The sequence below is a fragment of the Aeromonas sp. QDB23 genome, from assembly GCF_027707745.1.
Taxonomy (GTDB): Bacteria; Pseudomonadota; Gammaproteobacteria; order Enterobacterales; family Aeromonadaceae; genus Aeromonas; species Aeromonas allosaccharophila.
In genome coordinates this window covers 1-42,433 of the sequence record NZ_JAPCJA010000044.1, presented here as the reverse complement: position 1 = coordinate 42,433, position 42,433 = coordinate 1, and the positions used below count along the sequence as shown (strand labels likewise).

The window sequence follows — 42,433 nt, the reverse complement described above, 5'->3', positions numbered from 1 at the left end:
TGATGGATCCAACCCCTCCGCTGCTATAGTGCAGTCGGCTTCTGACGTTCAGTGCAGCCGTCTTCTGAAAACGACAGTCAGAATAGAGTCTGCTTTCCCATTTTTTGACACATGCCCGCGAAGGTTATAGATTTCAGCCTGACAGAAATGGGCTTTGAGGCACAACGGAACAGAAAGTGCACTTAAGCCGCCTTCAACCAAGGAGACATCGTGCAGGGGCACCGCATCGGCTACGTCCGGGTCAGCAGCTTTGACCAGAACCCGGAACGCCAGCTGGAACAAACCCAGGTGAGCAAGGTGTTCACCGACAAGGCATCGGGCAAGGACACCCAGCGCCCCCAGCTCGAAGCGCTGCTGAGCTTCGTCCGCGAAGGCGATACAGTGGTGGTGCACAGCATGGATCGGCTGGCCCGCAACCTCGATGACCTGCGTCGCTTGGTACAGAAGCTGACTCAGCGCGGCGTGCGCATCGAGTTCCTGAAGGAGGGCCTGGTGTTCACTGGCGAGGACTCGCCGATGGCCAACCTGATGCTGTCGGTGATGGGGGCCTTCGCTGAGTTCGAGCGCGCCCTGATCCGCGAGCGGCAGCGTGAGGGCATCGCCTTGGCCAAGCAGCGTGGCGCGTACCGGGGCCGCAAGAAAGCCCTGTCCGATGAGCAGGCTGCTACCCTGCGGCAGCGAGCGACGGCCGGCGAGCCCAAGGCGCAGCTTGCCCGCGAGTTCAACATCAGCCGGGAAACCCTCTACCAGTACCTCCGCACGGACGACTGACACATGCCGCGTCGCTTGATCCTCTCGGCCACGGAGCGGGACACCCTGCTTGCGCTGCCGGAAAGCCAGGATGACCTGATCCGCTACTACACCTTCAACGACTCCGACCTGTCGCTGATCCGCCAGCGACGCGGCGACGCCAACCGCCTCGGCTTCGCCGTGCAGCTCTGCCTGCTGCGCTACCCCGGTTACGCGCTGGGAACCGACAGCGAGCTGCCCGAGCCGGTCATCCTGTGGGTGGCGAAGCAAGTCCAGGCCGAGCCGGCGAGCTGGGCAAAGTACGGCGAGCGCGACGTGACCCGTCGCGAGCATGCCCAGGAACTGCGCACCTACCTGCAACTGGCCCCGTTCGGCCTGTCCGACTTCCGCGCCCTGGTGCGCGAGCTAACCGAGCTGGCCCAGCAGACCGACAAAGGCTTGCTGCTGGCCGGTCAGGCCCTGGAGAGCCTACGGCAGAAACGACGCATCCTGCCGGCGCTGAGCGTGATTGACCGGGCCTGCTCGGAAGCCATTGCGCGAGCCAATCGGCGGGTCTACCGCGCCCTGGTCGAACCACTCACGGACTCGCATCGGGCCAAGCTGGACGAGCTGTTGAAGCTCAAGGCCGGCAGCAGCATCACCTGGTTGACCTGGCTGCGCCAGGCACCGCTGAAACCCAACTCTCGGCACATGCTGGAACACATCGAGCGGCTGAAGACATTTCAGTTGGTGGACTTGCCCGAAGGCCTGGGCCGGCACATCCACCAGAACCGCCTGCTCAAGCTGGCCCGCGAGGGTGGGCAGATGACGCCCAAAGACCTCGGTAAGTTCGAGCCGCAGCGCCGCTACGCGACCCTGGCCGCCGTGGTGCTGGAGAGCACCGCGACCGTGATCGATGAGCTGGTCGATCTGCATGACCGCATCCTGGTCAAGCTGTTCAGCGGCGCGAAGCACAAGCATCAGCAGCAGTTCCAGAAGCAGGGCAAGGCGATCAACGACAAGGTGCGCCTGTACTCCAGGATCGGCCAGGCGCTGCTGGAAGCGAAGGAAAGCGGCAGCGACCCCTATGCCGCCATCGAGGCGGTGATTCCCTGGGACGAGTTCACCGAGAGCGTCAGCGAGGCCGAGCTGCTGGCCCGGCCGGAAGGCTTCGACCACCTGCACCTGGTCGGCGAGAACTTCGCCACCCTGCGCCGTTACACGCCGGCCTTGCTGGAGGTGCTGGAACTGCGCGCCGCGCCGGCCGCGCAAGGCGTGCTGGCAGCCGTGCAGACCCTGCGTGAGATGAACGCCGACAACCTGCGCAAGGTGCCGGCCGATGCACCCACGGCCTTCATCAAGCCGCGCTGGAAGCCGCTGGTGATCACCCCGGAAGGCCTCGACCGGAAATTCTACGAAATCTGCGCCCTGTCCGAGCTGAAGAACGCCCTGCGCTCCGGCGACATCTGGGTCAAGGGCTCGCGGCAGTTCCGCGACTTCGACGACTACCTGCTGCCGGCCGAGAAGTTCGCCGCACTCAAGCGCGAGCAGGCCCTGCCCCTGGCGATCAACCCGAACAGCGACCAGTACCTGGAAGAGCGTTTGCAGCTGCTGGACGAGCAGTTGGCCACCGTCACCCGCCTGGCCAAGGACAACGAGCTGCCCGATGCCATCCTCACCGAGTCAGGGCTGAAAATCACCCCGCTGGATGCGGCGGTGCCGGATCGGGCGCAGGCGCTGATCGACCAAACCAGCCAGTTACTGCCGCGCATCAAGATCACCGAACTGCTGATGGACGTGGACGACTGGACGGGCTTCAGCCGCCACTTCACCCACTTGAAGGACGGGGCCGAGGCCAAAGACAGGACGTTGCTGCTGTCCGCAATCCTCGGTGATGCGATCAACCTCGGGCTGACCAAGATGGCCGAGTCGAGCCCCGGCCTGACCTACGCCAAGCTGTCCTGGCTGCAAGCCTGGCACATCCGCGACGAAACCTATTCGGCGGCCTTGGCCGAGCTGGTCAACCACCAGTATCGCCACGCCTTTGCCGCCCACTGGGGCGACGGCACGACCTCATCCTCCGATGGCCAGCGCTTCCGCGCGGGTGGCCGGGGCGAGAGCACCGGGCACGTCAACCCGAAGTACGGTAGCGAGCCGGGACGGCTGTTCTATACCCATATCTCCGACCAGTACGCGCCGTTCAGCACCCGCGTGGTGAATGTCGGCGTCCGCGATTCCACCTATGTGCTCGACGGCCTGCTGTACCACGAGTCCGACCTGCGGATCGAGGAGCACTACACCGACACGGCCGGCTTCACCGATCACGTCTTTGCCCTGATGCACCTGCTAGGCTTCCGCTTCGCGCCGCGCATCCGCGACCTCGGCGAAACCAAGCTGTACGTGCCGCAGGGCGTGCAAGCCTACCCGACGTTGCGCCCGCTGATCGGCGGCACCCTGAACATCAAGCACGTGCGTGCCCACTGGGACGACATCCTGCGCCTGGCCAGCTCGATCAAGCAGGGCACCGTCACCGCCTCGCTGATGCTGCGCAAGCTCGGCAGCTACCCGCGCCAGAACGGACTGGCCGTGGCCCTGCGCGAGCTGGGCCGGATCGAGCGCACGCTGTTCATCCTGGACTGGCTGCAAAGTGTTGAACTGCGCCGCCGCGTGCATGCCGGCCTGAACAAAGGTGAGGCGCGCAACTCGCTGGCCAGGGCGGTGTTCTTCAACCGCCTTGGGGAAATCAGGGATCGGAGCTTCGAGCAGCAGCGCTACCGGGCCAGCGGCCTCAACCTGGTGACGGCGGCTATCGTGCTGTGGAACACGGTGTACCTGGAACGCGCCACCCAGGGGTTGGTCGAGGCCGGCAAGCCGGTGGACGGCGAGCTGCTGCAATTCCTGTCGCCGCTGGGCTGGGAGCACATCAACCTAACCGGCGATTACGTCTGGCGGCAGAGCCGCAGACTGGAAGACGGGAAGTTTCGGCCCTTACGGATGCCCGGAAAACCTTAGCGTACGATTTTTTCCGAATTCTGCGGGCTCCCCAAGAAGGTGGCCACCGCAGCCGGAGCGGTTGCGGGGGGTTATGCCGGTAATCAGGTGCAGGGCAATATGCAGGCGGGGGATACCTACACCACCACCGAGCAGCGCTGCAAAACTGTGCAGGATAGCAGCGTCAACACCATCGGTTATGACGTGACCTATCGCCTCGCAGGTCAAGAGGGAGTGATCCGCATGAAGCAAGCCCCCGGCGCCACCATTCCGGTCAAGGATGGCAAACTGGTGATCGACCAGCCAAAAGTGTGATGTCTCCTGGCGCCAGTCAGCAGCAGGCCCGCCTCTTTCGAGGTGGGCCTGTGGTTTTTGGGGCGGCTTGATTTCCTTTTTTCAAACAACGGCGCGCACCACTCACGGTCACGGCCCCCGAACTATCACTCCTTGCAGCACTTTTTCACCGCCCGCACCACGTTCTGATAACCGGTGCAGCGGCAGAGGTTGCCTGAAAGCCCGCGGCGGATCTCCGCATCGGTCAAGGGGCGGCGCTCGGTCTTGTCGAGCAGGGCCGCGCTCGCCATCACGAGGCCAGGGGTGCAAAAACCGCACTGCACCGCCCCCTCGTCGATAAAGGCCTGCTGCACGTCGGAGAGCTCATTGCCTTTGCGCTCCCCCTCCACGGTGCGAATGGATTTGCCATCGGCCCAGACCGCCAGATAGAGGCAGCTGTCGATGGCGGTGCCATTCACCCGCACGGTACAGGCGCCACACTCGCCGACACTGCACCCCTCTTTCACGCTGATAAGCCCCTGCTGACGCAGGAAATGAAGCAGCGACATGGTGGGCGACACCGCATAGGAGTAGGGTTTGCCGTTGATTTCGCACTGGATCTCTACGGCGGGACAGGTTTGCGGTTGCATCATAGGATCTTGCCTCCGGCACGTTCGACTGCGCAGGCGACCACCCGCTGCGCCAGGGTTTTGATAAGGTGCAGGCGAAACTCCTTCTCTGCCCGCCAGGAGGAACGCGGCGCCACATCGGCCACCACCGCCTCGGCAATCGCTGCCAGTGTAGCGCGAGTCAGCGGTTGCCCCTCGGCCGCGGCTTCCGCGTGAGGGGTGCGCACCGGAGTCGGAGCCGCCACGCCATAGGCCAGCCGCAGACTCTTGAAGTGGCCATCCTCAATCTGGCAGTAGGCGGCGCAGCCGATGGTGGCGATATCCATGGCACCCCGCATGGCGTATTTGAAGTAGTGGGATCCCACATGGGGGTGTGAGTCCGGGGCAAAGTGAAACGCCACCAGGATCTCCGCCGGTTGCAGCGCCACCTTGCCGGGGCCGGTGTGAAAACCGGCGATGGGGATGCGGCGTGTGCCGTCTGGCCCGGCAATTTCCAGCTCGGCTTCCAGCGCAACCGTCGGCGCCGCCGAGTCGGCACTGGTGGCACCGTTGCAGATATTGCCGCCATAGGTGGCGACGTTGCGGATCTGCGGCCCGGCGATGGTGGCGGCCGCCTCGGCCAGCATCGGCAGGCGGCGCTGCACCAGCTCGTTTTCGATGATCTCGGTAAAGGTGGTGCCGGAGCCGATACGGATCGACCCATCAGGCAACTCGCTTACCCCTTTAAGCTCGGGCAAGTCGTGAATATCGACGATATGGCGGTAGGCGGCGTTGAGGTGATGAAGCTGGATCATCACATCGGTGCCACCGGCCAGCAGGCGCGCCTCGGGGTCGGCCTGACGCAGGGCGACCGCCTCGGCCACGCTGTGCGCCTTGTAGTAACGGGCAATATCAAACATGGTGTTGCTCCTCCCCTGAGCCCTCGCCAATCAAACCCGCCGCGACAAACTCCCGAAACAGGGTTTTGGGGGTGATGGGCAGCTCGTTGATGGCCACCCCGGTCGCCATGCGAATGGCGTTACGGATAGCGGGGCCCGGCGAGATAATGGGCGGTTCCCCCAGTGATTTGTGGCCATAGACCGACTGGGGCTCATAGGTCTGCACGAAGTCGCATTCGAGTTCGGGCAAGTCCAGCATGGTGGGGAACTTGTAGTCGAGCAGGTTGGGGTTACGTACCACGCCGGTCTTGGCGTCGATGATCATCTCCTCAAACAGCGACCAGCCGATCCCCATCCCCATGCCACCGTGCACCTGCCCCTCTGCCAGCTGCGGATTGAGGATCTTGCCGGCATCGTGCAGGTTAATGATGCGATTGATGGTCACCTTGCAGAGATCGATATCGACGCTGAGATCGACAAAGGTACAGCCGAAACTCGGCGGGTTGGTGGTGGTCTTGTGGGAGACCTCGGCGGTGATCTGGCCGCCGATGGTGAGGTGGTAATAGGCGTTGACCGACACCTCGGCCACGCTGATCAGCACCTTGTCCGGCGCACCGGCCAGCACCACATAACCATCGATCAGGGTCAGGGATCCCACATCCTGATGGCAGAGCTGGGCTGCAAGCGACAAAATGCGGGCCCGCAGTTGCAGCGCCGCCTGATGGATAGCGGGGGCCGCCACATAGCTCTGGCGCGAGGCGAACGAGCCCGGATCGTAGGCGGTGATGTCGGTATCCTGAGTCGAGATGACCCGGATCTGCTCAAACGGGATCCCCAGAGTCTGGGCCGCCATCTGGGCAAAGACGGTATCCGACCCCTGCCCTATCTCGGTGGCGCCGATCTGCAGATTGACGGTGCCATCCTGGTTGAGCAGCATACGGGCACCGGCAATTTCGACCCCCACCGGATAGGTATTGGAACCGTAGCTAAAGCACGCTACCCCGATGCCACGCCGCACCCGGCTCGCCGGATCCTGCCCCAAGCACTCGGCCTTGAGCCGATCCCACTCGAACATCTCGCGACCACGCAGCAGGCAGTCTGGCAGCCCCGCGCTGTAGATGGTCTTCTGGTTGACCTGATTGACATCTCCTTCTCGCGCCACGTTGGCGATCCGCACATCGAGCGGGTCTAACCCCAACTCGGCGCAGGCATCATCCAGCATGCACTCGAGGGCAAAAATCACCTGCGGCGCGCCGTAACCGCGCATGGCACCGGCAGTGGGCAGGTTGCTGTAGAAAGTCTTGGCGTCATAGCCGAAGGCGCTGCGCGGATAGAGGTAACTGATCTTGTTGCCACCAGCACTGGCGATGGAGTGGCCGTGAGAGGCATAGCCGCCGGTGTTGGAGAGTACATCGAGCTGATAGCCCTTGAGGGTGCCGTCGCGGTTGAGGCCCATCTTGCCGTCGATGGCAAAGCCGTGACGGGTGCGGGAGGCGAAGAAGCACTCCTCCCGGCTCAGGGTCACCTTGACCGGTACGCCGCCGAGCTTGTAGCTCAAAAACGCCGCCATCGGCTCTTCCAGCACATCCTGCTTGTTGCCAAAACCGCCGCCCATATAGGGCTTGATCACCCGCACGCTGGACCAGGGCAGGCCGAGGGACTTGGCCACCCGGCTGCGCACTATCTGGGGGATCTGGGTACTGCTGACGACGATGATGTGGTCCGGCTGATCCATGTAGGCGTAGCAGGTCACCGTCTCCAGATGGCAATGCTGCACCACTGGCGTCCGATAGTGTGCCTGAAACTGCAGATCTGCCGCCGCAATGGCCTGCTCCGGATCATTGGCACGAAGCTGGCTTTGGCGCAGCAGATTGCCGCTCGGGTGGATGGGATAGGCACCGTCGGCCAGCGCGCTTTGGGCATCCGTCATCACCGGCAGCGGCTCGTAGGTCACCTTGACCAACGCGGCAGCCTTCTCGGCAACCAGCGGATCGCGCGCCACAACTATGGCGACCCCATCACCAAAGTGACGTACATGGTCGGTGAGCAGGCGGCGGTCTTTCACATCCCGCTTGGCCTCATCGAGGGACCAGGCGTGGCCGGCGGTGCGAAAACAGGTGGCGGGCACATCTTCATGAGTAAACACGGCTTCGACCCCGTGCAGGGCCAGCGCCTCGGTCGCATCGATGGCGAGCACCTTGCCGTGGGCGATATTGCTTCGCACATACTTGGCGTGGCGCATCCCGAGCATGATGTTGTCATCGGTATAGCGGGCGCTGCCGGTCACCTTGGCCTCGGCATCCACCCGCTTGAGCGGTAATCCTATGGACATATGCAAGTCCTTTTTTCGAAGGGAAAAATCTGGAACCGGCATAAAAAACAGCAAGATATGCGCCTGTTTCCCACCATCGTCAGGACAATGGGGAGAAGTGTGAAGGGGATCCCATCTAACCCGCTTTTGTTGGCCCATTGCGAGTGACCAAGCACTGCTCCTGAGCACATGGGGCGCATCGGCGGTGAAAAAAGCGGCATGGCGAGGACAACAAGGGCGAGAGCCTATCAATCTGGTAGGGGGATTTATCAAAATGGTACCGCGATGACACCACCCAACTGCGGAGACTACCGAGGCGTGATAGCACGCGTGGGCGGGCTGAGCGCCGCAGACATAAGCAGATATAAAAAACGCAGGCATAAAAATGGGGCCGCCAGTGCGACCCCAAACGGGAGGGTTATCCCTAAATAGCCCACCCCCCAGCATAAAAGAGCACCAGCGCCAGGGCGATGACCACGGTGCCGACGTTGAGCTTGTGCCACTCCTTCGAGCAGATGCGGCCGATCACCAGCGAGCTGAAGCCCAGCATGATGCCGGTGACGATGTTGCAGGTAAGCACGATAAAGACCGCACACACCAGCCCGGACATGGCGCCGACAAAGTCATCGAAATCGAGCTTGGTGACATTGCTCAGCATCAAGAGCCCCACATACATCAGGGCTGGCGCGGTGGCATAGGCCGGCACCAGATAGGAGAGCGGCGAGAGGAACAGCATCAGCAGGAACAGGCCGCCGACCACGGTCGCGGTCAGGCCGGTTTTGCCCCCCGCCGCCGTGCCTGCTGCCGATTCGATATAGACGGCAGCCGGGGCCGCCCCCACCAGACTGGAGAAGATGCTGCTGACCGAGTCGGCACTGAGCGCCTTGCCGCTGTTGATGATGTGACCATCTTTATCGAGCAGGTTGGCCTGCCCCGCTACCGCCCGGATGGTGCCGGTGGCATCAAATACCGCCGTCATCACCAGCGCCAGCACGCTCGGCAACACCAGCGGCGAGAGGGCCCCCATGATATCCAGACTGAAGATCAGGGACTGACCTTGCGCGTCCGAGAGGCTCGGCAGGGCGAATAGCCCCTGATACTTCACCGCCGGATCGAAAATGAGACCAAAGATGGAGATGGCGATGATCACCAGCAGGATCCCCCCCGGTACTTTCAGCTTCTCCAGCCCGAAGATCACCGCCAGGCCGATCAGGGACATGATGACCGGCATGGAGGTAAAGGCCCCCAGCGCCACCGGCAGCCCCTCCAGCGGGTTCTTGATCACCAGCCCCACCCCGTTGGCGGCGATGAGCAGCAGGAAGAGACCAATCCCGATACCGGTGCCGTGGGCAATCCCCATCGGCAGGTTGTCGAGGATCCAGCTACGCACCCCGGTCACCGAGATGGCGGTAAAGAGCACCCCCATCAGGAAGACGGCGCCCAGCGCCACCGGGATCGGGATCTGCTGCCCCAGCACCAGACTGAAGGCGGTAAACGCAGTCAGCGAGATGGCGCAACCGATGGCCATCGGCAACTTGGCCCAGAGCCCCATCAAGAGCGAACCGAAACCCGCCACCAGGCAGGTGGCGACAAACACGGCGCCGGGGGGAAAGCCTGCCTTGCCGAGCATGCTCGGCACCACGATCACCGAGTAGACCATGGCGAGGAAGGTGGTGAGACCCGCCAGTACCTCCTGTCTGATATTGCTGCCCCGCTCGCTGATCATAAAGTAGCGATCAAGTGCCGTGAGCGGCTGTTGCTGCGATGCGCTCTGGCTGGCGTCACTATTCGCCTGCCCTTCCACGCTGTTAATCCTGCTGTTTGCTTGGGTCATACCCAACTCCTTCACACGCGCCTGAATGTTCCATGACGAAATGGCGGCAGGATCTGCGGATCTGTCGATGCCAGCCTGTGCAGTGACAGCCTGAAGCGACAGAGAGACCAGGAGAGGCAGCTTTGACTCAAACGTTTGCCTTGCTGGTCAAAAAACCGGGCCATTTCACCTTCTGTTGCGGGGAGATCCCCTGTCGTGCCGCGGAACCGGCGCCCCCGTTGGAGTACGCCAGCCTCCGTATTCTGCGGGGCTGCGCCGAGGCAGCACCCTCTATTCCCTACCCCCGTTCGTGTACCAGTTGGCCATCCACATAGGTGCGGTAGATGGACCTGTCATCCCCCAGGGTCAGCAACACAAAGAGCTTGTCCCGCAGGGTGGTGGAGTTGTCATAACGCAGCTGCTGCAACGGGGTGGCGACCGGGTCGAGCACCACGAAATCCGCCTCCTTGCCCACCGCAAAGCTGCCGATCTTCTCGTCAAGCCCGAGCGAATGGGCCCCGCCCAGCGTGGCCAGATAGAAGGCCTGATAGGCCGAGAGCCGCTCGCCCTGCAGTTGCATCACCTTGTAGGCCTCGTTGAGGGTCTGCAGCATGTTGAAGGTGGTGCCCGCGCCGATGTCGGTGCCCATCCCCACCTTCACCTGCTTGCGCCACGCCTTGTGCAGCTTGAACAGCCCACTGCCGAGATAAAGATTGGAGGTGGGGCAGAAGGCGATGGTGGAGCCGGTCTCTTTCAGGCAATCCCACTCCTGCTCTTCCAGATGGACGCAGTGGGCAAACACGCAGTTGTGGCCGGTCAGCCCGTGCTGGTGATAGACATCGAGATAACCCTTATGCGCCGGAAAGAGGGATTTCACCCAGGCGATCTCGTCCTTGTTTTCACACAGATGGGTGTGCAGATAGGTGGTGGGAAACTCTTCGCGCAGTCGCCGCGCCATCGCCAGCTGCTCGGGTGTCGAGGTGGGTGCAAATCGTGGTGTGATGGCATAGAGCAGGCGACCGTTGCCGTGCCAGCGCTCGATAAGCGCCTTGCTCTGCACATAACTGCTCTCGGCGGTATCGAGCAGATAGTCGGGCGCATTGCGATCCATCATCACCTTGCCGGCGATCATCCGCATATTGATGCGGCTCGCCGCCTCGAACAGGGCATCCACCGACTCGGGGTGGACGGTGCCGAACACCAGCGCCGTGGTGGTGCCGTTGCGCAGCAGCTGCTTGATAAAGAAGGTGGACATCTCGCGGGCATATTCGAGGTCGTTGTAGCGCCGCTCGGCCGGGAAGGTGTGGCGGTTGAGCCACTCCAGCAGTTGCTCGCCATAGGCCCCCACCATCTCGCTTTGGGGATAGTGAATGTGGGTATCGACAAAACCCGGCACTATCATCTTGCCGCGGTAATCGCGCACCCGCACCTCGGCCGGAATGCGATCCTTGCCCTCCTCCCACTGACCGAACCAGTCGATGCAGCCGTTGCGAATGATCAGCAGGCCATCCTCGATAAGACGGGCATTGGCCTCAATCTCCTCGGGCTGATCCACCACCCGGGTGATATCGAAGAAGCTGCCACGCACCGCTTTGACAGAGTTGTCGTTTTTCATAACCGTTTCCCTGTTTTTCTTGTTCTGTTGACGTTTTTTGTCGGTTTAACCGTCAGATCCGTTCCACTTGTGGCACCACCGCTTGCCCGGGCACTGGCTCTGGTGAATCCTCACCCTTCCTGCCCCCTGGCTGACCCGCACTGCGGGCGGTAAAGATCACATCCGGTTTGTCGCTCAGCTGGATCACCTCCACTGCCTCGGCATCCTTGATAGCCGCCTTGCGCTTGCGGCTTTGCGGCAACACCAGATTCATGATGATGGCGGTGATGCCGCCAGCGCAGATGGGGTTCTCCACCAGCATGTAGATACCCGCCGGCAACACCTTGAAGACGTTCGGGTCGTAGGAGACGCCGAGCCCCAACCCCAGCGAGGTGGCAACAATCAGGGTCTCGCGCCGATCGAAGCCGTGACTGATGATGATGCGACCACCGGCGATGGCGATCATGGAGAACATGATGACCATGGCCCCACCCATCACCGGCGACGGTATGGTGGTGAAGAAGCGCCCTACTACAGGGAAGAGCCCCAGCAGCACCAGCATGACGGCAATAAACTTGCCCACATGACGGGATGCCACCCCGGTCATCTGGATCACCCCGTTGTTCTGGGCAAAGGTGGTCAGAGGCAGGGAGCCGAGTGCCGAGGCGATCACCGATACCAGACCGTCGGCCAGCACGCCGCCGGAGAGGCGTTTTTGAAACTCGGGGCCCTGGATCTCCCGCCGGGAGACCATGGCGGTAGCGGTAATGTCACCCACTGCCTCCAGCACGCTCAGCAGATAGATGGTGCCCGCCAGCAGAAAGGCGTGAAAATCGAAGGAGAAACCGTACTTGAACGGAATTGGCACAGTGATAAGCGGCAGGTTCTCAAGGGCAGAGAAATCCACCATGCCGAGCATCAGGGCCACCGCATAGCCCACCATCAGACCGATAGCGATCCCGCTCATGCGAAGCAAGGGGCTTCGGCTGCAGTTGAAGGCGACGATGACGCAGAGCACCAGCAGCCCCAGCCCGATGTTCTCGTATTTGCCAAAGGTGCCGCTGCTCATGGCGGAGAAGCCGCCGCCAAAGTCGATGATCCCCACCTTGATAAGGCTCAGACCAATCATCAGCACTACTACCCCGCTCACGGTCGGGGTGATCACCCGCTTGAGATAGGGCAATACAAAGGAGGAGCCCATCACCAGAAAGGCGCCGACAAAGGAGACCCCGAGCAGGGTCGAGACAATCAGCTCCTCGTGGATACCATCTTTCTTCATGGCGCCGCCGAGCGCGATCATCACGGTCACGAAGGAGAAGTTGACCGACTGGATGGAGAGCAGCCCCGAACCGATGGGGCCATAACGATTCACCTGCAGCCAGGTGCCGATACCGGAGGCGATCATCGCCATGGAGACCAGATAGGCGGTGGTCTCGGTGGAGAGGCCCAGCGCGCCGCCGACAATCAACGCCGGGGTCACCATGGGAACAAAAATCGCCAGCAGATGGGTCACTGCGCCCATCAGGGTTTGATAAAACGGGGGTTTGTCTTCCAGCTCGTAAATAAGATCAGAGTGCTTGCGTGTTGTTTTAGACATCGTGTTTGTCCCATCACACAGAATGGAGGCGGAGTACTCATTCCGCCGTCAGGCGCTGGGGGCGAGCGTTCACCCGCCCCTCACCTTTTCTTTTGTTATGCCGACACTTTTGGCTCCAGCTTGCCCAGTTCGCGCAGGATCTGCTCCGGCGTGAAGTGCCACTTGCGCAGCCAGACACCGCAGGCGTCGTGGATGGCGGTGGCGATGGCGGGCGCCGCACCGTTCACCCCGATCTCCGAGATGGACTTGGCGCCGTAGGGGCCGACCTTGTCATCACTCGGTACCAGGAAGGCCCGGAAATCGCGCGGAATGTCGCCAATCTTGGGCGCGCCATAGCTCTTGAGATCCCGGGTCAGCGGGATGCCCTTGCTGTCGTAGCAGATCTCCTCGCTCATGGTGTGGCCGATGGCCCGCATGGTCGCCCCGTAGATCTGGCCGAGGGCCAGTTCCGGGTTGATGGGAGTACCGCAGTCGAGCAGGGCGTAGAACTTGTCGAGACGGATCTCGCCAGTTCTGACGTTGACCGCCACCTCGGCGAAGTTGGCCCCATACGGGAAGGCAAGCTCCGAGGTGATGTAGCTGGCGGTGCCCACCAGAATACCGAAGCCGGTGCCGGTCTCCGCCTTGTGGGCCAGCTTGGCGAGGGTCACTTCCCCCTGCTTGCCGCGCACGATACCCGGGTGAACCAGTTCCACATCCTCAACCGGCTCGCCCAGCATGGCGGCGCCGTGGAACAGGATCTTCGCCTTGAGGTTCTCGGCCGCCATCTTGGCTGCGTTGCCGGAGAAGCAGGTACCGGACGAGGCGTAGGCCCCCTTGTCGAACAGGGCGTGGTCGGTGTCGCCAGAGATCACATGCACATCGCTGAGCGGGCAACCGAGCACCTCGGCGGTCAGTTTGGCCACCACGGTATCGAGGCCGGTGCCGATATCGGCGCCACCGGAGTGGACGATAAAGGTGCCGTCCGATTCCAGCTTGACCATGCAGTTAGCCTGATCGATGTCCGGGATCCCCGATTTTTGCATGATGATGGCGACACCACGGCCGATGCGCCAATCCCCGTCAGCGGGTTTGGGGCTATCCCAGGCAATCAACTCGCGACCCTGCTTGAGGATGGGTTCGAGGGCACAGCTGGCGGCGTGGGGCACAGAAGTCGGCATCTTGCCCTCACCGATGGCACCCAACACCTTGAGGATATCCCCTTCGTGCACCCTGTTGTGCTCCACCATGTCGAGCTGATCGATGCCGAGTCGCTCGGCCAGTTCGGCAATCGCCATGGTCAGCGCGAAGTTGCCCTTGGGCGCGCCGTAACCCTGATAGGCGCCGGTCGGGCAGATGTTGCTGTAGTAGGTGTTGACGGTAAAGCGCACGTTGTCGCACGGATAGAGCGGCAAAGAGAGCGCCGGGCCGTTACTCGGCACCGTCAGGGAGTGGTTACCGTAAGGGCCGGTATTGGCGCGGAAATCCATCTCGATGGCGGTGATGGTGCCATCTTTCTTGGCCCCCACTTTCACCTTCACCTTGGCCACGTGGCGGGAGGTGTTGCTGATGAACTCCTCTTCACGGGTATAGCGGAAGGTGACGGGGCGGCCGGTGACCTTGGTCGCCCAGGCGCACACCTCTTCCAGCAGGATATCCTGCTTGGAGCCAAAGCCGCCCCCTACCCGCTCCTTGATCACGTGCACCTGATGTTGCTTGAGGCCGACGATACGTGCCACCTGACGGCGCACGTGCCACGGCACCTGGGTGGAGGCGTGAATAACCAGACGATCCCCATCCATGTAGGTGAAGCAGATGTGCGGCTCGGTCGGGCACTGCTGGGCCTGGGTCGATTCGTAGGTGCGCTCGACAATTTCGTCCGCCTCGGCAAAGCCTTTTGCCACATCACCGATCTGGCCATGGACGCTGGCGGCCAGGTTCTCGTGCGGGCGAGAGCCGATGGGGAAGTTGATGATCATGTGCTCGTCGCCACGGCGTACCGAGCAGGCGTTCTGCTGCTCGAGATCCGCAGGGGCACCAGCCATGTAGATGATGGGTTCGTCGTGGACCAGCGGTGCATTGGGGGCCATCGCTTCATCGATGTTCATAACCGCAGGCAGCACCTGATACTCGACATCGATGAGTTTCAGGGCCGCCAGCGCGACCGCTTCGCTCTCGGCCACCACGGCGGCGACACGATCACCGACGTGGCGCACCTTGCGGCTGAACATGCGGCGATCGAGCGGTGACGGCTCGGGGGCACTCTGGCCACCCGGGGTGTAAAACACATCCGGGCAGTTGAGATAAGTAATGACATGCACCACACCCGGCAGCGCCTCGGCGCGGCTCACATCGAGTTTGGTGATCACCGCATGGGGATGGGGGCTGCGCAGCATCTTGATGATCAGCGCATCGTCGGTAACCCGATCCTCCACGTAGCAGGGCTTGGCCTGCACCATCTTGGCGGCGTCCACTTTCGGGCAGCTCTTTCCGATATGGCGCAGGTCGTCGCGAAACTCCGGGGCGATCTGGCACAGATAATCCGGGTCCTTCATCCGTGAGCAGGCAAGCTCGATGGCCTGATAGAACTGCTGGTAACCGCCATCGCGGTGAAACAGGCCAGAGAGGGCGTCGTCGATTTGATCACGGCTGGGCTCGGGATGACGATCAAGCAGGTCGGTGACAATCAGCGCCGCGGCCGGATCGTTGTAGCCGGACTGCACCACCCCCACGTCCACCATCGCCTGCTGCACCAGACTGAGCTGGTTCCAGCTGCCCAGCGACTCGGCGGTGCGCACCTGCGCGCCCTCCAGCTGGGCGGCGATCAGCAGGGAGGCGTTGATCACCTTGCCGTTGAAGAGAATGGCGTCGGAGCCAGCAAAACCGAAGCCGTCGTCACTGTTGCGCACCGAGTGCATCCGGCACTGATTGAACAGCACCCGCTGGGCATTGTCACCGGCCTTGCAGATGACGGTACGCAGGGCACCGTTCAGGGTAAAGTTGAGTTCCATCATGCTTGCACCTCCTGCTGCTGGCAGTCCACCAGCAGATCCGCCACTACCACGCCGGTGATATACCGCTTGTAACTCACGCTGCCCGCCAGATCCTCGCGGGGCGAAATCAGCTCGCTCACGGCGGCCTCCAGCGCGGCATCGTGCAGATCGCGGCGCTCCAGATCCCGCAGACGCATCGGCTGCGGGGTGACGCCAGCGACGGCCACCCGCATCTCGCCAATGCTGTCGAGGGCCACGGCGGCGGTCATCACCGCCAGCCCGTCAGCGTTGCGGCTGATGCGGCGAATGGCGCAGCGCAGTTCAGGCTCCGGCAGCACAATCCCCAGCACCAGGGCATTGCGCTGATCCGCCAGATAGGCGTCGATGGGTTGCAGCAGGTTGTTCTCCAGCACGACCACCGCTTCGAGCACCAGCAGCACCGGCAGCAAGGGGGAGTCCTGCTGTTGGCAGGCAAGTTCGCCGCCGATGGTGGCCTGATTGCGCAGATGGCGGGAGTAGACAAACCCCAGCGCCTCGCACAGGGCGGCCGGGGTACGGGGATCCTCTTTCAGGGTCTGCAGGGTAACGGTTGCGCCGATATGGAGCTGGCCGTGCTGCTGCTCAATCTGGTCAAGCCCCAGCTTCTCCAGCGAGATGGCGACCTTCTTGTCGGTGCGGGTCGGAGCGGCGTTAAGCTTGCTGCCGCCCCCCATGTAGACGGCGTCGTTGCCGAAGCTGGCCTTGAGTTCCAAAGCCTGACCCAGTTGTTCGGGTCGGAAGAATTGCTCAATCATGTGTCGTCCTTACTCTTGCTGCCCGCCGCCGAGGGTGATCCACAGGGCGGGCAATCCGGTCCAAAACTGTGGAAGGTGGCCTTAGGCCAGCTGATCCATCCGTTGCCACAGGCGGCTAGCCACCTTGCTGGCCTGCTCATAAAGGGGCGAGACATCGAACGGGAACTCGCGATCCTGATAGACCATGCGCCCCTCCACCATCACGCTGTTGACGCTGGCAGAGCCCATGCCAAAGGCGAGATGGCCACCGAGGTTGCGTGGCGCCAGCGGGGTCGGCGCGTCGTAGTCGCAGATGGTGAGGTCGGCCTTGTAGCCGGGCTCCAGGCGGCCAAATTTGGCGCCAAAGTTGCGATCCAGCAGGGTGTTGCCGTTCCACAGGAACCGCGCAAAGCTGTCGGGCCACAGCGCGCCGCCGGCATCTTTGTGCTTGAAGTAGGCAAACTTGAGCTCTTCGAGCATGTCGGAGCCGATGCCATCGGTGCCGAGCGCCAGATTGCGATACTCCGGCAGGTGCATGTTGTAGCCCACGTGGTTGTTCATGTTGGAGCGGGCGTTGTGCACCAGAAAGGCATCGCGGCTGTTAAGCAGCTCGATGTCGGACGGGCTCAGGTAGATGCCGTGGGCCACCAAGGATTTGCTGTCGATCAGGCCAAACTCGTCCAGCCGGGCAATCGGCTCCTTGCCATAGTGGTGGTGGCCGTGAGCCATGTCGTAGCGGTCTTCCGCCACATGGATATGCAGACCACGACCGGTGACCTGCAGCGCTTCGCGCAGCATGGCCAGCCCTTCGTCGGGCACGGTGAAGGGAGCGTGAGCGCCGATGTGGGCCTCCACCAGATAGGGTTCGTTCCCCTTGGCCTTGGCCGCATCGATCTGTTGGGCGAACAGGATGTTCTCCTCCACCCCGGCCTGCAGCTCGGCGAGGCCGCCGTTGCGATCCGTGGTCTCGAAGCAGGTCATGCCGCGCAGACCCGCCTCCATAAACCCTTTGCGCAGCACGTTGAGGGAGCCCTTGATGAAGTTGGGCGAGGCGTGGTGGTCGATCACCGCGCTGCAGCCACTCTTGATCGCCTCCAGCGAGCAGATGAGACCGCTGTAGTAGAGAGACTCCTCATCGAGCGCCCGATCGAGCCGCCACCAGAGGTTTTTCAGGGTAGAAATGAAGTCCGGGCAGGGGGCGATGTTGGCCATGATCCCCCGCGACAGGCCGGAGTAGAAGTGGTTGTGGGCACAGACGATGCCCGGCATCACCAGCTTGCCGCCCATCTCCCGATAGTTGGCCTCCGGGTAGAGGGCCCGCAGATTGGGCCCCACCGCTTTGATAAGGGTGCCCTCGATGGCGATATCCACCCCTTCCAGTACCCGGGTCGGCTCCAGCTGGACGGCGGTGACGTTTTTCAGAATAAACATGGTTTGCTCCTTCGCTTATTCGTTATTCGCTCAGGCCTCGACGGCCCCCAGCAGGTAGTGGTGATGGGCGTGGACATGGCTGATGATCCGGCACATGTCTGCGAGCACCTCGGGGGCATCCTTGATCCGGCTCTGGGCATCGATAGTGAGACGGTAGGTCTCGCCACCCTGACGCACCCGCAGCTCACCACCATCCGCCAGATAGAAACCGGGGTTGCGGCTGTTGTCGAAGTCCTCGGGCAGGCTGAAGATGGTGACCTTGTCCTGATAGGGCTTGCCCTGCCACGGGCAGAACTGGGCGCAGTTGCCGCACTCGTTGCAGTAGGCATCCAGGTGCAATGTCTGGAACTGGTCCTTGAAGCCAGGCACCGCGATGGCGACGTTGGCCCGGTTGGGGCAGACATCCACGCACTTGCTGCAGAGGTAGTTGCACTCGAGGCAGCGGTGCGCCTCTTGCGCCACGAAGGCCTCCCGCTCGCTCTTGTCGACCATGGTGACGGCGATGCTTCCCTTGCGACGGTAGATCTCGTCCTTGCCCGACGGCTGGATTGATACCTCGGCCTGACTGCCAGCGATATGCTCGCGGGCCAGTACCAGATCTGCGGCGCGGCGGGCACCACCGATGGCACCGACGATGGAGGATGGGCCACTCTGCACGTCACCGATCAGGAAGACGTTGCGACGGCTGGTTTCGCCAGTCTGGCTATCCACCTCGGGCCAGCCATCGCTGCCAAGGGGAATGCCCATCGCTTTCAATACTTCGCAGTCAGGCTGTTCGCCGATGGCGGTGATCAAGGCATCCATCTGCATCACTTCGGTCTGTTCGGTGGGCACCGGACGGCGGCGGCCCTGCTCGTCAGGATCCCCCAGCGCCATCATCCGCACGGTGAGCTTGCCATCTTTGTCAAAGCGCTCCGGATTGGTGAGGAAGCAGAAACGTACCCCATCCTCCACCGCTTCCAGGTACTCCTCGCGATAGGCGGGCATCTCTTTTTCGCTGCGACGGTAGATCACGGTCACATCGCGGACACCCGGCACCTTGAGGGCGGCACGGGCGCAATCCATGGCGGTGTTGCCGGCACCGATCACCGCCACATGGCGACCCAGCGGCAGCGGCTTGCCCTGATTGAAACTGCGCAGGAAGTTGAAGGATTTGTAAATCCGCTCGTGACCCCCATCGAGGCGCATGCCGCCATTCTTGTCGGCACCGATGCCAACGAAAACATAGGTAAAGCCATGGGCGTGCAGCTTGTCGACGGTGAGCGCCGGATCGCAACCAAACTCGAACTTGACCCCGTGAGCTGCGACAAAGTCGATGTCGTGCTGGATCAGTTCAGCCGGGATGCGGAACTCGGGGATGATGTGTTTGACCACGCCACCGGCATCGGCTTCGCGCTCGAACACGGTGACCGGGTGACCGGCACGGGCCAGGAAGTAACCGGCTGAGAGACCGGCCGGGCCTGCACCTATTACCGCAACCGGGTGCTTGTCACCGCTGCCTGCCGGCTTGTGCCAGCGCGCCTTGTATCCTTCCCAGCCGCGCTCCAGCGCTACTTTTTTCAGTTCACGGATATTGAGCGGGCTGTCGTAATCGAGACGAGTGCAGTTGTACTGGCACTGGTGATCACAGATATGGCCGGTGATGGCGGGCAAGGCGTTGCGCTGATAAATCAGCTCAAGGGCTGCCACATATTCCCCCTCGCCCATCAGGCGAATGTACTCGGGGATATCCTGATGCACAGCGCAGGCGGTGACGCAGGGCGCCACGTAGCAGTCGGTCATCGGCAGACCGCCGCCCACTTCGATACGATCGTCGGACTTCCACTCCTTCTGGGTGTAATCCATGGTGAGGGCCTTGGCGGCAAGCGCTTCCAGCTTGGCCACATCCACCTGACTCATGCCCCAGCTGCCCGACGCATCTATCTCTTTGAGGCACTCGATCTGGCGCAGGTAGCCACCCGGTTTCAGCAGGTCGGTGGCCATGGTGATGGGACGAATACCGGTCTCGAAGATCTCCGCGATGTTGAACTTGCTGGCACCACCGGAGTAGGAGATGGGCAGCTTGCCATCGAAGGCGCGTGACAGCACGGCCGCCACGTTGATGGAGAGCGGGAACAGTGCGCGACCGGACATATACATTTCATCGCCGGGCAGAGCCCCCTTGCGGTTGATAGTCCCGAGGGTGTTGGTCAGCTTGACCCCGAAGGTGAGCCCCTTCTCGGCCCCCAGCGCCATCAATCGGGTCAGCATCGCCTTGGCCTGATCCAGCTTGAGGTCGTGATCGAACGACTCTTCGCTCAGACCAATGTAATCAAAGCCACAGGTGTCGAGGATCTCGCGCACCCGCGGGTAGCCCAGCAGGGTCGGATTCAGTTTGACGAAGGTGTTGAGCCCCTTCTCTTCCAGCATGTAGCGGCAGATGGCCTCAATCTCGTTGGGCGGGCAGCCGTGCATGGTAGAGAGGGTGACGCCGTGAACCAGATTGGCCGGGATGCGCTCCACCAGCTGTTGCAGGCGATCGCGGCGGGCACCCAGTCCCAGCTCGGCGATAAACTGCTCATCGGCCACCAGCTCGCGCAGCACTTGCTGGTACTCGGCAAACTTCGGACTGGTGCTGGCATCCTTCAAACTGTGGATGAACTGCTGCATCGGCGGCTGTTTGATGCCGTCGAGGTTGTAACCCACGCTCATGTTGAAGATGAAGGACTTGGCCTCTCCGTCGAGGCGCGGGTCGAACACCTCTTCCAGCAGGTAGAGGGCAAACCAGGCTTTCAGATACTCGTCGAACGCCTTGGGCAGGGTGAACTCGGTAGACCACTCGGTGTTGAAGCACTCATCCTCGGCGTCGATACAGGGCTTTGCCAGTTCGAGACGGTCCAGGATCTGCACCGTCTTGAGCTCGATAAAGCGCCCGCCGGTCAGCCAGGAGGTGACGATATTCTGGGCCAGCTGGGTATGGGGGCCAGCCGCCGGACCGATGGGGGTTTCGCAGGTTTCACCGAACACCTTGATCTTGCGCTCGTCCTGCTTGCGATAGAATTGCGCGGCGGGAATACCGAAAATGCTCTGACTCTCTTTATATTCCGCGAAAATACGGGTCAGAAGGTTCTTGAACGGAACGGGTCGCATAATATCGCCCATGGCAATCTCCTTGCAGCTGTTCTGCCCATTGGCAGCATGAATAAATGGGGTATCCCGCACGGGCATTACCCCTTGGCAAGGAGAGGAGCAACTATCAGGCCACACCAGCTACAAAACTATTTTTTAGGGTGAAAGCGTGAGACAGCTCCAATTAATGAGGATATTTTTCGATGCCACCATTATGGGTATTGCGAGTAGTTATCAATCACTCTGAAACTTACTGAATGAGCTGATTAAAAAGAACTCGCACTATCAGATTAAGTGCGAGAAATATCACTTTGATACGCCATTTATCTCCCCGTTATCTTTTTAAAACAGGGTTATTTCGCGCGCTCGGTCTCATTTTCCAGCGCACCGCCCAGCAGCGCCTGATAGCGCTCCGGGGTATCCACATCAAACAGGATGGCGGGGCTGTCGACTGGCACCATACGGTGGGGATGCCCTTGCAACCAGCGCCGTACCGACGGCTGCACCGGGGCCGCTGCCAGCTCGCGGGCAAGGGATTTGGGCAGCAACACCGGATGGCCCGCCTCCCCCTGCCAGGTGGGAAAGAGTGCCTCACAGCCCCGTGCCAGCCAGAGCTGTTGATAGACCTCGCGCGGGATACAGGGGAGATCCCCGTGGCTGATAAAGAGGTAGTCAGCATCACTGGCCGCCAGGGCAGAGCGGATCGAACTGCCCAGCCCCTGCCGATAGTCGGGATTGTGGACGACAACAATATCCGGCCGCTCAAGGTAGCGTTCTTGAAGCTCCTCGCCACGATGGCCCACCACCAGAATAACCCGCTGACAAAAGGCCAGGGCATTTTTGAGACTTGCATCAAGCATTGTCCCCTGGCAATAAGGTAGCATCATTTTCCAGGTACCCATTCGGGAAGATAAACCCGCCGCCGTTATTATACAGTCACACTGCACTTGTTCCTGGCAACGTTGTTTTCCACTCTCTTCGATATTTATTTTGGTCGTCATTATGTCGCACCCACACGCTGTTGCTGTCGCATTTCCAGATATAGATCCGCTATTAAACCCGCTCACCCAAAATATTGATAGCCATACTACCTTAATTAGCCTCTGCGGGGCCGGTGGAAAAACCAGCACCCTGTTCTGGCTGGCGGAATATTTTTATAAACAGGGTAAAAGGGTGCTAATTACCACCACCACCCGGATGTTTCTGCCTGCCCCGTCACACTATCGGGAATTGATCCTGGAAGCCGATCCCGTCCGCCAACTGACCCGCTGTCAGCAACTGCCCGATGAGCCGACTCTGGTCGCCCTGTTCAGCCATATCGATCAGGCCAGCGGCAAGGTGGCGGGCCCCACACCCCAGCAGATTGATCTCATCAAGGGGCAGCAGCGCTTCGATCTCATCCTGGTCGAATCGGATGGCGCCAATCACAAGTTATTGAAAGTGCCCGCTTTGCACGAACCTTGCATTCCCCAAAGCAGTGATTGGGTGATCGCCCTGACGGGCGGCGCCATGGTGGGAGCCAAGGCCGACCCGCAGCAGATCCACCGCTGGGCCGAATTCCAGGCCCTGTGCGGGATAGAGGCCGGTGACCCGCTCGACTGGGCACTGTTTCACAAGCTGCTCTCCCACCCTCAGGGGGTGTTCAAGGGCACCCCGGCCAGGGCGCGCCGGATCTGGTTTATCAATGGCGATTATCAAAATGAGCCGTCATGGCTACCGCCATTGATAAACCTGCTGGCCCGGCACCCCGAGCTCCACGCCATCTGGCAGGGAGCGGTACGGGAGCCACAGCCCATTCGCCACGCACTCGGCTACTTCGCTCAGGATGAGGCACAGCCGCCTCGCCCATGATGATTTAAGGATAAGAAGAGGTACCTTATGAATCTTTTTTCACACGCAGCCCGACTGGAACAGGAGAACACTCCGTTTGCCATTGCCCAGATCATCGAGAGCCGTGGCTCCACGCCCCGCCATCAGGCCCAGATGCTGGTGATGGCCGATGGCCAGATCCTCGGCACCATCGGCGGCGGCATGATTGAACGGCTGGTGATCGAAGAGGCGGTGGCGGCCATTGGTGAGCGCAAACCCCGCATCTTCCATGGCCGGATGGCCCGCAACGGCGAACATGCGGTGGGGTCGGATTGTGGCGGCGCCATGTCAGTCTATATCGATGTCTACGGCCTGCGCCCCCGTCTGGTACTGATCGGCGCCGGTCACGTCAACCGGGCGCTGGCCCATGCCGCCGCGCCGCTGGGTTTTGATATCCATGTGGGCGACTGCTTTGAAGGGAGCCTCAACCCCGATCACTTCCCCGCCAGCACCCATCTCAAACAAGCCGATACCATCAGCGCGGTGATCGAGGCGCTGGCCATCGAGCCCGCCAACTTCGTCATCATCGCCACCAACCATCAGGACAAGGAGGCGCTGGAACGGCTGATAAACCGTCCCCTTGCCTATCTGGGGCTGCTCGCCAGCAAGCGCAAGGTACAGACCTTCACCCAGACCCTGCGCCAGCAAGGGGTGAGTCAGGAGCAACTGCAGCGTTTGCACGCCCCCATCGGCTACAACATCGGTGCCGAGACGCCCGAGGAGATCGCCATCAGCATCCTCGCCGAGTTGCTGCAAGTGAAAAACGGCAAGGCAGGCGGCCTGATGCAGGATGATGTGCGCCTCAAGCGGGATCAACTGGTGGTGATGCGCGGCTCCGGCGATATCGCCACCGGCGTCGCGCTGCGGCTGCACAATGCGGGCTTCAAGGTGGTGATGCTGGATCTCGACAAACCCACGGTGATCCGCCACACCGTCGCCTTCGCCCAAGGGATGTTTGACGGAGAAACCAGTGTCGAGGGCGTGCGCGCCAAGCGGGTCGAGAGCGTCGAGCAGGCGTTCGAGCAGCTGGATCGGGGCATCATTCCGCTGCTGGTTGACCCCGACTGCGCCACCCTCGCCGAGCTCAAACCGCGCTATCTGGTGGATGCCATTTTGGCCAAGCAGAACCTCGGTACCCACAAGGAGATGGCCCCCATTACGGTGGCCCTGGGCCCGGGTTTTGAGGCGGGACGCGACTGCGATGCGGTGATCGAAACCAACCGCGGCCACCATCTGGGGCGGGTCATCTATCAGGGCCCCGCCCAGCCCAATACCGGCATTCCCGGGGTGATCGAGGGGCACTCCGCCCGCCGGGTGGTGCGCGCCCCCGCCCCCGGCGTGATGAAGAGCCTGATCAAGCTCGGCGACCTGGTGCAGGAGGGAGATGTGATTGCCCATGTGGGGGACGCTCCCATTATCGCGCCGCTCTCGGGCATGGTGCGGGGGCTGCTCAGCGATGGCATCGAAGTCCCGATCGGCTTCAAGATTGGCGATATCGACCCCAGAGGAGAGCGCGCCGATGCCACCACCGTCTCTGACAAGGCCCGCGCTATCGGCGGCGCCGTATTGGAAGCCATGATGCATCTGGCCCAGCGCAGATAAGCGTGAACATAAAGCCTATCGGCAAGGCCCGCGTTATCAATTAGCGGCGCCGTTCTGGAAGCCAGAATGCATCTGGCCAAGCGCCAATAAAGGCTCTGCGCGCCCCCTCAGCGCCAAGCAAAAGCCCCACCGTGATGGTGGGGCTTTTTTCGGCCGGTCGGTTGATGCCGCTCCCTTTACCTCAGGGAAACCTGCGTCACGGCCGGGTTCGTTGCAAACGCCAGGCACGAAATGCCAGCACAACCAGAGTGATAGCGGTCAGCGGCAGCACGAAACCGGTCAGCGCCGCACTGAACTGACCTTGCAGCGGACTGGATGTGGCGTGCAGGATCAGCCAGCTGGTGTAACCGATGTAGTAGGCCAGAAACAGCGCCCCTTCCCAACGGGCGATGGTGTAACCGGTAAAGAAGATGGGCAGGCAGGCGAGCGCCACCGCAATCATCACCGGAATATCGAATTGCAGGGCGGTGGCCGACACTTCGAGCCCTCCCGGCGTCACCATGGAGGTGAGCCCCAGCACGCAGAGGATATTGAAGATATTGCTGCCGACCACGTTGCCCACCGCGATATCCCGCTCCCCGCGCAGGGCGGCGACGATGGAGGTCACCACCTCCGGCAGTGAGGTGCCGACGGCTACGATGGTGAGGCCGATCACCAGATCGCTCACCCCGAAGTAGTGGGCAATCTCCACCGCGCTGCTGACCAGCAGCCGGGAGCCCAGGATCAACATCCCCAATCCCGCCACGATAAAGAGCAGATTGCGGGGCAAGCTGTGAGGCGTCTCGGGCTCTTTTTGGCCAAACTCCTGCTCATATTCCGCCTGTACCGCCTTGGTTTCACGGCGGCTCTGCACAAACAAAAACGCGGTGTAAGCAACGACCCCGGCAAACAGCAGCGCTCCTTCGAAGGCTGAAATACGGCCATCCCAACCAAACAGCAGCACCAGCAGCGAGATGGCGATCATCAGGGGCACATCGAAGCGCACCAGTTGCTGGGAGACCACCAGCGGCACGATCAAGGCCGAGACACCGAGAATAAACAGCACGTTAAAGATATTGCTGCCGACCACGTTACCCACGGCGATCCCCGCCTGCCCCTCGAGGCCAGACTGGATGCTCACCGCCAGTTCAGGGGCACTGGTGCCAAAAGCCACTATGGTCAATCCCACCACCAACGGGGAGATGCCCATCATGGTGGCGAGGCGCGCCGCCCCCCGCACCAGAGATTCGGCCCCCATCACCAGACACACCAGCCCCACGGCCAACCACACCAGCGTCATCATACGGTTTCATCCTTGCCGTTACGTTTGTTGAAATAATCACAATGAATCAAATGCCTGCGCGTCAACACAGCTATGTAACGCCATTGTAACGAGGGGCTGGTTCCCTGTCGCGGGCTCTTTTGAGTGCCATTTATCGTGCCACTGGCAGCCCAGTCACCACTCAGCCGTGCTTGATACGGGTATCCCCCGCCACCGATACCACGGAGCGCTTGCCCTTGCGGCTAATCACCAACAGCGCCAGCACGATAAGGGCGATGCCGCTCCCCTCCACCGACCCCGGGTTTTCCCCAAGCAGCCACCAGGAGAGCAGCACACCGGTCACCGGCACCGCTAGGGTGCTGAGGCTGGCGATCCCCGCTGGCAGTTTTTTCAACACAAACAGCCAGAGACTCCAGGCGATGGCGGTGGCGAAGATGGCGCTATAGGCCAGCGCTCCCATCACATAGGGTTGCCAGTCGATGGGGCGCTCCGGCACCAGCGCCGCCACCAGTGCCATCACTATGGTTGCGTAGATCATCTGCCAGGTGGTGAGGGACATCAGATCCACCCCGGGGTGGCGGGCATACATCCGCTTGGCGATGATGGCGCTGATCCCCCAGCAGATGCCGGAGAGGATTGCCAACAGCGCACTCTTGAGGGATTCAAGGTGCAACTGCCAGGGCTGGATCACCAGCAGCAACCCGCAGGCCGCCACCCCGACCGCCAGATAGTGCAGCTTGCGCATCCGCTCACCGAGAAAGAGCGCCGCGAAGATCACCACCCAGAACGGCATGGTGTAACTCAAAATGGCCACCTTGCCCGCCCCGCCGCTGATCAGCGCCCACTGGGCCAACCCCACCATGCCGCAGGTCTGGAACAGGGCGATGGCCAGGGTATAGCGAAACGGGGTGGGCTTGAGATAACGGCGCCCACGCAGGGCCAGCACCAGCAACAACACCAGGGATCCGCACAGGCAGCGCAGGGCGGTGAACTCGAAGGCCCCCGCGTAGAGCATCACCTGCTTCATCACGATCCAGCTGTAACTCCAGATGGCGGTGAGCAGGACTAACCCCCCCAGCGCCGCCATATTGATCTTTCCACTCATCTCTCACCACGCATTGCTCTGACTTTCGCCTCTTGTTCCGATGGGCCAACCCTTATCGGGGTGGCTATCTTACCCCTGTGCTGGCGGGCTGCCCATTCCCTACGGGCGAATAGCCTATGGGCAAATTGCCTGTGAGCAAATCGACCTCAGCCACGGCAACGCCCGAGCCAAAAGCAGCAGGGGGCCAAGGCCCCCTGTCTATCAACCCGTCATCACGCAACACGCTACAAACTGATCACGGTCCCGGTCTTGCCTGCGATCCCCTCGGCTGCCTTCTCCAGTAGGGTGATCAGGGATTTGCGCCCGGGCAAGGATGTGGCGAACGAGAGCGCCGCCTCCACCTTGGGCAACATGGAGCCTTTGGCAAACTGCCCCTGGGCGATAAAGCTGTTGGCATCGGCCACGCTCAGGGTATCGAGCCACTGCACATCTGGCTTGCCGAAGTTGATGGCGACCTTCTCCACCGCGGTGAGGATGATCAGCATATCGGCATCAATCAGCTCCGCCAGCTTGGCACTGGCCCAATCCTTGTCGATCACCGCGCTGGCGCCGCGCAGGTGATTGCCCTCGCGCAGCACCGGAATGCCGCCGCCACCGACGGTGATCACCACCTGACCGGCGGCCAGCATGGCGGAGACGGTCTCCTTCTCGATGATGTCGACGGGTTTGGGAGAGGCCACTACCCGGCGATAGCCGCGACCGGCGTCCTCTTTGAGCCGCTCGCCCTTGGCCATCAGCGCCTCGGCCTCCTCCTTGCTGAAGAAGCCGCCGATGGGCTTGCTGGGGTCCTGGAAGGCGGGATCATTTTTATCCACCTCCACTTGCGTCACCAGCGTGGCGACCGGCTTGTGGATGCCACGCTCCAGCAGGGCTTCGCGCAGGGCGTTTTGCAGGTCATAACCGATGTAGCCCTGACTCAGGGCCACACAGACCGACATCGGCAGATGGGGGGATTTTGGCTCGTGGCGGGCCGCCACTTCGAACGCCTGCTGGATCATCCCCACCTGCGGCCCGTTGCCGTGGGTGACCACCACCTCGTGCCCCTGGGCGATCAGGTCGGCGATGGTGTGCGCCGTGCTCTGCACCGCCTTCATCTGCTCGGGCAGGTTGTTGCCCAGAGCGTTGCCCCCCAGGGCCAGTACGATACGCTGTTTCATCTTGTGCTCTCCGATGATAAGGGTAGGCCGGTGTCATACCGGCTCGGTTGTTCTGTCTATCGCTGTGCTGATGGTTGTTCTCTGACCGCTTCGCCCAGCAGTGGATCAAAGGGTGCACGCGCCAAAAAGCGTCCATGCCCCCGTTGCCCGGTAAATTCGCCGTCGCGGGCGACTATCTCGCCGCGACTGAGGGTCATCCTGATCTGGCCGGGACAGCGCATCCCCTCATAGGGGGTGTAGTCGCCGTTGTCATGCAGCGCGGCATGGCGGATCTGGGTCTCGCCACGGGGATCCATCAGTACCAGATCGGCGTCGGCCCTGGGTTGCAAGTTGCCCTTGCGCGGCCAGAGGCCAAACAGGCGCGCCGAATTGGCGCTGGTGAGGGCCACGAAGCGCGACGGCGAGATGCGCCCGCCGAGCACCCCGTGGGCAAACAGCAGCAGCATCCGGTTCTCGACCCCGGGCAAGCCGTTGGGGCAGAGGCTGAAGTCGCCGCCCGAGAGGGTCATGCGCTGGGCGTGGGAGAAGTTGCAGTGATCGGTCGCCACCGTGTCGATGTCACCCGCAGCGACGCCGACCCAGAGTTTGTCGAGTTCGCTGCGCCCGCGCAGCGGCGGGCTCAACAGGAAGTCGACCCCGTTCTCCCGGTAGTAGCAGCTGTCATCGAGCAGCAGATATTGCGGGCAGGTCTCCACCCAGACCGGCTGACCCTGACGACGCGCCAGCTTCAGATACTCCAGCCCCAGTCCGTTTGAAAGGTGAACGATATAGAGCGGCGCATTGCCAGCAAGCCCCGCCAGATTGATCATCCGGGCCACCGCTTCGGCTTCGCACTCCAGCGGGCGGCTCTGCGGGTGATACCAGGGCTCATGGTGACCCGCGGCCAGCAGGGCCGCACGGCGCGCCGCGATGGCGGCATCGTTCTCGGGATGGACGGTGGCGAGCGCCCCCACCTCTTTGAGGCGGGCCAGGGCGCGCAGCACGTCGTGGTCCCCCAGCTTGTACTGGTAGGTGAGGTAGAGCTTGAAGCTGCTGATCCCCTCCTCCTGCACCATGGCGGACATTTCGTGGAGGATGGCGTCATCCACATGCTGGATCACGCCGTGAAAGCTGTAGTCGATCACCGCCTGATCGGCGGCGTAATCGTGATAGCGGGCCAGCTGGTGATGCAGATTGCACCCCGCCGGGCCAAATCCCATATGATCGACGATGGTGGTGGTGCCACCACAGGCGGCGGCACGGGTACCGCTGAAAAAGTCATCGCAACTGCGTGCAATCCCGACATCGATGTTGAAGTGGGTGTGGACGTCGATACCGCCCGGCATCACGTAACAGCCGCTGGCATCGATCAGCTCGGTTTCGCCATCGGGCTGGATATCGGCGGCACGGGCACGGATCACCCCGTTCTCGATCAGCAGATCCTGACGATATTCACCCTGTGCATCGACCAGCACGCCATTCTTGATCAGCCGTTTCATCCCCACCACCTCGAACATCATATCGCTTCAAACAGCAAGGCCCCGCCTTAACACAGACGGGGCACTTGCCACACTTGCAACAGCCGGACGGCGATGGCAGTCACCGCCCGGCAGACCCCTTACTTGTCCAGCTCGGCCAGATAGAGCATGGGGATCACGGCGTACATGGCGGCGCACTTGACCAGATGCTCTTTCCAGGTCTTCTCGTTCGGCGCATGGGCTTCCGGCTCTTTACCCGGACCAAAACCGATGACCGGAATGCCGTGGCGACCCATGATAGAGACCCCGTTGGTCGAGAAGGTCCACTTGTCCACCACTGGCGCCTTGTTGAACAGCTGAGTGTACGCCTTGGAGAGGGTCTTGACGGTGATGTGATCCTCTTCCACCTTCCAGGTCGGGAAGTAGCACTCGGTCGGGTAGACCAGACCGGTATAGGCCGGACGGTCGTACTGATACATGGAGACCTCGGCACCGGCAGCTTGCACCGCAGGCAGGGCACGGATCTCGTCCAGCGCGCCTTGCCAGGTCTCGCCCCAGGTCAGACGGCGGTCGATGGAGACGGCGCAGCTGTCGGCCACGGCGCAGCGGCTTGGCGAAGTGAAGAAGATCTCGGAGACCGTCAGGGTGCCCTTGCCGAGGAAGTCGTCATTGCCAAGGTTGTGGCTCAGCGCCTGCAATTCGCCGAGGATCGGGCCCATCTTGAAGATGGCGTTGTCACCGCGCTCCGGCGCAGAGCCGTGGCAGCTGACGCCCTGCACCTCGACGCGGATCTCCATGCGACCGCGTTGACCACGGTAGATCTGGCAGTCGGTCGGTTCGGTACTGACCACGAACTCGGGGCGGATCTTGCTCTGCTCGATGATGTACTGCCAGCAGAGACCGTCGCAATCCTCTTCCTGCACGGTGCCGGTCACCAGCAGGGTGTACTCGTCTTCCAGTCCCAGATCCTTGATGATCTTGCCGGCATAAACCATGGAGGCCATGCCCCCTTCCTGATCGGAGGCACCGCGACCACCGATGATCTCGTGATCTTCCATCCCCTCATAGGGGTCGAAGGTCCAGTTGGCGCGGTTACCGACACCGACGGTATCGATATGGGCATCCATGGCGATCAGGTGCGGACCGTGGCCGATATAGCCCAGCACGTTGCCCATGGGGTCGATCTCGACCTTGTCAAAACCAACCTTCTCCATCTCCTGCTTGATGCGCAGCACCACGCGCTCTTCATCGCAGCTCTCGCTCGGGATGGCGATCATGTCGCGCAGGAACTGACTCATCTCGGCTTTGTACTGGTAGGCCTTCTCCAACACCATTTCAAACGGAATTTGCTTGCTCATTGTGATTCTCCATAACAACTGAGAGTGCGCGGCCTGTTCATCGGCAGCGCCCTGTGCCCGTTACCGCGCCCCCGTTAGCGAGGCGCGATCAATTCTTTGATTCGTGGTTGCTTACTCGCAGCCGGAGTTACTCGCAGGCCGGGTGTTTGCCTTCCCACACCACTTCCCGATAGTGGGTCACATCGGTGTCCCCTTCGGTGTTGATGATCAGCACCACGGAGTCGCGACTTAGCCCCAGACGTTCCATCAGCGCCGCGCGATCCGGGTGGTGACGCACCGCCGCCAGCACGCCGGTACCGACCGAGCCGGATTCGCCGGAGATGATGCGGGGATCATTGCCAAGGGGGTTGCCCAGCACCCGCATACCCAGCGCCGACACCTTGTCGTGGCAGGAGATGAACTGGGTGGTGCAGCTTCTGAGCAGAGGCCAGCCGAGCGGATTGGGTTCACCGCAGGCGAGACCGGCCATGATGGTGCGCATGTCGCCGCCTACGTTGACCATCTCCCCCGCCACACCGGAGCGGTAGATGCAGTCGGCCTGATCCGGCTCGACGACTATGCTGTGCAGGTTTTTCGCCCCGAAGCAGTCCACCAGATAGCCGAGCACCCCGCCCGCCAGCGCACCTACGCCAGCCTGCAGCAGCACGTGGGTCGGCTGCTTGATGCCCATGGCCTGCATCTGCTCGACCGCTTCGTCGGCCAGAGTGGAGTAACCCTGCATGATCCAGGTCGGGATCTTGGTGTAACCCTCCCAGGCGGTGTCTTGCACGATGTGCCAGCCGCGCTCTTCGGCCATCTTCATGGTCAGGCGCACGGTATCGTCATAGTTCATGTCAGTGACGATGCACTCGGCACCGAGGTTGAGGATGTGATCCACCCGCTCCTGGGCAGAGCCCTTGGGCATGTAGACCACCGCATGCTGACCCACCTGCTTGGCGGCCCAGGCAACACCGCGACCGTGGTTGCCATCCGTGGTGGTGGCGAAGGTCATCGGCTCCTTGATGGTGCGTTTGATGAGATCGAAGGAGAAATCCTCGATGGCCACCCCGTATTTTTCACAGAGCAGGTTGGCGATGGCATAAACACCACCCAGCATCTTGAAGGCATTGAGGCCAAAGCGCTTTGACTCGTCCTTGACCAATATATTTTTCACCCCGATATAGGCGGCCAGATCTTTCAGGTCGCACAATGGGGTCGGCTCATAACCGGCCAGTTTTTTATGAAAAGCGCGAGCCTTTTGTGCTTCAACACGGGAAAACAGCGGTGATGGCTCGGCGGTAAAAAAGCGGTTATCGGCAATATCCATCTTCAGCGAAAATTGGGACATGCTTACCTCACTAGGCGTTACCTGACAAAGAGCAGCCTCGCCGGGAGATCCGTTATTCAGATACCACGGGGAGAAAACTCGAAATAATGGATTCGACAGCGTGGGCAGGATGAATATTCACCCTGCCCTGCCGTTATTTATTTCACCCGCTTTTGCGCCTCTTTAATCAGATTCTCCAGGGTTTCTGCCGGGGCGGAGAATTTACGGGCCATGATCATGGCGGCGATAATATAGGGCTTCCAGCTCGCCTCTTTGTAAGTGGCGATACGGTATTTCTCGAATACCCCTTCGGTCACTTCGCCCTCTTTGCAGGAGACGCCAGAAATATCGGCGGGCAGGCAGTGCATATAGAGCGCTTCGCCACCCTTGGTGAGCTTCATCATCTCCTCGGTGCAGTGCCAATCCTTGTGCTTGGCGTTCTGCTCCAGACAGTGTTTCTCCAGATCTTTGAGGCCAGCGTGGTCATTGGCGCGCAGCAACTCGGTGCGCTGCTCCATCACCTTGTAGGGAGCCCAGGACTTCGGATAGACGATATCGGCATCCTTGAACGCCTCTTCCATGGAGGTGACCTGACGGAAGCTACCGCCGGAGGCCTTGGCGTTCTCTTTGGCCACTTCGATCACGTCCGGGATCAGGTCATACCCTTCCGGATGGGCCAGGGTCACGTCCATGCCAAAGCGGGTCATCAGACCTATGATGCCCTGCGGAACGGAGAGCGGCTTGCCGTAGCTCGGGGAGTAGGCCCAGGTCATGGCAATCTTCTTGCCCTTGAGGCTCTCCAGGCTGCCGAAGTGCTCCTGCAACCAGGCGAGATCAGCCATCGACTGAGTCGGGTGATCAATGTCGCACTGCAGGTTGACCAGTGCCGGACGCTGGGGCAGCACGCCCTTCTCGAACCCTTCATCCAGTGCCGCGCCCACTTCACGCATATAGGCGTTACCGGCCCCGAGGAACATGTCGTCACGGATGCCGATGGCATCGGCGCAGAAGGAGACCATGTTGGCAGTTTCACGGACGGTCTCGCCGTGGGCGATCTGGGATTTGCCCTCATCCAGATCCTGCTGGGCCAGACCGAGTAGGTTCAGCGCAGAGGCATAAGAGAAGCGGGTTCGGGTGGAGTTATCGCGGAAAACCGAGATACCGAGCCCGCTATTAAACAGTTTGGTAGAGATATTTTCGGCGCGCAGGGTCTTGAGGGATTCGGCCAGTTTCAATACCAGCTCCAGCTCCTGAGGAGTTTGCTCCCAGGTCAGCAGAAAATCTTTTTCATGCAGGTTGGATTTGAGTGCTCTGATCTCTTTGATTAATTCGTTAACTGCTTTCATCGTTCGCCCCAATCATTGGATGAGATATGGATAGCTCCCCTTTCACTCACGATGTCACCAGCATCCCGGTTGTGGGTGAGCTCATCGGTTAGCGTCGATGTAAGGCAATCAATAAGCGTGCCAAACTAAAAAAATGCAGGAAGATATTAATAAATGGCGAAAGTGTGTGATGCAGAGCACAAAAGCGGCGGCTATTTCAGCGATTTATTCCATAAAAAGGTGAGCGGATCAGCCAAGCCATAAAATAGCCGAGTGATAATAACCAGAGGCAATATCCCTACGTCGGTGAGAATTATCATCAAAGGTCAGTTTCAGGGGCTGAAATGATATAACCGCGCTGGCCGTTATCATTATGATAATGCCCCTTTTGGATTCAACTGCCCGCGATGGGCAATGGCCAGCACTGCCAGCGCGCAGCCAGGATCAACACCTCCTGCTCCAGCCAAGCTCCCTTCGTCACCAGTTCATCGAGCCAGGGAACGCCTGTCGGCGTGCCATGACCATCGCCCTGATCAGCCTGCTTCATCACACGCCAGGGCACCTTGCCACTGTCCGTCGCAAAGGTGCGCACCGGACGGGCGTAGTGATCCAGATAAGGCAGCAGCTCACTGGGGAGCCAAAGCATGGCAGGACGCTGCAGCTCACGCGCCAGCTCGATGGCAATGTCGATACCCCGTTGATCGAGATCGCCGAAATGGGCCCACTGCACGCCCGCAGGCAACAGCGGGATCAGCCGTTTGGCCAGGGTGGTATTGCGACCGGGGGCAAAGAGCAGCAGTTGCCCGGGTTGCAGCGGGTAGTCGACAAAGGCCCCCTTGTTCTCCACCGTAATCACGCGATCCCCTTGCCAGCCGATGGCCGCCAACGTTGTCAATGTCCGCTCCGGCAACGCCAACTCCCCCAGCAGGGCCATCACCGCCGTCATATCGTGCTGCTGACCGTGCCGATCGACCAGCGAGAGCGGTTCGAGGGTTCGGATGCGAATCACCTCATCCTGCGTGAGCGACAAATCCGCCAGCTGTGGATCCGGGCATTCACTGCGCGAATGCTTGCTGTCCCCATGCCAGAGTGCATGAAAGCAGGCCTGATTGAGCCGTGCTGGCAAATTCACACCCAGGCGTTGCAGCTGCTCACGCTTGTCCGGCTCGGAGGGCACCACCTGCGCCAGCTGTCCAGCCAGATAAGTCCGCCCCGCCTCGGTCAATATATGACGGGCACTGCGCCCAACTGATTCGACTCCGCCCACCGCTTGCAACAGCTCCTTCAACTCTCGGCCATGCCTGCTCTCAAGGGAGCAGCCCTTCTCGTTCTGGCTATCGAGCAACTTTGCACACAGTTCCTGTACCCGAACCTCATCAAACAGCGACATCCTTATCCTCCTCTCAGCACATCATGTGACGCAGTAGAGGTGATTTTCCCCGTCGTTACCGTGACCGGCTTCGCAAGGGTCTATCATCAGCCCCTTTTGCTCCAGGATCACACTCTCTGGTACTGGTAAACCCGTGCCAAACCGCGCAAGCTGGTTGATATGCCGCCCCCAGGCGGCCCCTTTTCGATGGACTTCCACAAGGCGTTCCCATGACCGACACCACAGAAAAGTCCCCCTCCTCCTGGCATATCTCGGATATCCGTGAGCTGGCGCAACTGCTGACCCTGGCGCTGCCCGCTGCGGTAGAGATCACCGAAGCGGTACATCAGGCTGTGCTCAGCGGTATGGGGATCAAGGGGCGGGATGAGGGGAAGACATCCGGGATCACCGGGCTGGTCTACAAGGGGGTTCACGGCGCGGCCAATACCCTCGGCAGCGGCATCAACGGGTTGCTGACCCGGCTGCCGCCGACCCCGCCACTGCACCATATTCCCGAGACGCCCAAACGCGCGGCACTGATCGCCACCCTCAACGGCGTGATGGGGGACGCACTGGTCGAGAGCCATAACGCCCTCGCCACCCCCATGACCCTGCGCTATCAGGGAGCGCCTCTCGACTGGCAGGCCATGCCGACAGATCTGCCCCGCGAGGGACGGGTGCTGTTGATGGTGCATGGCCTGTGCATGAACGATCTGCAGTGGCAGACCCTTTATCAGGGTGAACCGGTCAACCATGGGGAGCAACTTGCCAACGCGCTTGGTTATCAGCCTCTTTACGTGCGCTATAACTCGGGACTGCCCATTGCACAAAACGGGCAGACACTGGCCCTGTTGCTGGAGCAGCTGCTCACCCACTGGCCGGGAGACCTCAAAGAGATAACGATAATGGGCTACAGCATGGGGGGACTGGTTGCCCGCAGCGCCTGCCACCATGCCTGCGTGGACGGGCTCATCTGGCCTGTGCACCTTGCCAACCTGATCTTTCTCGGCACACCACACCATGGCGCACCGCTGGAACACGCCGGGCACTGGCTGGAACAGTTGCTGCCCGCCAGCGCCTACACGGAACCTTTTGTCAGACTGACACGGTTGCGCAGCACGGGTATCAAGGATCTGCGCCACGGCAAGGTGATCGAGACGCTCGCACCACCCGATCCCGCCGTGCCCATGCGTGATCCCCGCGAGCCGCTTCCCCTCCCCTGCGGCGTCAACTGCTATGCCATCGCCGCGACCACTGCCGCCAAGCGCAGCTTACTGGCCGACCGATTGATTGGCGATGGACTGGTGCCCCTGCGCAGCGCCCTCGGCCAGCACAGCGAGGCGCGTCATCAGCTGGCCTTTCTGCCCGCCCATACCCTGATTATCTATCGCACCAGTCATATGGCCCTGCTCGGCAGCCCGCAGGTGGGCCAACAACTGCTGCGCTGGCTCACCCCTCACCCGGTGTGATGGACGTGACCACATAGCTGCCACAGCGTCGAGCTGCACCCGCCTTGCCAGCGAGCGGATAGATCTGCGCACCACCTTTATGAGGCAACCGGCCACCGCGGGTTGGCTATTAATGCAACGGAGTGCTGGTTTACAGGGTGGCCATGTGGCACTCTGGGATGTCGAAGGAAGAGCCCCCCCCTGGCACCTCGTGTGTCACCACTGCAAAGGAGCGCCAACGATGGCCAAAGCAAGCAAGAAAGATATCAAGAAGAAGATCGCCGCACGCCTTGAGAAAATTGCCAAGCACGAAGGCAAGATCAAGAAGCTGAAGAAGTCCCTGAAATAGGGACCTACCGAATTAAGTGAAACCGCCAACTGGCGGTTTTTTCACATCTATCCCCGACATTAACGCTGCGCTGAAAATAGCCAGAGAGCAATCAGGCCTCGCGACGAACGAACCGTCCGGACACGATAAATAGTCGACGCATGGTAAAAATAGCAAATCGAAGAAGCTGGCTTCACCATGGTCAAATGGACATAAAATACAGGGCCCAGGAAATTTAAAATATTCCTGGGCCCTGAATGTCACAATTTATTAGCGTAACTGAGATGCCAATGTGGTAGCCATCATCACCCACTCATCAAATAATGCTTTAACATGTTCAACTACTAACTGCTGTTGATCATCTGCGAGTGTTTCACCGACCCCCTGACGCAATCCCTTTGCCATGACTTCATGGGTCATTGAGTCTGTCAGCATACCTTCAACAGAAATTGTCACTACTTTGTCGCGATACCCCAGCGCGGTTGAAGCACCGGCCAATACTAATGCGACAGGGACAACCTCATAAGCTTTGAGTCCCTCAACCGTCGTCGCAACACCGGTGACGGCAAGTTTATAGTCCAGCGTGTCTGCGCCAGGGGTATTGGTTAATTCATAACTCTTGCTGATCTCCTGACTGAGTTTCTGGGTTAAATAGTCGGATATTTTGTCAAGATTCTCCTGCTTGACTTGAGTCCCTTCTTTCGGTTTCGGGTAGAAGACAACGGGGTGAATAATGATCTTTTTATACTTGCCCTTAACCATTTCCGGGTTGATCCAGCGTAACGCTTCACCTTGATAGTCACCAGGCGCCTTGGTTAACACAGAATAATCACCCAAATAACCCGAGCGAGGCACCTCAGCAGGTGTTGAACCGGATGGTCCGGAACCGGCACATGCTGCCAGCAGTAATGTCGAAAGTAAAATAGCGATCTTGGTGTTTTTCATATGCATTCCTATTGCTTATTGAATGAAACACGTAGCACTAGTAAAATAATGGCCTGCCTAAATAAAAGAATATTGTGTTGTTATTACTCTCCCCATAACCATAGCCAAGATAAACGGGTCCGAGTGGTGTGTTCGCCCCTAAAAAAACACTCCCGGCCCATTCTGAATTTGAACCAAAGTCATTTTTACTTTCCCATACACCACCATATTCGATGGTTGTCCCTAAATACCATGAAAGCAATGGTATTATTTTGAACTGATGATAGTAGACCCCTGATATCACCCCGGCCTGCTGGCCAGAAAGAGAGTTTTCTGTATAACCAGATAAATTCAGGAATCCGCCAAAGCGATATAAATCCTGGATCGGCGCAGTGCCATCGATCGTTGTCATCGCCGTACCTGCTAATCCAAGCACATGACCACCATAAACCGTCTTGTATATAGCAGCACTTGCCATCGCTTGATCAAACTGACTATCACTACCCCATGATGGGTCGGCCTTGGCATACTCAACCAGGCTAAACCAGCCAGATGTGGGGAAATTAAGATTATCGAGTCTGTCAACCGAGAATCGGGTATAGAGCTGTGCGGTATCATAATTAAATGAATCCCAACCAGGCGTTCCCGTACTTAACTCTCCATCGCCCGTGCGATAGCGATAGCCAATCCGAAGATCACCATAACGCGGGAATTCTCTGCCCAACGCGGCATCCATTTTCGCTTCTGTCACTTGGTAAATAGCAAGATGATTACCCTCATCGTCATAGATACCGACATCATAAGATCCGTAAGAGGCACCTGTCTGCCAGAAATATAATCCTTGCATATCAAATGGTTGGAACCACTCCGCACCAATTTTAGGTTCATTCCCGAACTGGACACCACCACGCAGCTCACCCCCCAAGGAGTTTATATCGGTACGTTGGTAAGAAAGTGCCAAATTGTAGCTATCATCCTTCTGCACTGAACTAGAGAGCTCCACGCCAAACTGCATATAGTTAGGACCCCAACTTTTCGCTTTGGCATCCACCTCCAGCCCTTTTTTACCGTCCTCTTCGATGACGTCATAACTCACCGACTGAAATAGACCAAGGCCATATACGGCGCCAATGTCTTGCTCCAATACTTCCCGATCCAGTGGTTTACCAATTGCTTGATTAATTCGTTTTGCAATAATTTGATCATCGGCGTTAGCATTGTTTTTTATTCTGATAAAGTTGATGACTGGTTCACTTTTCTCCGGGTGATTTCTTGACATCAGCATATCATTGTATGCGGATTCAGATAAACTGAGCGCCTCAAGTTTTTTATTTACCTGAACAGCACTTTTATACCCTATTTTCATGGCATCATTTGTTTTATCAAAATCGCCACTTCCGATATCACCAAGTGCAGGTACAATGAGAATATCTTGTTGATGCAAGGAGGCAATTTGCCGATCAGCATTAGTCCGCGTCATAATCGATGTCATCTGAACGGTAATGGCAAACATATCTGTCACTTGATCTGCTGGCATATATGGCGAGCTAATGTCAACCGCAATAACTATATCAGCCCCCATGCTACGAACAACATCAACAGGAAGGTTATTAGTCAAGCCGCTATCAACCAGTAAGTGGTTATCTTGCTGCACCGCAGCAAAAGCACCGGGAACTGCCATGCTTGCGCGCATCGCGGTAGCCAGATCTCCTTTAGCTATGATGACTTCACTGCCATCACCTATATCTGTGGCGATGGCTCTAAATGGAATAGGTAATTTATCAAAGTCCGTAATGGTACTAACGGGTAATGTGAGCTCTCTCAAGACCAGTGAAAATTTCTGTCCTTGTATGGCACCTGTCGGAAATTTAAGTTCCCCCTTGTCGGTCACACCCGGCCTGGCATCAATCAAATAAAGCCGCTCTTCCTGCTTACGGCGAAGTGGCAGATCTTGTCGTGCAGGGTCATCATTGAAAATATATTCCCAGTCCATTGCACCGAGTGCTTTTTCAATCTCATCGGCTGTTTTACCAGATGCATAAAGGCCGCCAACAATAGACCCCATACTGGTACCGGCAATACAATCAACAGGAATTTTTAACTCTTCAAGCCGTTTTAGAATACCTATATGAGCTGCGCCTCGAGCCCCACCACCACTCAACGCCAAGCATACTTTAGGGCGTTCATTTGCATAACCAATTTGGGGTGAAGCGCAACAAGATAGTAGCACTAGCCACACCGACTTGGTGAAAATACGTGAACCGCGCCACTTATGATAACTTGTCATTTTGATAACCTCCCTATTACCAAATTATTCACCTGAAATTCAGCCTTCTTAAGATAACAGGTAGGTCCGTCAACGCTTTTTTATAAAAGATCTTTAGCCCTGGACAAAGATAATTCAGCCCAGCTTCGCCCTCAGGAGTCTTGACAAAACGATTTTTGGGGCATTCCCCCCAGCATAATTTCAAATATGAGCAGACTTTGCAGTATTGTGTCAGTGACTTGTGCTTGGCATACGCAAACTCTTTTTGGCGGTTAGAAAATGCCATTTCGCCTTCATGAACATGTAATATATTTCCCAGTCGATATTCTGGGTATACAAAACGATCACAACTATACACATCACCATCGTGTTCAATGGCAATTGCTTTTCCACAAATTTGCCCGCTGACACAGGACTGGGCTCCTTTACCCAGCATTTGACTAATCACATTCTCAAATTGATCTACAAATACCGAGCCAAAATCGTGTGAAAACCAGACATCCCAGATTTCTGTCAGAAAATGCCCCCAATCTTCGGGACTGACGGACCAATCTGTGACAATCGAGTCAGAGTGACCCGGTTTAGCCTGGTTAGTCCCCGTCATTGGCAGCTTGGTGACATCCCAATAACCGGGTGCCGTATTTTTAAAGTTGGCGGGTTCAACTGCGGGTAAAAATTGAATGACCGCAGGCCTGACCTCATCCCGTATAAATGTATAAACGGACAGTGGCTGTTTGGCATTCTTGCAATTAACCACACAGAGTGCATTAAATTGAATCTCATACTGGTGTAATAATTCTACTGCATGCATCACTCTGTCAAATGTAGGCTTGCCACCCTTGCTATAACGATAGGTATTATGCAATTCTGCAGGTCCATCAATTGACAGACCGACAACAAAGTTGTGTCGCTTGAGAAAATCACACCACTCAGCCGTCAGTAATGCACCATTGGTTTGTAGATCATTTTCTACTCGTTGATCTGCACGAGCATAGCGCGCTTGTAATTCCACAACTCGCTGGAAGAATTCCAACCCCATCAGTGTCGGCTCTCCCCCTTGCCAAGTGAAGACGGCAACAGGTCCAGTCTGAGCGGCCAAATATTGGCGTATGTGAGCCTCCAATAGTGGCTCACTCATACGTGGCACCTTATCCTGTTTCAATAAATCTTCTTTGTGCAAATAAAAGCAATAAGCACAATCTTGATTACATTGAGCACCGCTAGGCTTAACCATTGTATGAAAGGCGTAATAATTTCCAGCCGGAAGTCGCGGTAGTGATAATGGCGGGTCGATCTCTTTGGAATACATAGGCGTAACTCAAACTCAGTGAAACGATGAGTGTTGAGCATGAAGAACAGGGCCATATTTACTGTAGAATGGTCTTGCCAGAAAATATAACCATATTCCATCATGCAATTACTTCACATGCCATGGCCGAGTCGTTTCGAGCCTTCAACCAATGGATGCCAGCCATAAATGAAGGATATCATGAAACTATCCATACTCATTTCCGCTGGTGCATTATCATTGATTGTTGACATATAACCGACGGTCAGACTCATATTGTCATCAAGATTGTAACCCAGCGTCAGCCCGACAGCGGTACTACTCATCTTGTCGCCATCAACACCATCTATTGATGCCTTGGCACCATTGTATAATGAAAGATCAAGTGATCCCCACAAGCGGTCATTGAAATCACGGGTAAGATGAGCATCGAGCCTGTACATAGGATCTGTTTCCAGTGACTTACCCATAAAGTCATCATTCTTGCCAAAGACCCATGCCGCAGGAAGTAATTCAAATGTTGTTCTCTGGCCTGGAACCCAAGAACCTATTTGCCAGGTCATGGGGAAGCCGATACGGCCATACCAGCGATTTTGTCCCAAGTTCAGTGGCTTGTCGCTATCATACTCACCGATGGGCAATCCCAGATCGACCAGGACATCCATCGAAAATCCTGGCTCATAACGCAGAGCAGCAGGAAGGTCTGTCTGGGCTTTAGGCCCAATCAGGTTGATATCAAATTCGATCATAGGGTCACCAAACCCTTTCGCAGACTGGTGGATCGTATTGCCGCCAATATTGACATCACCTGATATTCTGCCCATAGGCACAATGAACGCAACTAAAGCAGAGCGCTCCATGATTGAGAGCGTCTTGGCATAACCTGTAAGCGCCATTGATGCTTCAAAACTGGCACCCGGTGTTACTGTATGAGCAAAATCGAATGGATTGGTGTTACCTGAAATGTTCTTGTAAATAACCGGTACAGCATTACCACCCGCGAGGCTTTTAAGATAAAAACGGGCGGGAACCTCCTGTGCTTGTGACATGGTTGGCACCACCATCAAGGCGCTAAACATGCTACTCACAATGAATTTTGATAGATGCTTTATTTTCATAGTATCCCTTCCACCAATATTTCTTAATATTCATATTTTTATGAACGTGAGGTTTTACTTATCTGGTGTTGTAACCCTTAACCATCCCCTCATATGAGCGAGGCGTGGCGCGGCTTCTGAGGTATGATCGCCATCCTTGACCAGCTAATACCC

General features: G+C 59.2%; 28 protein-coding genes and 1 pseudogene. 6 read left to right on the top strand and 23 right to left on the bottom strand.

Features of this window, described 5'->3' with window-relative positions:
* The first annotated feature begins 210 nt into the window (after window positions 1-210).
* The 3 genes and pseudogenes from PG888_RS16990 to PG888_RS16980 all read left to right on the top strand — a co-directional run.
* Window positions 211-771, top strand: coding sequence for a recombinase family protein (locus tag PG888_RS16990; RefSeq protein WP_001161490.1), 561 nt, complete (start codon window positions 211-213; stop codon window positions 769-771).
* A 3-nt stretch (window positions 772-774) separates the two neighbouring features.
* Window positions 775-3,741 carry a Tn3-like element TnAs1 family transposase gene (locus PG888_RS16985; RefSeq protein WP_001138014.1) on the top strand — a complete coding sequence of 989 codons (2,967 nt, stop codon included), beginning with the start codon at window positions 775-777 and terminating at the stop codon, window positions 3,739-3,741.
* Between the two features lie 24 nt (window positions 3,742-3,765).
* Window positions 3,766-4,035, top strand: a pseudogene (locus PG888_RS16980) (glycine zipper 2TM domain-containing protein); the annotation flags it as partial.
* A gap of 125 nt (window positions 4,036-4,160) precedes the next feature.
* On the opposite strand, the gene xdhC reads toward PG888_RS16980, so the two are convergent.
* The 11 genes from xdhC to mocA all read right to left on the bottom strand — a co-directional run bounded on the left by xdhC (window position 4,161) and on the right by mocA (window position 22,100).
* Window positions 4,161-4,646, bottom strand: a complete 486-nt coding sequence (gene xdhC / locus PG888_RS16975; protein ID WP_182939648.1) for a xanthine dehydrogenase iron sulfur-binding subunit XdhC — start codon at window positions 4,644-4,646, stop codon at window positions 4,161-4,163.
* Window positions 4,643-5,521 (bottom strand): xanthine dehydrogenase FAD-binding subunit XdhB, encoded by an 879-nt coding sequence (gene xdhB, locus PG888_RS16970; protein WP_182939647.1) that lies wholly within the window; start codon window positions 5,519-5,521, stop codon window positions 4,643-4,645. The genes xdhC and xdhB overlap by 4 nt, the downstream gene beginning before the upstream one ends.
* On the bottom strand, window positions 5,514-7,832 hold the full coding sequence (gene xdhA, locus PG888_RS16965) for a xanthine dehydrogenase molybdenum-binding subunit XdhA (RefSeq protein WP_270693871.1): 2,319 nt from the start codon (window positions 7,830-7,832) through the stop codon (window positions 5,514-5,516). The genes xdhB and xdhA overlap by 8 nt, the downstream gene beginning before the upstream one ends.
* Window positions 7,833-8,235: 403 nt before the next feature.
* The gene (locus PG888_RS16960) at window positions 8,236-9,537 is read right to left on the bottom strand and encodes an NCS2 family permease (RefSeq protein ID WP_197931153.1); all 1,302 of its coding nucleotides are present in this window, start codon (window positions 9,535-9,537) and stop codon (window positions 8,236-8,238) included.
* A gap of 385 nt (window positions 9,538-9,922) precedes the next feature.
* The gene (gene guaD, locus PG888_RS16955) at window positions 9,923-11,239 is read right to left on the bottom strand and encodes a guanine deaminase (protein ID WP_042062623.1); all 1,317 of its coding nucleotides are present in this window, start codon (window positions 11,237-11,239) and stop codon (window positions 9,923-9,925) included.
* 52 nt (window positions 11,240-11,291) lie between these two features.
* A complete protein-coding gene (locus tag PG888_RS16950) occupies window positions 11,292-12,815 on the bottom strand; it encodes a nucleobase:cation symporter-2 family protein (RefSeq protein ID WP_182939646.1) in 1,524 nt (507 codons plus the stop codon).
* A 95-nt stretch (window positions 12,816-12,910) separates the two neighbouring features.
* Complete coding sequence (locus PG888_RS16945; RefSeq protein WP_232093643.1) at window positions 12,911-15,808, bottom strand: molybdopterin-dependent oxidoreductase Mo/Fe-S-binding subunit; 2,898 nt, start codon at window positions 15,806-15,808, stop codon at window positions 12,911-12,913.
* A complete protein-coding gene (gene ygfM, locus PG888_RS16940; RefSeq protein WP_182939645.1) occupies window positions 15,805-16,581 on the bottom strand; it encodes a molybdopterin-dependent oxidoreductase FAD-binding subunit in 777 nt (258 codons plus the stop codon). Before ygfM ends, PG888_RS16945 begins: the two co-directional genes overlap by 4 nt.
* 81 nt (window positions 16,582-16,662) lie before the next feature.
* Window positions 16,663-17,991, bottom strand: a complete 1,329-nt coding sequence (ssnA, locus tag PG888_RS16935) for a putative aminohydrolase SsnA (RefSeq protein WP_182939644.1) — start codon at window positions 17,989-17,991, stop codon at window positions 16,663-16,665.
* 30 nt (window positions 17,992-18,021) lie between these two features.
* A complete protein-coding gene (gene ygfK, locus PG888_RS16930; protein ID WP_182939643.1) occupies window positions 18,022-21,132 on the bottom strand; it encodes a putative selenate reductase subunit YgfK in 3,111 nt (1,036 codons plus the stop codon).
* Between the two features lie 320 nt (window positions 21,133-21,452).
* Window positions 21,453-22,100 carry a molybdenum cofactor cytidylyltransferase gene (gene mocA, locus PG888_RS16925; protein ID WP_269475377.1) on the bottom strand — a complete coding sequence of 216 codons (648 nt, stop codon included), beginning with the start codon at window positions 22,098-22,100 and terminating at the stop codon, window positions 21,453-21,455.
* Between the two features lies 1 nt (window position 22,101).
* Between mocA and yqeC the strand changes: the two genes are divergently transcribed.
* Both yqeC and yqeB read left to right on the top strand, forming a co-directional pair.
* Window positions 22,102-22,950, top strand: coding sequence for a selenium cofactor biosynthesis protein YqeC (gene yqeC, locus PG888_RS16920; protein WP_182939642.1), 849 nt, complete (start codon window positions 22,102-22,104; stop codon window positions 22,948-22,950).
* A 27-nt stretch (window positions 22,951-22,977) separates the two neighbouring features.
* A complete protein-coding gene (gene yqeB, locus PG888_RS16915) occupies window positions 22,978-24,570 on the top strand; it encodes a selenium-dependent molybdenum cofactor biosynthesis protein YqeB (protein WP_182939641.1) in 1,593 nt (530 codons plus the stop codon).
* Between the two features lie 196 nt (window positions 24,571-24,766).
* Here yqeB and PG888_RS16910 read toward each other — a convergent pair whose 3' ends face one another.
* The 8 genes from PG888_RS16910 to PG888_RS16875 form a co-directional block, all read right to left on the bottom strand.
* Entirely contained in the window at window positions 24,767-25,852 is a 1,086-nt protein-coding gene (locus tag PG888_RS16910) for a calcium/sodium antiporter (protein ID WP_270693869.1), read from the bottom strand.
* Window positions 25,853-26,012: 160 nt separating this feature from the next.
* Window positions 26,013-26,936, bottom strand: coding sequence for a DMT family transporter (locus tag PG888_RS16905; protein WP_182939639.1), 924 nt, complete (start codon window positions 26,934-26,936; stop codon window positions 26,013-26,015).
* A gap of 224 nt (window positions 26,937-27,160) precedes the next feature.
* The gene (gene arcC / locus PG888_RS16900) at window positions 27,161-28,093 is read right to left on the bottom strand and encodes a carbamate kinase (RefSeq protein WP_182939638.1); all 933 of its coding nucleotides are present in this window, start codon (window positions 28,091-28,093) and stop codon (window positions 27,161-27,163) included.
* A 56-nt stretch (window positions 28,094-28,149) separates the two neighbouring features.
* Window positions 28,150-29,571, bottom strand: a complete 1,422-nt coding sequence (hydA, locus tag PG888_RS16895; RefSeq protein WP_182939637.1) for a dihydropyrimidinase — start codon at window positions 29,569-29,571, stop codon at window positions 28,150-28,152.
* Between the two features lie 119 nt (window positions 29,572-29,690).
* Complete coding sequence (locus tag PG888_RS16890) at window positions 29,691-30,908, bottom strand: YgeY family selenium metabolism-linked hydrolase (protein WP_182939636.1); 1,218 nt, start codon at window positions 30,906-30,908, stop codon at window positions 29,691-29,693.
* Window positions 30,909-31,035: 127 nt separating this feature from the next.
* Window positions 31,036-32,235 (bottom strand): diaminopropionate ammonia-lyase, encoded by a 1,200-nt coding sequence (dpaL, locus tag PG888_RS16885; protein ID WP_182939635.1) that lies wholly within the window; start codon window positions 32,233-32,235, stop codon window positions 31,036-31,038.
* 137 nt (window positions 32,236-32,372) lie between these two features.
* On the bottom strand, window positions 32,373-33,560 hold the full coding sequence (gene ygeW, locus PG888_RS16880) for a knotted carbamoyltransferase YgeW (RefSeq protein WP_182939634.1): 1,188 nt from the start codon (window positions 33,558-33,560) through the stop codon (window positions 32,373-32,375).
* 373 nt (window positions 33,561-33,933) lie between these two features.
* On the bottom strand, window positions 33,934-34,929 hold the full coding sequence (locus tag PG888_RS16875; protein WP_270693868.1) for a Wadjet anti-phage system protein JetD domain-containing protein: 996 nt from the start codon (window positions 34,927-34,929) through the stop codon (window positions 33,934-33,936).
* 209 nt (window positions 34,930-35,138) lie between these two features.
* On the opposite strand from PG888_RS16875, the gene PG888_RS16870 reads away from it, so the two are divergent.
* Entirely contained in the window at window positions 35,139-36,377 is a 1,239-nt protein-coding gene (locus PG888_RS16870; RefSeq protein ID WP_182939632.1) for an esterase/lipase family protein, read from the top strand.
* Window positions 36,378-36,954: 577 nt separating this feature from the next.
* Here PG888_RS16870 and PG888_RS16865 read toward each other — a convergent pair.
* The 4 genes from PG888_RS16865 to PG888_RS16850 form a co-directional block, all read right to left on the bottom strand.
* The gene (locus PG888_RS16865) at window positions 36,955-37,629 is read right to left on the bottom strand and encodes a DUF3313 domain-containing protein (RefSeq protein ID WP_270693866.1); all 675 of its coding nucleotides are present in this window, start codon (window positions 37,627-37,629) and stop codon (window positions 36,955-36,957) included.
* A 37-nt stretch (window positions 37,630-37,666) separates the two neighbouring features.
* Complete coding sequence (locus tag PG888_RS16860) at window positions 37,667-39,895, bottom strand: patatin-like phospholipase family protein (RefSeq protein ID WP_270693865.1); 2,229 nt, start codon at window positions 39,893-39,895, stop codon at window positions 37,667-37,669.
* Window positions 39,896-39,923: 28 nt separating this feature from the next.
* Window positions 39,924-41,183, bottom strand: a complete 1,260-nt coding sequence (locus PG888_RS16855) for an anaerobic sulfatase maturase (protein ID WP_182939628.1) — start codon at window positions 41,181-41,183, stop codon at window positions 39,924-39,926.
* A 113-nt stretch (window positions 41,184-41,296) separates the two neighbouring features.
* The gene (locus tag PG888_RS16850; RefSeq protein WP_182939627.1) at window positions 41,297-42,280 is read right to left on the bottom strand and encodes a transporter; all 984 of its coding nucleotides are present in this window, start codon (window positions 42,278-42,280) and stop codon (window positions 41,297-41,299) included.
* Window positions 42,281-42,433 lie beyond the last annotated feature (153 nt).

Coding starts and splice junctions, on each gene's coding strand:
- PG888_RS16985 (WP_001138014.1), top strand. CDS start 775: ATGCCGCGTCGCTTGATCCTCTCGGCCACGGAGCGGGACACCCTGCTT.
- xdhC (WP_182939648.1), bottom strand. CDS start 4,646: ATGATGCAACCGCAAACCTGTCCCGCCGTAGAGATCCAGTGCGAAATC.
- xdhB (WP_182939647.1), bottom strand. CDS start 5,521: ATGTTTGATATTGCCCGTTACTACAAGGCGCACAGCGTGGCCGAGGCG.
- xdhA (WP_270693871.1), bottom strand. CDS start 7,832: ATGTCCATAGGATTACCGCTCAAGCGGGTGGATGCCGAGGCCAAGGTG.
- PG888_RS16960 (WP_197931153.1), bottom strand. CDS start 9,537: ATGATCAGCGAGCGGGGCAGCAATATCAGACAGGAGGTACTGGCGGGT.
- guaD (WP_042062623.1), bottom strand. CDS start 11,239: ATGAAAAACGACAACTCTGTCAAAGCGGTGCGTGGCAGCTTCTTCGAT.
- PG888_RS16950 (WP_182939646.1), bottom strand. CDS start 12,815: ATGTCTAAAACAACACGCAAGCACTCTGATCTTATTTACGAGCTGGAA.
- PG888_RS16945 (WP_232093643.1), bottom strand. CDS start 15,808: ATGATGGAACTCAACTTTACCCTGAACGGTGCCCTGCGTACCGTCATC.
- ygfM (WP_182939645.1), bottom strand. CDS start 16,581: ATGATTGAGCAATTCTTCCGACCCGAACAACTGGGTCAGGCTTTGGAA.
- ssnA (WP_182939644.1), bottom strand. CDS start 17,991: ATGTTTATTCTGAAAAACGTCACCGCCGTCCAGCTGGAGCCGACCCGG.
- ygfK (WP_182939643.1), bottom strand. CDS start 21,132: ATGGGCGATATTATGCGACCCGTTCCGTTCAAGAACCTTCTGACCCGT.
- mocA (WP_269475377.1), bottom strand. CDS start 22,100: ATGACGACCAAAATAAATATCGAAGAGAGTGGAAAACAACGTTGCCAG.
- yqeC (WP_182939642.1), top strand. CDS start 22,102: ATGTCGCACCCACACGCTGTTGCTGTCGCATTTCCAGATATAGATCCG.
- yqeB (WP_182939641.1), top strand. CDS start 22,978: ATGAATCTTTTTTCACACGCAGCCCGACTGGAACAGGAGAACACTCCG.
- PG888_RS16910 (WP_270693869.1), bottom strand. CDS start 25,852: ATGATGACGCTGGTGTGGTTGGCCGTGGGGCTGGTGTGTCTGGTGATG.
- PG888_RS16905 (WP_182939639.1), bottom strand. CDS start 26,936: ATGAGTGGAAAGATCAATATGGCGGCGCTGGGGGGGTTAGTCCTGCTC.
- arcC (WP_182939638.1), bottom strand. CDS start 28,093: ATGAAACAGCGTATCGTACTGGCCCTGGGGGGCAACGCTCTGGGCAAC.
- hydA (WP_182939637.1), bottom strand. CDS start 29,571: ATGAAACGGCTGATCAAGAATGGCGTGCTGGTCGATGCACAGGGTGAA.
- PG888_RS16890 (WP_182939636.1), bottom strand. CDS start 30,908: ATGAGCAAGCAAATTCCGTTTGAAATGGTGTTGGAGAAGGCCTACCAG.
- dpaL (WP_182939635.1), bottom strand. CDS start 32,235: ATGTCCCAATTTTCGCTGAAGATGGATATTGCCGATAACCGCTTTTTT.
- ygeW (WP_182939634.1), bottom strand. CDS start 33,560: ATGAAAGCAGTTAACGAATTAATCAAAGAGATCAGAGCACTCAAATCC.
- PG888_RS16875 (WP_270693868.1), bottom strand. CDS start 34,929: ATGTCGCTGTTTGATGAGGTTCGGGTACAGGAACTGTGTGCAAAGTTG.
- PG888_RS16870 (WP_182939632.1), top strand. CDS start 35,139: ATGACCGACACCACAGAAAAGTCCCCCTCCTCCTGGCATATCTCGGAT.
- PG888_RS16865 (WP_270693866.1), bottom strand. CDS start 37,629: ATGAAAAACACCAAGATCGCTATTTTACTTTCGACATTACTGCTGGCA.
- PG888_RS16860 (WP_270693865.1), bottom strand. CDS start 39,895: ATGACAAGTTATCATAAGTGGCGCGGTTCACGTATTTTCACCAAGTCG.
- PG888_RS16855 (WP_182939628.1), bottom strand. CDS start 41,183: ATGTATTCCAAAGAGATCGACCCGCCATTATCACTACCGCGACTTCCG.
- PG888_RS16850 (WP_182939627.1), bottom strand. CDS start 42,280: ATGAAAATAAAGCATCTATCAAAATTCATTGTGAGTAGCATGTTTAGC.